A 57,671-nucleotide genomic window follows, 5' to 3' on the forward strand; every position below is an offset into this window, starting at 1 on the left:
GTGACGCTGTTCTTCGGCGGCTGGCAGGGTCCGTTCCTGCCGCCGTTCATCTGGTTCGCCCTGAAAACGGCGTTCTTTATGGTGATGTTTATCCTGATTCGTGCTGCGCTTCCGCGTCCACGCTATGACCAGGTGCTGTCGTTCGGCTGGAAAGTCTGTCTGCCGTTGACGCTGTTGAACCTGCTGGCGACCGCCGCAGTGATTCTGTACAACGCGCAGTAAGAGGTGTTGAGATGACTTTAAAAGATATTGTCGTTGGCTTCGGCACGACAGTGCGCAGTATCTGGATGATAGGCATGCATGCCTTCGCCAGGCGCGAAACTCAGATGTACCCGGAAGAGCCGGTCTATTTGCCGCCGCGTTACCGCGGCCGTATCGTGCTGACGCGCGATCCCGACGGCGAAGAGCGCTGCGTCGCCTGCAACCTCTGCGCGGTGGCCTGTCCGGTCAGCTGTATCTCGCTGCAGAAAGCTGAGACCAAAGATGGCCGCTGGTACCCGGAATTCTTCCGCATCAACTTCTCGCGCTGCATTTTTTGCGGGATGTGCGAAGAGGCGTGCCCGACCACTGCAATTCAGCTGACGCCCGATTTCGAGCTGGGCGAATTCAAGCGCCAGGATCTGGTGTATGAAAAAGAGGATCTGCTGATCTCCGGTCCGGGCAAATATCCCGAGTACAACTTCTACCGCATGGCAGGTATGGCGATCGAAGGGAAAGAGAAGGGCGACGCCGAAAACGAAGCCAAACCCATCGACGTCAAAGGCTTGTTACCTTAAGGAGCCCGGCATGGAAATTGCGTTTTATCTTTGCGGACTGGTGGCGGTGCTGACGACGCTGCGCGTTATCACCCACACCAATCCGGTACATGCGCTGCTGTACCTGATCGTGTCGCTGCTCTCCGTTGCGGGCGTCTTCTTTTCGCTCGGCGCCTACTTCGCCGGCGCGCTGGAGATCATCGTTTACGCCGGCGCCATTATGGTGCTGTTCGTCTTCGTGGTGATGATGCTTAACCTGGGCAACGCCACGGTGAAGCAGGAGCGCGACTGGCTGCAGCCCTCGCTGTGGATTGGGCCCGGCATCGTCTCGCTGCTGCTGCTGGTGGTGATGGTGTACGCCATTCTGACCGCCAACGATCAGGGCATCGACGGCACGGTCATCGACGCCAAAGCGGTAGGCATCAGCCTGTTCGGTCCTTACGTTCTGGCGGTAGAACTCGCCTCTATGCTGCTGCTGGCGGGTCTGGTGGTGGCGTTCCACGTCGGACGCGAAGAGCGCCAGGGCGAAGTGCTGAGCAACCGCGACGCCAATAAGGAGGAGCACGCATGATCCCGTTACAACACGGCTTAATTCTTGCCGCCGTGCTGTTTGTCCTTGGACTGACATCACTGGTGATACGCCGCAACCTGCTGTTTATGCTGATCGGCCTTGAGATCATGATCAACGCGGCCGCGCTGGCGCTGGTCGTAGCAGGCAGCTACTGGGGACAGGCGGATGGGCAGGTGATGTATATCCTGGCGATCAGCCTTGCGGCGGCGGAAGCCAGCATCGGCCTGGCGCTGCTGCTCCAGCTCTATCGTCGTCGTCAGACGCTGAACATTGATACTGTGAGCGAGATGCGCGGATGAATCTTCTCTACTTAACAATCCTGTTTCCGCTAATCGGCTTCCTGCTGTTGTCATTTTCGCGTGGTCGCTGGTCGGAGAATCTGTCGGCCGCGATCGGTATGGGCTCGGTAGGCCTGGCGGCGCTGGTGACGCTGTATGTCGGCATCGACTTTTTCGCCAATGGCCAGCAGCCTTTCAACCAGGCGCTCTGGACATGGATGCAGGTCGGCAACTTCGACATTAAAGTCAATCTGACGCTGGACGGGCTATCGCTCACCATGCTGTCGGTGGTCACCGGCGTCGGCTTCCTGATCCACATGTTCGCCTCCTGGTATATGCGCGGCGAAGAGGGCTACTCCCGCTTCTTCGCCTACACCAACCTGTTCATCGCGAGCATGGTGGTGCTGGTGCTGGCCGACAACCTGATGCTGATGTATCTCGGTTGGGAAGGGGTAGGGCTCTGCTCCTATCTGCTGATCGGCTTCTACTACAGCAATCCGGAAAACGGCAAAGCGGCGATGAAGGCCTTTATCATCACCCGCGTCGGCGACGTCTTCCTCGCCTTTGCGCTGTTTATTCTCTACAACGAACTGGGCACGCTCAACTTCCGCGAGATGATGGAGCTGGCGCCGCAGCACTTTGCGGCGGACAACCATATGCTGCAGTGGGCGACGCTGATGCTGCTGGGCGGCGCGGTTGGTAAGTCGGCGCAGCTGCCGCTGCAAACCTGGCTGGCGGACGCGATGGCCGGTCCGACGCCGGTGTCGGCGCTGATCCACGCCGCGACCATGGTAACGGCGGGCGTATACCTGATCGCCCGCAGCCACGGTCTGTTCCTGCTGACGCCGGACGTGCTGCATCTGGTCGGCATCGTCGGCGCCATTACGCTGGTGCTGGCCGGCTTCGCCGCGCTGGTGCAAACCGATATCAAACGCGTGCTGGCCTACTCGACCATGAGCCAGATCGGCTACATGTTCCTGGCGCTCGGCGTGCAGGCGTGGGACGCGGCGATTTTCCACCTGATGACGCACGCCTTCTTTAAAGCGCTGCTGTTCCTCTCTTCAGGTTCGGTGATCCTCGCCTGCCATCATGAGCAAAACATCTTTAAAATGGGCGGCCTGCGTAAGAGCATTCCGCTGGTTTACGCCTGCTTCCTGGTGGGCGGCGCCGCGCTGGCTGCGCTGCCGCTGATTACGGCAGGCTTCTACAGTAAAGATGAAATCTTGTTCGGCGCGCTGGCGAACGGCCACATCAATCTGATGGCGGCTGGCCTGGTGGGCGCCTTCCTGACCTCGATCTATACCTTCCGCATGATCTTCATCGTGTTCCACGGCGAAGAGAAGATCCACGCGCATGCGGGCAAAGGGATTACTCATCATCTGCCGCTGATCGTGCTGCTGGTGCTGTCGACCTTCGTCGGCGCGCTGATCACGCCGCCGCTGGCGGGCGTGCTGCCGCAGAGCGAAACCGGCGAAGCGGGCAAGGTCGGACTGGAGATCGCCTCCGGCGTGGTTGCCGTAGTCGGTATCCTGATCGCCGCCGCGCTCTGGCTGGGCAAGCGTCAGCTGGTCAGCCGCATCGCCAACAGCGCGCCGGGCCGCTTCTTCGGCACCTGGTGGTTCGCTGCCTGGGGCTTCGACTGGCTCTATGACAAAGTGTTCGTCAAACCCTATCTCGGCATCGCCTGGCTGCTGCAGCGCGATCCGCTGAATGCGGTGATGAACCTGCCTGCGCTGGTGTCGCGTATCGCCAACAAAGGTCTGGTCGTCAGCGAAAACGGCTATCTGCGCTGGTATGTCGCCTCAATGAGCGTAGGCGCCGTAGTCGTGCTGGCGCTGATGCTGGTGGTTTAAGGTTGATGAGCGGGGCGGCTCGGCGAGTCGCCCCTGGTCAAGAATGTTAAAAATTGCCCAATATGCGGGCGTTATCGATGCAGTCGGTTTTAGGACCGTCAGCGCGCAGCAGCCGGAACGTACTGAACTACGTGAAGATTGCGAGCGCTGCCGGGGACAAAAACGGCAGGCAGGATAGCCCAAAAACAGGCAGAAAAAAGGGAAAGACTTCAGTGCTACTACCTTGGCTAATAATCATTCCATTCGTCGGCGGCTTGCTCTGCTGGCTGGCTGAGCGCCTCGGCGCGAAAACGCCGCGCTGGATAGCCCTGATCACCATGGGCCTGACGCTGGCGATTTCGCTGCAGCTCTGGCTGCAGGGCGGCTATTCACTGACGCAGGCCGCGGGCATGCCGCAGTGGCAGTCGGAGTTCTCCGCCTCCTGGATCCCGCGCTTCGGCATCAATTTCCATCTGGCGCTGGATGGCCTGTCGCTGCTGATGGTGGTGCTGACCGGGCTGCTCGGTCTGATGGCGGTGCTCTGTTCCTGGAACGAAATCGAGAAGTATCAGGGCTTTTTCCATCTCAATCTGATGTGGATTCTGGGCGGCGTCATCGGCGTCTTCCTGGCGATCGATATGTTCCTGTTCTTCTTCTTCTGGGAGATGATGCTGGTGCCGATGTACTTCCTCATCGCGCTCTGGGGTCATAAGGCATCCGACGGTAAAACCCGTATCACCGCCGCCACCAAGTTTTTCATCTATACCCAGTCTTCGGGTCTGGTGATGCTGATTGCGATTCTGGCGCTGGTGTTCGTGCACTACAACGCCACCGGCGTCTGGACGTTCAACTACGAGCAGCTGCTGAAAACGCCGATGTCGCATACGGTGGAATACTTGCTGATGCTGGGCTTCTTTATCGCCTTCGCGGTAAAAATGCCGGTGGTGCCGCTGCACGGCTGGCTGCCGGACGCCCACAGCCAGGCGCCGACGGCGGGTTCAGTGGACCTCGCCGGCATTCTGCTGAAAACCGCCGCTTACGGTCTGCTGCGCTTTAGCCTGCCGCTGTTCCCTAACGCCTCGGCGGAATTCGCGCCGATCGCCATGTGGCTGGGCATTATCGGCATCTTCTACGGCGCCTGGATGGCCTTCTCGCAGACCGATATCAAACGCCTGATCGCCTACACCTCGATTTCCCATATGGGCTTCGTGCTGATCGCCATCTATACCGGCAGCCAGCTTGCCTTCCAGGGCGCCGTGGTGCAGATGATTGCGCACGGCCTCTCCGCCGCCGCGCTCTTTATTCTGTGCGGTCAGCTCTATGAGCGTCTGCATACGCGCGATATGCGTCAGATGGGCGGCCTCTGGTCGCGCATTAAGTGGATTCCGGGCCTGTCGCTCTTCTTTGCGGTCGCGAATCTGGGGATGCCGGGCACCGGCAACTTCGCCGGCGAATTTATGATCCTGACGGGCAGCTTCCAGGTGGTGCCGGTGATTATCGTTATCGCCACTTTCGGCCTGGTGTTCGCCTCGGTCTACTCGCTGATCATGATGCAGCGCGCCTACTACGGCGAAGCGAAGTCGAAAGATCCGCTGCCGGGCATGTCGCCGCGTGAATTTACGATGATTATGGTGCTGGTGGTTCTGCTGGTGCTGCTGGGCGTTTACCCGCAGCCGATTCTGGATACGTCCCATGCCGCCATGAGCAATATTCAGCAGTGGTTTACCGCTTCAATTTCAACTACAAGGCCGTAATTCGCCATGACAATAACTTTTCAACAATTGATCGCGTTGCTACCGCTGTTGATCGTCGGATTGACGGTGGTGGTTGTGATGCTGTCCATTGCCTGGCGACGCAACCACTTTGTTAACGCCACGCTGACGGTCATCGGTCTGAACCTGGCGCTGGTTTCGCTCTGGTTTGTGGGGCAGGCGGGCGCAATGGACGTGACGCCGCTGCTGCGGATCGATCCTTACGCCGTGTTCTATACCGCGCTGGTGATCCTGGCGAGCCTGGCAACCTGTACCTTTGCCTATCCCTGGCTGGCCGGTTTTCCGGATAACAAGGATGAGTTCTATCTGCTGGTGCTGATTGCGACGCTGGGCGGCATCGTGCTGGCGAGCGCCAATCATCTGGCGTCGCTGTTTATCGGCGTCGAGCTGCTGTCGCTGCCGCTGTTCGGTATGATCGGCTACGCCTTCCGGCAGAAGCGTTCGCTGGAAGCGGCGCTGAAATATACCATTCTGTCGGCGGCCGCCTCCTCTTTCCTGCTGTTCGGCATCGCGCTGATCTATGCCGATTCCGGCAGCCTGAGCTTCGTGAAGCTGGGAGAGAGCCTGAACGACGCCATGATTCAGCAGCCGCTGCTGCTGGTGGGTCTCGGCATGATGATTATCGGCCTCGGCTTTAAGCTGTCGCTGGTGCCGTTCCACCTCTGGACCCCGGACGTCTATCAGGGCGCGCCTGCGCCGGTGTCGACCTTCCTCGCCACCGCCAGCAAGATCGCCATCTTCGGCGTGATAATGCGTCTGTTTATGTACGCGCCGCTGACCGACAGCGAGGCGGTGCGCACCGTGCTGGGTCTGATCGCCTTCGTGTCGATTCTGTTCGGCAACCTGATGGCGATTTCGCAAAGCAACATTAAACGTCTGCTGGGCTACTCCTCGATTGCGCATCTCGGCTATCTGCTGGTGGCGCTGATCGCGGTGAAAACCCATCAGCTGTCGCTGGAGACCGCAGGCGTTTATCTGGCGGGCTACCTGTTCAGCAGCCTGGGCGCGTTTGGCGTCGTCAGCCTGATGTCCAGCCCGTACCGCGGCCCGGATGCCGATTCGCTCTACTCCTATCGCGGCCTGTTCTGGCACCGTCCGGTGCTGTCGGCGGTGATGACGGTAATGATGCTGTCGCTGGCCGGCATTCCAATGACGCTCGGCTTTATCGGCAAATTCTACGTTATCGCTTCCGGCGTCAACGCGAAGCTGTGGTGGCTGACGGCGGCCGTGGTTGTCGGCAGCGCCATCGGCCTCTACTACTATCTGCGCGTGACAGTGAGTCTCTACCTCAGCCCGCCGGAGCTGCATACGCGCGATACCCCGGCCAACTGGGCGTTTACCGCCGGCGGCGTGGTCGTGCTGATTTCAGCGATTCTGGTGCTGCTGCTCGGCGTTTATCCGCAGCCGCTGATTACGCTGGTGCAGATGGCGCAGCCGCTGATGTAAACCGCGTTTACCCTTGTGAAATCAGGCCCTCGGGCCTGATTTTTTTTGTCTTCAGGAGAGCCTATGGATATCAGCTGGCAAGACAGGCATCACAGCGAACTGAGCGCGCGGCAGCTTTATGCGCTGCTGGCGCTGCGCTGCGAAGTGTTCATCGTTGAGCAGACCTGTCCCTATCTGGACGTCGACGGTCAGGATCTGGTGGCGGATAACCGCCATATTCTGGGGATGCGCGGCGACGAGCTGGTGGCCTACGCGCGTATTTTGACGCCTGCGGACGAGGCCGCGCCGGTGGCGATCGGGCGCGTGGTCGTCTCTGCCAGCGCGCGGGGAATCAATCTCGGCAACCGGCTGATGGAGCAGGCGCTACGCAGCTGCGAGCAGCACTGGCCGGGGCGCGGGGTATATCTGTCGGCGCAGGCGCACCTGCAGAATTTCTATGGGCGCTTCGGTTTTCAGGCGGTCGGCGAGATCTATCTGGAAGACAACATTCCGCATATCGATATGCGCAAATAAAAAAACGGCGAGCTAAAAGCTCGCCGTTTCTCTTTTAGCCCACCGTCATCTGGCGGTCATCAACATATTTGCGCTGATCCGCCGGCGGCGGGAAATACTGATAGAGCCAGGTCTCGCTCAGGGTTTCATCTTTCGTGCGCAGGAACAGACGCATCTCCACCGGCGTTGTGGCGTCGCTCTCTGGATACCAGTCGAACAAGATGCGATAGCCGTTCATCGGCTCGACGTAAAGGATCTCTACCTGCTTAAAGGTGCCGGATGACAGGGTAATCACCGGCTCGATACCCTTCGGCGCGGCCGCTTTTAAATCGCCGCCGACGAAATCAATGGCGAAGCGACGACACCACTTCTCAGGGAAATGCTCGCCCGGCGCCCAGCCTTCCGGGAAGCCGCCGATGCCGGTACGGGTGGCGTCGACGCGCGCGAGACCGCTGCGCACCGGCGGCAGGCCGCTCCAATAAAGCTTGTAAGAGAAGCTGAATTCGCTGCCCGCCTTCACCGGCTCGGCCGGCTGCCAGAAGCAGACGATGTTATCCAGCGTTTCGCCGGTGGTGGGGATCTCCATCAGATTGATGGCGCCCTTGCCCCATTTGCCCACCGGCTCGACCCACAGGCTGGGGCGCTTGTCATACCAGCCGATAACATCCTGATAATCTTTGAAATCGTGATTAAGCTGCAACAGGCCGAAGCCGCGCGGGTTCTCATCCTGATAGGCGTTGAACTGCAGCTTCTGCGGGTTATTCAGCGGACGCGCGATCCACTCGCCGCTGCCGCTCCACATCGCCAAACGATCGGAGTCGTGGATCTGCGGATGATAGGTATTGCACATGCGGCGCTCGTTGGTGCCGCAGCTGAACATACTGGTCATGGGCGCAATGCCGAGCTGGCGGATCGCTTTGCGCGCATAGAGATGGTTCTCCACCTCCATTACCACGCGGTTCGCCTCGCAGTGAATGGTGAACTTATAGGCGCCGGTAACGCTGGCACCGTCCAGCAGGGCGTAGGCGACAAAGGTGGTGTCGTCCGCTTTCGGCGTTTCGAACCAGAATGCGGTGAAGTCGGGAAACTCCTCGCCGCCGTTGCTGAAGGTATTGACCGCCACGCCGCGCGCGGAAAGGCCGTACTGATAAGTGTCGTCCACGGCGCGGAAGTAGCTCGCGCCAAGGAAAGAGACGATATCGCGGCGCGCCAGCTCCGGTTTCTTAAAGGCGCGGAAGCCGGCGAAGCCGAGATCGTTTTTGCCCACCAGCTGCTGCGTATCCACCTTCGCGTTGTTGTAGTTGAACAGCTCGGGGCGGAAGTGGATCTCGCGCGCTTCGCGGCTGTCGGCATCGACCGAAAACATGCGGATGCGGCGCTTAAAGCCCATGCCGACGTGGAAAAACTGCACGTCGAGCTGGCGATCGGGGATATTGTTCCAGAGCGAATGACCGGCGTCGTACTGAATTTCGTTGTACGCCTGCGGCGTCAGCGTCGCCAGCGTCTCTGGCAGCGCGCCTGGCGCGCCACCCCAGGGTTGCTTCGCCAGCGCGGCGGCTTTCTTTTTCAGTACATCGAAATCGAAGCGCACGGCGGCACCGTCTGCAATGCCATCTTCTGCCCAGGCGGATTGCGCAAACAGCGTCGACAGGCCGGTCATGCCGCTGACGGCGGAGAAGGCCATTGACGCTTTCATAAACATTCTTCGATTCATGCCAGAAATTATTCCTTAGCGTTCGAGTGTGTTGTGACTGTCCTGCTCTGCGCGCAGGTGACGTAAAAGCGCAGATAACAGCAGGGTACGACAGTCTGCCAGATGAAAAATTCAGTCCGCCTTAAATTTATCAGATTAATCAAGAAGGCCGAGGAATTTCGTCTAAAACCGGGCTAAGGGAAACTCGGGGGAATCCTGGTGAAACCATCCTGCAAACGGCGATTTTGCCGCTATAGTTAAGAGACTGCTTTGTAAATGACACGGAGGAAATGATGGTAAAAGAGACAGAAGCTTTCGACACCAATCTGGATGATGATTTGGCGCTGTTGACCGAGACGCTGGAAGAAGTGTTAAAGTCGTCAGGCGATCCGACCGATCAGAAGTACATCGAGCTCAAAACCAAAGCGGAGCAGGCGCTGGAAGATGTGAAGTCACGCGTAAGCCAGGCTTCCGACAGCTACTACTATCGCGCGAAAAACGTCGCTTACCGCGCCGACGACTACGTGCATGAGAAACCCTGGCAGGGTATCGGCATCGGCGCCGCCGCCGGCCTGGTGCTCGGCCTGCTGCTGGCGCGTCGCTAAGACGTCGCAGCTAAAAACGGCGGGGCGACCCGCCGTTTGTTTTTCCCTTCCTCGCATTCCTTCTTGTTTGCCCCTTACTGCCGCTGACGCGAAATGCGCACTATTGTGTTGAGTTTACCCAGCGCGCTTCCTACAGTAGATCGATGGACAAAAGGAGATGAATACGTGATAAGAGTCGAGATGCTGTCTACAGGGGATGAGGTGCTGCACGGCCAAATCGTCGATACTAACGCCGCCTGGCTGGCGGATGTGCTGTTTCAGAACGGGTTGCCGATGAGCAGCCGCAGCACGGTAGGCGATTCGCTGTCGTCGCTGGTGGAAACGCTGCAGGCGCGCAGCGAGGTGGCGGATGTGCTGATCGTCAACGGCGGCCTCGGCCCGACCAGCGACGATCTCAGCGCGCTGGCGGCGGCGAAAGCCAGCGGCGTCGAGCTGGTGCTGCATCAGGCGTGGCTGGATAACATCGAGGCCTGGTTCGCCAGCCGCGGCCGCGTAATGGCGGCGAGCAACCGCAAGCAGGCGGAGATCCCCGCCAATGCCGAAATGCTGGATAATCCGGTCGGCACTGCCTGCGGCTTTGCGCTTCGGCTGAATCGCTGCTGGATCTTCTTCACGCCCGGCGTGCCCTCTGAATTCAAGGTGATGGTAGAGCAGCAGATTCTGCCGCGCCTCAAGCAGCAGTTCGACCTGCCTGAACCGCCGCTCTGCCTGCGCCTCACAACCTTCGGCCGCGGCGAGAGCGATATCGCCGCCGAGCTGGAGCCGCTGGCGCTGCCGGAAGGCGTGGTGATGGGCTATCGCTCTTCAATGCCGATTATCGAAATCAAACTGACCGGACCGGCCTCCCAGCGCGTGGCGATGGAGCAGGTCTGGCAGCAGGTGCGTCTGCTGCTGGCGGAGTGCACCATTTTCGAGGGCACGGAAGGCCTGCCGGCGCTGCTGGCGCGCGAACTCAAGGATCGCGGCTTCCGTCTGGCGCTCAGCGAGCAGTACACCGCCGGGTTGCTGCACTGGCAGCTGGCGGCGGCAGCGGTGCCGCTGAGCGCGGCGGAGATTCTGCCGGCGCAGCAGGAGGGGCTGGAGGAGCAGGTGCAGCGTACGCGCGCGCTGGCGGCGCATCAGGGGACAGTGCTGGCGCTGTCGACCGGCGCGCTGGAAGAGGGCGAAGTGTCGCTGGCGCTCCATACGCCGGAAGCGAGCTGGGGACAGCGGGTGAAGTTTACCCACGGTCGGCACAATCTGGAGACGCGGCAGAAGGTGGTGGCGATGATGGCGATGAATATGCTGCGCCGCTGGCTGCACGGCAGCGAGGTCAGCACCGGCCACGGCTGGATTGACGTGCTGGAGTCGGTGAAGCTGTAAAGGGCACTGTCATTGCTAACAGACCGCAAAAAAGCTCGGGCGCGGGCGTCATGGCCCGAGGAGCAAAGCGTCCCGCCCCAGGGATGGGGCGGGCCGAGCTGGCAGGGATGCCGCTTTTTGCGTCTTTGCGATCGGGCCATGACACCCGCGCTGGCACGGTTATCGCAGGCAACAAAAATTGCTACAGCTCGATTTCAATCTCGCCTTTCGCCAGACAGCAGCAGGGCAAAATCTCGCCCTGCTCCACAAACGCCAGCGGCGTTTCGGCATAGTGAACTTCGCCCTTCAGCAGGCGCGTGCGGCACGAACCGCAGTAGCCTTCGCGACACTGAAACTCTACGCACAGGTTATGCGCTTCGAGCGTCGTCAGCAGGTTAGGGTGATGCTCTGCGCACTCCAGCCGCTGGCCGGAGCTGCGCAGGATAATAACGGCACGGCTCATACTTATAGCTGGAAATCGTTAAAGTCGTCTTCGCCCACTTCCGAGTCGATTTGCCCCACCAGATAGGAGCTGACTTCTACTTCCTGCGGCGCGACCTGCACGTTGTCCGACACCAGCCAGGAGTTAATCCACGGAATCGGGTTAGAGCGCGTCTGGAACGGCAGATCCAGGCCCACCGCCTGCATACGGATATTGGTGATGTACTCGATGTACTGGCAGAGAATATCTTTGTTCAGGCCGATCATCGAACCGCCGCTAAACAGATATTCCGCCCACTCTTTCTCCTGGTCGGCCGCCTTCTTGAACAGTTCGAAACACTCCTGACGGCATTCGGCGGCGATCTCTTTCATCTCCGGATCGTCTTCGCCGGTGCGCATCAGGTTCAGCATATGCTGGGTGCCGGTCAGATGCAGCGCTTCGTCGCGCGCAATCAGACGGATAATCTTGGCGTTGCCTTCCATCAGCTCGCGCTCGGCGAAGGCGAAAGAGCAGGCGAAGCTGACGTAGAAGCGAATCGCCTCCAGCGCGTTAACGCTCATCAGGCAGATATAGAGCTGCTTTTTCAGCGCGCGCAGGTTCACGGTCACGCTCTTGCCGTTAACCTGATGCGTGCCTTCGCCCAGCAGATGCCAGTAGTTGGTCATCTCGATCAGATCGTCGTAGTACTTAGAGATATCCTGCGCGCGCGCGAGGATCTGCTCGTTGGTGACGATATCGTCGAACACCAGCGACGGATCGTTGACGATGTTGCGGATGATATGGGTGTAAGAGCGCGAGTGGATAGTCTCGGAGAAGGCCCAGGTTTCGACCCAGGTTTCCAGCTCGGGAATGGAAATCAGCGGCAGCAGCGCGACGTTCGGGCTGCGGCCCTGAATTGAGTCGAGCAGGGTCTGGTATTTCAGGTTGCTGATGAAAATATGCTTCTCATGCTCCGGCAGCGCCTGATAGTCGATGCGGTCGCGCGAGACGTCGACCTCTTCCGGACGCCAGAAAAAAGAGAGCTGCTTTTCAATCAGCTTTTCAAAAATGTCATATTTCTGCTGGTCGAAGCGCGCCACGTTGACGGACTGACCAAAGAACATCGGCTCTTTCAGCTGATCGTTTTTATTCTGTGAGAACGTAGTGTAAGCCATACAAACTGTCCAAATGTAGACGGGGCGCAGCGCGGCCCCGTGAAATAACGCAGGCGGGAGACGCGCTCCCGCCCAACCTTAAATCTTACAAGCGCCGCTTTCGCAACCGTCATCCTGGATAGAAGGCGCCAGATCGTCCTGGGCGTCTTCCGCGCCGTCGCGGGTGTTTTGGTAGTAGAGCGTTTTCACGCCGAACTTATACGCGGTCAGCAGATCTTTCAGCAGCTGCTTCATCGGCACCTTGCCGTTGGCGAAGCGCGACGGATCGTAGTTGGTGTTGGAGGAGATCGCCTGATCGATAAACTTCTGCATCACGCCGACCAGCTGCAGATAACCGTCGTTGGACGGCATTTCCCACAGCAGCTCGTACTGATCTTTCAGACGCTCATACTCCGGCACCACCTGACGCAGAATGCCGTCTTTAGAGGCTTTGATGCTGATATGGCCGCGCGGCGGCTCAATGCCGTTGGTGGCGTTGGAGATCTGCGACGAGGTCTCGGACGGCATCAGCGCGGAGAGCGTTGAGTTGCGCAGGCCGTGCGTCTTGATCGACTCGCGCAGGCCGTCCCAGTCCAGGTGCAGCGGCTCGTTGCAGATGCTGTCGAGATCCTTTTTATAGGTATCGATCGGCATAATGCCCTGCGAGTAGGTGGTTTCGTTGAACCACGGGCAGGCGCCTTGCTCTTTCGCCAGCTCGTTCGAGGCTTTCAGCAGGTAGTACTGAATCGCTTCGAAGGTTTTGTGCGTCAGGTTGTTGGCGCTGCCGTCAGAGTAGCGCACGCCGTTCTTCGCCAGGTAGTAAGCGAAGTTGATCACGCCGATACCCAGGGTGCGGCGGCCCATTGCGCCGCGTTTCGCGGCTGGAATCGGGTAGTCCTGATAGTCGAGCAGGGCGTCGAGGGCGCGTACCGCCAGGGTCGCCAGCTCTTCGAGATCGTCCAGGCTCTCGATCGCGCCGAGGTTGAACGCCGACAGCGTACAGAGGGCGATTTCGCCGTTCTCGTCGTTGACATCTTCCAGCGGTTTGGTCGGCAGGGCGATCTCCAGGCAAAGGTTAGACTGGCGCACCGGCGCAATGCTGGCGTCGAACGGGCTGTGGGTATTGCAGTGGTCGACGTTCTGGATGTAGATACGGCCAGTGGAGGCGCGCTCCTGCATCATCAGCGAGAAGAGATCGACCGCTTTCACGCGCTGTTTGCGGATGCTGTCGTCTTTCTCATATTTGGTGTAGAGGCGCTCAAACTCGTCCTGATCGGCAAAGAAAGCGTCGTACAGGCCAGGGACGTCGGACGGGCTGAACAGGGTGATCTCTTCGCCCTTCAGCAGGCGCTGATACATCAGCTTATTGATCTGCACGCCGTAGTCCATGTGACGCACGCGGTTGCCTTCTACGCCGCGGTTGTTCTTCAGCACCAGCAGGCTTTCTACTTCCAGATGCCACATCGGGTAGAACAGCGTCGCCGCGCCGCCGCGAACGCCGCCCTGCGAGCAGGATTTCACCGCGGTCTGGAAGTGCTTGTAAAACGGAATACAGCCGGTGTGGAAGGCTTCGCCGCCGCGGATCGGGCTGCCCAGCGCGCGAATGCGGCCGGCGTTGATGCCGATGCCGGCGCGCTGCGACACATACTTCACGATGGCGCTGGAAGTGGCGTTGATGGAGTCGAGGCTGTCGCCGCACTCGATCAGCACGCAGGAGCTGAACTGGCGCGTCGGGGTGCGCACGCCGGACATGATCGGCGTCGGCAGCGAAATCTTAAAGGTAGAGATCGCGTCGTAGAAGCGCTTGATGTAATCCATGCGGGTGTCGCGCGGATAGCCGGAGAACAGGCAGGCGGCAACCAGAATATAAAGGAACTGCGCGCTCTCGTAGATATCGCCGGTGACGCGGTTCTGCGCCAGGTATTTGCCTTCCAGCTGCTTGACCGCGGCGTAGGAGAAGTTCATATCGCGCCAGTGGTCGATAAAGCCGTCCATCTGCTCGAACTCTTCAACCGTGTAGTCTTCCAGCAGATGAGGATCGTATTTGCCCATCTCCACCATGCGCACCACCTGATCGTACAGCTTCGGCGGCTCGAACTGGCCGTACGCTTTTTTGCGCAGATGGAAGATCGCCAGGCGGGCAGCAAGGTATTGATAGTCCGGCGCGTCGCGCGAGATCAGGTCTGCTGCGGCCTTGATGATGGTCTCATGAATATCTGAGGTTCTGATGCCATCGTAGAACTGGATATGGGAGCGCAGTTCGACCTGGGAAACAGAGACGTTGTTCAGCCCTTCAGCGGCCCAGTCGAGTACCCGGTGAATCTTATCGAGATCAATGCGTTCCTGGCGGCCATCGCGTTTAGTAACGAGCAGACTTTGATTCATGTCGCGTTATACCATCCGTAAGTGAAAAAGAGTCCCCTGTTTATTCACAGGGTTATTCAATGTGAATAATTCTGTGGATAAACACTATATGTTGGGGGTTGGGAGAGATTGAGTAACAATATGGAGGTTATTCTAGTGACCTGCCGCCAGATAACAAGACAGAAAAATGATGGCTGTGGGGCTTGTATTTTGTGCGGAATTTCTTAACCCCGCGACTTATAAGGCTCAACCGCGTGTCAACTGCCAGGGTAAAAAAATCGAGATTTTGATCGACCGCTGATTTTTCGCACATCGCTGTGTTTTTTCCCGACAACCGACTAGCGGTGGAGCGGTTAGAAGAGAAAAAACGAGAACGGCAAGGTAGCAGGCGCGCAATCGCCTTGCGCGCCAGCGGGTTACTTTTTCACGTGGCGGGTATGCACCATGTAGTTCACATCGACGCCGCGGCCGAGGCGAAACTTGTCGCTCAGCGGGTTGTAGTGCAGGCCGATGATATGCTGCTCGCGCAGCGCGGTTTCGTCGACCCAGCCCAGCAGTTCGGACGGGCGGATAAACTTCTTCACGTCGTGGGTGCCGCGCGGCACCATGCGCAGCACATATTCCGCGCCGAATACCGCCATCAGCCAGGCTTTCGGGTTGCGGTTGATGGTAGAGAAGAAGACTTCGCCGCCCGGCTTCACCAGACGGGCGCAGGCGTGCACCACCGAACGCGGATCCGGCACGTGCTCCAGCATCTCCATACAGGTCACCACGTCATACTGGCCGGCGAACGCCTCGGCGTGATCTTCCACCGTCTGCTGGACGTAGTCGAGCGTTACCCCCTGTTCCAGCGCATGCAGGCGCGCCACCTGCAGCGGCTCGGCGCCCATATCGAGACCGGTCACCTCTGCGCCTTCGCGCGCCATGCTCTCCGCCAGGATGCCGCCGCCGCAGCCGACGTCCAGCACTTTTTTGCCGAACAGACCGTTACTGTGCTGCGCGATAAAGCCCAGACGCAGCGGGTTGATGCGGTGCAGAGGCTTGAACTCGCCTTCCAGATCCCACCAGCGCGAGGCGACCGCCTCAAACTTAGCGATTTCCTGCGCATCGACGTTGGGCTGCGTTTCCTGCGGTTGTGCATTCATTGAATCATTACTCCAGAAAAAATGTTGACTGAGTATAAACGCTTATTGCTTTCGGGGGCACCTTTCCGGCGCGACGAAAAGCGCGTGAAAACGGTGGTTAACGTTCACCAGCGGGCTGGTGTGTGATATACTTTCGCACCTTTAAAATCCGGGCATATGTAGAGGGAATGCGGCTCCATGAGCGACCTTGCAAGAGAAATTACACCGGTCAATATCGAAGAAGAGTTAAAGAGCTCCTACCTCGATTACGCCATGTCGGTCATTGTTGGCCGAGCCTTACCCGATGTTCGTGACGGCCTGAAGCCTGTCCACCGCCGCGTGCTTTACGCGATGAGCGAACTGGGTAACGACTGGAACAAACCCTATAAGAAATCCGCCCGTGTGGTCGGTGACGTCATCGGTAAATATCACCCGCACGGGGATTCCGCCGTTTACGACACCATCGTCCGCATGGCTCAGCCTTTCTCCCTGCGTTACATGCTGGTGGACGGACAGGGCAACTTCGGTTCCGTCGACGGCGACTCCGCCGCGGCGATGCGTTATACCGAAGTGCGCATGTCGCGTATCGCGCACGATCTGCTGGCAGACCTGGAAAAAGAGACCGTCGACTTCGTACCGAACTATGACGGCACCGAGCAGATCCCTGAAGTTCTGCCGACCAAAATCCCTAACCTACTGGTGAACGGCTCCTCCGGCATCGCGGTTGGGATGGCGACCAATATTCCGCCGCACAACCTGACGGAAGTGATCAACGGCTGCCTCGCCTATATCGACGACGAAGATATCAGCGTCGAAGGATTGATGGAGCACATTCCGGGGCCCGATTTTCCGACCGCCGCCATTATCAACGGCCGTCGCGGCATTGAAGAGGCGTACCGCACCGGGCGCGGCAAGATCTATATCCGCGCGCGCGGCGAAGTGGAAACCGACGCCAAAACCGGCCGCGAAACCATTGTGGTGCACCAGATCCCTTACCAGGTCAACAAAGCGCGTCTGATTGAGAAGATCGCCGAGCTGGTGAAAGAGAAGCGCGTCGAAGGCATCAGCGCGCTGCGCGACGAGTCGGACAAAGACGGCATGCGCATCGTGATCGAAGTGAAGCGTGATGCGGTCGGCGAGGTGGTGCTGAACAATCTCTACTCGCTGACGCAGCTGCAGGTCTCATTCGGCATCAATATGGTGGCGCTGCATCAGGGCCAGCCGAAGATCATGACGCTGAAGGAGATCCTCGAAGCCTTTGTGCGCCATCGTCGCGAAGTCGTGACGCGCCGCACCATTTTCGAACTGCGCAAAGCGCGCGACCGCGCGCATATCCTTGAAGGTCTGGCGATCGCGCTGGCCAACATCGATCCGATTATCGAGCTGATCCGCCGCGCGCCGAATCCGGCTGAAGCGAAAGCGGGCCTGATCGCGCAGGCGTGGGATCTGGGCAACGTCGCCGCCATGCTGGAGCGCGCGGGCGACGACGCCGCGCGTCCGGAGTGGCTGGACGACGAGTTCGGCATCCGCGACGGTCGCTACTACCTGACCGAACAGCAGGCGCAGGCGATCCTCGATTTGCGTCTGCAGAAGCTCACCGGACTTGAGCATGAAAAACTGCTCGACGAGTACAAAGAGCTGCTGGATCAAATCGCCGAGCTGCTCAACATCCTGATGAACGCCGAGCGTCTGATGGAAGTCATCCGGGAAGAGCTGATCGCCATGCGCGACCAGTTCGGCGACGAACGCCGCACCGAGATCACCGCCAACAGCGCGGACATCAACATCGAAGACCTGATCAATCAGGAAGATGTGGTGGTGACGCTGTCGCATCAGGGCTATGTGAAGTATCAGCCGCTTTCGGACTACGAAGCGCAGCGTCGCGGCGGCAAAGGCAAGTCGGCGGCGCGCATCAAGGAAGAGGATTTTATCGACCGTCTGCTGGTGGCCAACACCCACGACACTATCCTCTGCTTCTCCAGCCGCGGCCGTCTCTACTGGATGAAGGTCTACCAGCTGCCGGAAGCGAGCCGCGGGGCGCGCGGCCGTCCGATCGTCAACCTGCTGCCGCTGCAGCCTGACGAACGTATTACCGCCATCCTGCCGGTGCGCGAGTACACCGAAGGCTTCAACATCTTTATGGCGACCGCCAGCGGCACCGTGAAGAAAACGGCGTTGCAGGAGTTTAGCCGTCCGCGCAGCGCGGGCATCATCGCGGTAAACCTGCGCGAAGATGACGAGCTGATCGGCGTGGCGCTGACCAACGGCAACGACGAGGCGATGCTCTTCTCTGCCGGCGGCAAAGTGGTGCGCTTCGCTGAGAACGCCGTTCGCGCCATGGGCCGTACCGCCTCGGGCGTGCGCGGCATCAAGCTGGCGGAAGGGGATCGCGTGGTGTCGCTGATCGTGCCGCGTGAAGAGGGCGCCATTCTTACCGTGACGCAAAACGGCTACGGCAAGCGTACCGCAATTAGCGAGTACCCGACCCGTTCGCGCGCCACGCAGGGCGTGATCTCAATTAAAGTCACCGAGCGTAACGGTCCGGTGATTGGCGCGGTGCAGGTGGTGGACAGCGATCAGATCATGATGATTACCGACGCCGGCACGCTGGTGCGCACCCGCGTCTCCGAGGTCAGCATCGTCGGCCGTAACACCCAGGGCGTGATTCTGATCCGTACTGCGGAAGATGAGAACGTGGTGGGTCTGCAGCGCGTGGCCGAACCGGTGGAAGAGGAAGAGCTCGACGCTATCGACGGCAGCGTAGCGGAAGGCGAGGAAGATATCGCGCCGGAAGCGGAAGCGGAAGACGACGCGCCGGAAGCGGACGAAGAAGAGTAACGCTTCGCGCTTGCGCCGCCAGGGAAGGCGGCTCTGAATTTTACGGCAGGAAAGGGCAACCCGACCTGCCGTTGCTTTTTGCGGCGCGGCACGTTAAGCGCAGATGCCGACTGGCTTTTCTCCCCTGATGAAGCTAGTGTAATGAGCATCCTGAAGCCAGCCCGTCATTAACCTTGCCGTAGTGAGTTTCCCTTGAAATATCTGGTCTCTTTCCGAACCACGCTGCGCATCTCGCGCTACCTGTTCCGTGCGCTGGCGCTGCTGCTCTGGACGCTGGGCGCGGTGCTGACCACCTTCTTTATCATCGGCGTGCTGCATGACAAAGAGAACAGCGTGCGGCAAGAGTTCGCCAGCAACTATGGCCAGGCGGAATGGTATGTGCGCCACTCCGCCGACGTGATGCGCGAGCTAAAGTACATTTCTGAAAATCGCCTCACCAGCGCCAGCAGCGGCCTGGATATGATTAACGGCGTGCTGCCAGGCAAATCGACGCTGCCGCAGTTTACGCCGCTCTTTTCCAACGGCGACTGCTCCTCAATGAGCAATACCTGGCGCAACTCGCTCGATTCTCTCAGCTACTACATCAACTACTGGAAAAGCAACTTCGCCTCGACCTACGAGCTGAACCGCGTCTTTTTCATCGGCGGCGAAAGCCAGTGCCTGGCGGACTTCACTATCGGCAGCAGCAACGTGGATCGCGAACGCAGCCTTAAGACGCTGCGCGAGCGCGTGCTGCGCTATCGCAACGGCAACGACGAAGAGCGCCGCAATCCTGTCTACTGGGTTAACGCCAGCGCGCAGCCCGGCGTCGGCACCTTTTATATGATGGTGCCGGTTTACGTCGCCAATAAGCTGCAGGCGCTGCTGGGCGTCGAACAGAATATCCGGCTGGACGAGTTTATCCAGCCCGGCAGCCTGCCGGTGGTGGCCACCATCGTCGATGAGAATTATCGCCCGCTGCTGACGTCGCGTCGCGGCGGCGCCGGTTTCTCGCTTAACGATCTGTCGGACGACACCAGCTGGTTCGGTTATCTCGACGGCTATCGCCAGCTGGTGCTGAAAAAGCCGCTGCCGCCTTCCGATCTCAACGTGGTGTGGTCGGTGCCGACCCGCGTGCTGGTGGACCAGCTTAAGCTGATGATCATCAACGCGCTGCTGCTCAATCTGCTCAGCGCGATTGTGCTCTTTACCCTGGCCTGGCTGTTTGAGCGCCGGATGTTCCTGCCGGCCGAGGAGAATGCGCACCGGCTGGAGGAGCATGAGCAGTTCAACCGCAAAATCGTCGCCTCGGCGCCGGTGGGCATCTGCATTCTGCGTACCCGCGACGGCACCAATATTCTCAGCAACGAGCTGGCGCACAACTATCTGACGCTGCTGACGCAGGAAGATCGCCAGCGGCTCAATGAAATTATCGGCAGCCAGCAGGTCAACTTCGTCGATGTGCTGACCGGCAGCAACACCAATCTGCAAATCAGCTTCGTGCACTCGCGCTACCGCAACGAAAACGTGGCGATCTGCGTGCTGGTGGACGTCTCCGCGCGCGTGCGCATGGAGACGTCGCTGCAGGAGATGGCGCAGGCGGCGGAACAGGCGAGCCAGTCGAAGTCGATGTTTCTCGCCACCGTCAGCCACGAGCTGCGCACGCCGCTCTACGGCATTATCGGCAACCTCGACCTGATGCAGACTAAACAGCTGCCAAAAGAGGTCGATTCGCTGGTCACCGCAATGAACAACTCGTCGAGCCTGCTGCTAAAAATCATCAGCGATATTCTCGACTTCTCCAAGATTGAGTCGGAACAGCTGAAGATCGAGCCGCGTCCCTTTTCGCCGCGCGAAGTGCTCAGCCATATCGCCGGCAACTACCTCTCGCTGGTGATGAAAAAACGGCTGACGCTTTACTGCTTTATCGAGCATGACGTGCCGCTGGCGCTGGATGGCGATCCGCTGCGGCTTCAGCAGGTGATCTCCAACCTGCTTAACAACGCCATCAAGTTCACCCACACCGGCTGCATTATTCTCCACGCCTATGTGAAAGAGGGCTACCTGGCGTTTCGCATTCGCGATACCGGCGTGGGGATCCCGGGCAAAGAGATTACGCGGCTGTTCGATCCTTTCTTCCAGGTGGGCAACGGCGTGCAGCGCAACTTCCAGGGCACCGGCCTGGGCCTCGCCATTTGCGAAAAGCTGACCAATATGATGGACGGCGATATCGAAGTGGACTCCGAGCTAGGCATGGGCAGCCAGTTTATCGTGCGCATTCCGATCTATAACGGCCAGCATCCTGCGCCGCCGCTGCTCGACGGGCTGCACAACAAAAACCTGTGGATCGATATGCGCAACGACTATCTCGCCGGCTTTATCGAGCGCGATCTGCAGCAGCAGGGCATCGCTATCCTGCCGTATAACGGCAAAGGCGGCAGCGACGACGTGCTGATCACCGACTATGAGCCGGAAGGCGAGCAGACGCTGCGGGCGGTCATTATCTTCAGCGGCGCCCATATCGATATGCCGCGAGAAATCGCGCCGGGACACTGGCTGCACAGCACGGCGACGCCGCACGAACTGCCGAGCCTGCTGGCGCGCATCTACCGCATTGCCATTCAGAGCGACACGGCGACCAACCTTGAGCTCTCAGCGCCGGCGGAAGAGGTGATCAGCAACGACGATATTATGATTCTGATTGTCGACGACCATCCTATTAACCGCATGCTGCTGTCGGAGCAGCTCGGTACGCTGGGTTATCAGGTGAAAACCGCTCAGGACGGCGTCGACGCGCTTAACGTCATCAGCCGCAGCGAGATTGATATCGTGCTGAGCGACGTCAACATGCCGAATATGGACGGCTACCGCCTGACGCAGCGGTTGCGTCAGCTTGGCCACGTTTTCCCGGTGATCGGCGTTACCGCCAACGCGCTGGCAGAAGAGAAGCAGCGCTGCATGGAGGCCGGCATGGATAACTGCCTGTCGAAACCGGTGACGCTGGACGTACTGAAGACTACGCTGGCGGTTTACGCGGAGCGGGTAAGAAAAGCGCGGGAAGGGTAGGCGGACGTCAGCATGCTGACGCAGAAAACCAGACGGCGCCGGAGCGCCGTCTGAACAACGCGTTAGTCTTTGTCGACCTGGGTTGCGCTGACGGAGGAGAGATAGTTCAGCAGGGCGATATCGTTATCGACGCCCAGCTTCATCATCGCCGATTTTTTCTGGCTGCTGATGGTTTTGATGCTGCGGTTCAGTTTCTTGGCGATCTCTGTTACCAGGAAGCCTTCAGCGAACAGGCGCAGCACTTCGCTCTCTTTCGGCGACAGACGCTTGTCGCCATAGCCGCCAGCGCTGATCTTCTCCAGCAGTTTCGCGACGCTTTCCGGCGTGTACTTCTTGCCTTTTTGCAGAGCAGCCAGTGCTTTCGGCAGATCGGTTGGCGCGCCCTGTTTCAGCACGATGCCTTCGATATCCAGATCCAGCACGGCGCTCAGAATGGCCGGGTTGTTGTTCATGGTCAGAACAATAATCGACAGATCCGGATAGTGACGTTTGATATATTTGATCAGCGTGATGCCGTCGCCATATTTCTCGCCAGGCATGGAGAGATCGGTGATCAGAACGTTGGCGTCAAGCTTTGACAAGCTGTTAATCAGTGCTGTTGAGTCTTCGAACTCACCTACAACGTTGACCCATTCAATTTGTTCCAGAGATTTCCGGATACCGAAAAGAACAATTGGATGGTCATCGGCAATAATTACATTTAAGTTATTCATCTTATTGGTTACCTTGCTGCAGCAGTTCATTGACGTAAGCGTCAATGTCACTGGTGGTATTTGTAATGTTTGAATCGTCACATGCTTTGATGTGCAGTTCTAACTCTTCACAAAGCTGTTTGCCTGGCGTCAGGTTAAGCATGGCAAACACGCCTTTCAGGCGATGCGCTGTCTGAGCAAGCATGGCGTAGTCCTTTTCCGCCGACTCAGTATACAGTCTCTTTACATCAGGCGGTACTGTCTCGGTAAACAGCTGGAAGTAGCCGCCGCTAAGCAGCGGGGTTAATTCCTCGTCTTCTGTACTCTCATCCATGGAATCATGGGCCAGCTGTTGTTCAATCAGTGCCAGCAGCGCATCCTGCAGCGCATTGCTGAGATTGAAGTTGACCCGGTATTGCCGATCGTTTAGCGCGTGGTGACCCAGCTCATCCTCCGCCAGCAGCAGCGCCCAGCCGCTCAGCCTGTTGGGATCGTCGGTCACCAGCACGTCATGTTCCTGTCCTGACAGCCGCTCTGCGGGCGACAGGCAGCGCGCGCCCCAGTTCTCCAGATGTCGGCAGACGATTTTGTAAACATCTTCTACCTCGATCTCGATAAGCGCGGTCACGCCGTCCAGCAGCTTCTCCTCCTCCTCTTCCGGCCGCGGCTCTACCGCCAGCGGGAGTTGAATGCTGTAGCGCGTGCCGATATCGGGTTTAGCGAGAATTTCCAGACTGCCGCCCATCTGTTTGCACAGCTGCTTACAGAGGAAAAACGCCATGCCGGACGCCTGACCGTAGCGATCCTGACTGGTTTCGCCGAGGAACGGGAAGTCGGCGTTCGCCAGTTCGTCGACGGTCAGCCCTGCGCCGGTATCCACCAGCTCAATCAGCAGACGCTCCGGATGCGCCTCGTCGGCGCTCACCGTCAGGGAGATCTTGCCCCAGCGCGTGGTGGTCAGCGCGTAGTGCATCAGCGTGGCGAGCACTTTACGCAGCGCGCGGCGGTCGCCGAAGCGCTGCTCGTCGTTGGGCTGCAGGTTATTCACCACCAGCGACAGGCCCTTGCGGCGCATCAGCGGCAGGCTTTCCAGAGCGATCTCGTCCAGCAGCTCCTGCAGGTTGAAAACGCTGGCGTCTGGCGACCAGTCGTGCGCCTCCAGACGGTTAAGCAGGACGATGTCGTCCACCAGCCGCGCCAGGCCCTGGCTCTCGTCCAGCAGGTCGAGCACGGTTTCGTCTTCGTCGCGCTGGCTCAGCTGCACCAGCTGCGCCACCACGTTTTCCAGCGGGCGGTTAAGGGCGTGGCCGAGATTTTGCAGCAGCTGCTGGCGCATCTGATGGTTGCGATCCAGCACCTGCTGCGCCTTCTGCAGCTTTTTGTTCACCAGCAGCTCGCGATCCTGATCGCGCATCAAAAACAGCTGAGTATGGGGCGACAGCACGCTGCGCGCGTGGCGGATCTCATAGACTTCGTTGTTGATGGTCGCCTGCAGCACGCCCTGATGCTGGTCGGACATATTAATGATTTTTTGCAGATTCAGATGCGGCAAAAGATGTTCTGCGATCTTATTGCTGAGGATGGTGCGGTTGCTGGCGAAGTCATACACCAGCAGGCCGACCGGCAGGCTGGCGACGATCTCTTCGTTAAGCACGCGCAGCGAGTCCAGCTCCGCGCTCTGGTTTTCGCTCGGGCGCAGCGACTGCTGGCGCAGCAGCGTCATGCCGGCGAAAGAGAGCAGAAACAGCAGCAGGTTCACCAGCAGCGGCCACAGCAGATTATGCAGCGTATCCATCATCAGGCTGGTAAGCGGCACGCGATAGACCAGCTGCAGCGGCGTGCTCGGCAGAGTAGCGGCAATCTCCAGGTCGGGATTGACGATGGCGATCTGCGTGCTCTCGCTCTCTTCCTGACCGCTAGCGGCGGGCAGGGCAGTGTCCTGGCGCAGCTGGAAGTTTTCGATCGGCATGTTCTGCGGCGTCAGATCGTTGATCGGCAGGTCGAAGGCGACTACCGTTGCCAGGTGGCCCGGCTGGTTGAAAGTGGTGCGCAGGGTAAAGTAGTGGTCGTTCTGAAACGAGAAGTGGCGCAGCGGCGAGAAGCTTTCGCGCTCGTCCAGCGCGTTGGCCTGCTGCAGCATCTCGGCGCGGCGGCCATCCACCAGCGAGCTGATGGCACTCTCTTTATAGCGCGTCGCCATATCCTTCAGCGGCAGCGTAGAGATCATGATCAGGCTATTGTCCTGACCGTTAAGGAAATACATCGACCAGGACGGGTTCTCCGCGCCCCACAGCGTATCGAGGTAGCTCGACATGCGCATGGTCATATCGAGCGTGCTGCTGTCGTGCGAGCCGAAGATCAGCGCTTCGGTTTTGCGGCGGGTTTTTTCCAGATAGTAGACGTCCGGACGCAGCCGCGTCTCCTGCAGGCTGCTGTTCGGCGTGCTTCCCGCCGCGCTGGTGGCGAGATTCTCGTAAATTTGCCAGGTCGCAAAGCGATAGGCGTCGATGCGCTTTTGCGTCGCGCGCGCCAGATCGGCCATGGCATAGCGTTTCTCGGTCAGCCAGGCGTTGACCGAGTTGTGAACCATAAAGCCCAGCGCCAGCAGCAGCACCAGATTGAAAATCACAAAAAAGCGAGTGACATTGCCGGATGTCACTGGAAACTTAAAGGGCAACATAGCGTGTCAGGCACCTGAAATCATCGCGCAACCAGTCGGGCACTGGCGGCCACAGCCAGCAGCAGCAGCGCGATGAGCAGAAAGGCACCGCTGAGGCTCAGCCATTGAGAAATAAATCCGATTAAGGCCGGACCTGAGAGAATACCCGCATATCCCAGCGTTGTCATGGCGGAAATCCCGAGATTCGAGGGCATATCCTGTTGATTCCCGACAGCATTGAATAACATCGGCACCGTATTAGACAAACCGAAGCCCACCAGCAGGAAAGCGAGCAGCGCCATCTGCGGCCACGGCAGAAATACCGCCAGCGCCAGGCCGGCCGACGCGGTCAGCGCGCCCGTCAGCATCACAGAAAAGCGGCCGAAGCGGTGAATAATGCGGTCGCCGGTCAGGCGGCCGATGGTCATTGCTACCGAGAAGACCGCATAGCCCAGTCCGGCGTGCGCGGTGGACATCTCGGGGCGCTGCAGCAGCAGCAGCGCGCCCCAGTCGAGCACGGCGCCTTCGGCGAGAAACAGAATAAAGCAGAGCAGGCCGAGAAAGGCGACGAAGCCGCGCGGCACCACCAGCCACGGCTGATCGGGCTGATGCAGGCGTTCGCTCATCAGCGTCGGCAGGCTGGCCGCCAGCAGCAGCGCCATCAGAAGCAGCACCAGCGCCACCGACGCCAGCGGCGACAGACCGGCGCCCAGCAGCAGGCTGATCGCGCCCGCGCCCAGAATGCCGCCGAGGCTAAAGAAGCCGTGGAAGCCGGACATCATCGGCTTGCCGGCCGCTTTTTCCACCTCGACCGCCTGCACGTTCATCGCCACGTCCAGCATGCCCAGCCCGGCGCCGAAAACCATCAGCGTCGCGGCCATCATCCACATGACTTCCAGCGTCGCCAGCAGCGGCAGCATCGCCAGGATCACCAGCGTCGAGCCGAACATGACCCGGCGACAGCCGAAACGGCCTACCAGCGCGCCGGTAACCGGCATCGCCGCCAGCGATCCGATGCCGAGACAGAGCAGCAGCGCGCCCAGCGATGCGCCGCTCAGCGCCAGCCGCTCGCTGGCGAAGGGCACCAGCGGCGCCCAGGCGGACATGCCGAGACCGGCAATAAGAAAAACAAGGCGTGTTCCCAGACTGACTCGGCTGTGAAGTTTCCTGGGTGGGGCGGCGTCCATTGCGGTCATAGTGATATTCGTGAGTATTAAAGCGACGAAGTGTAGCATCAAAGCCGCGGCCGCATGCGCTGCCGGGAAGGGCAGAGTAGCGATAAAGCGGCGTGAAAGTCGGCATTTTAACGACTTTTATCCCGTCTCTGAATTTTTCCAGAACTTTCCTGGCAACGTTCCAAAAAAGCTGATGAGCTAAGCGTCACTTTTCCGCCTGGCTCGTTACGCTTCTGACCCGCCCAATTGGGCTGGCGTCGCCAGGCGCTGACCCGCCGCTATCGGTAAGGCGATGATATTCGCAACGCTTTACGCCGATATTTCTGGCGCACCCGCCAGAGCGTTTAAATAAGACCGGCATGCTCTGAGGCGAGGCGCTTTATTACGGTGATAAATTAACATGGGGAATATTCAGCATCTTCATTAGCCAGACGTGCGATTATTCGCAATAAGTGCCGGCCGTCGGCAGGGTTATTTTAAAGGCGTTAATTAAGTTTACTTTCGGATTCGGGGGGAAGGTCAAATTATGGGCAAAAAAAATGCCGGACATACAGGTCCGGCGGGAAATTAGGGTAAACATCTCATTCGGGGTGAATGAAGGTAATAATGAAATAAATGATGATAGCGGGATCTATTGTATTCTCAGATGACGTATATGTTTTATCATTCAGTGCTCATATGGCAACGCATGTAATACCATGAAAGTAAAAGTATAAAAATCGGTTTGATATTTTGTGCGATAATTTTTATCGATACGTGCTGGTTATTAGTTCCGCAATTATTACATCTGGAAATAACTGTTACGCATTATGAAACAGATTTGGAAATTTCGTAGCATTTTCGTGATGGCTTATTGCGCTTTATAAAATAACAATGGCGTGCCGGCTGAATTTTTAAGCGTTCAGCTCGCAGTGGCAAAAATAAGGCATATAACAGAGGGCAATAAAATGAAACGTCGCGTTCTCTCCCTGATGATCCCTGCGCTGCTGATCGCAGCGGGCTCTGCAAGCGCAGCGGAAATCTACAATAAAGACGGAAACAAATTAGACCTGTTCGGCAAAGTCGACGGTCTGCACTATTTCTCAGACAACGACGGTAATGACGGCGATCAGTCTTACCTGCGCTTCGGCTTCAAAGGCGAAACCCAGATTTCCGACCAGCTGACCGGTTACGGCCAGTGGGAATATCAGGCGGCGCTGAACACGTCGGAAGACGAAGGTACCGCTAATAGCTATACGCGCGTCGGCTTCGCCGGTATCAAGTTCGGCGATGCGGGCTCGTTCGACTACGGTCGTAACTACGGCGTAGCGTACGACATCGGCGCATGGACCGACGTCCTGCCAGAATTCGGCGGCGACACCTACGGCGCGGACAACTTTATGTTCCAGCGCGGCAACGGCATGGCGACCTACCGCAACTCTAACTTCTTCGGCCTGGTAGACGGCTGGAACTTCGCCGTTCAGTATCAGGGCAAAAACGACAACCCGAGCCGTGAAACCTCCGGCCGCAACGTGCTGGGCGAGAACGGCGACGGCTGGGGCCTGAGCACCACCTACGATCTGGGTTCTGGTCTGGGTATCGGCGCGGCAATGTTCTCTTCTGACCGTACCAGCAATCAGAACGGCGGCGATCCGGCTATTCTGGGTCGCGGCGACAAGGCGGAAGTCTACACCGGCGGTCTGAAGTATGACGCCAACAATATCTACCTGGCGGCGATGTACAGCCGTTCCTACAACGCTACGCGCTTCGGCTCCACTGACGACGACATCCATGGTTTCGCTGATAAAGCGGATAACTGGGAGCTGGTGGCGCAATATCAGTTCGACTTCGGCCTGCGTCCGTCCCTGGCGTTCGTGACCTCACGCGGCACCGACATTCAGAACTGGGGCAAACAGAACCTGAAAAAATATGTTGATGTGGGCGCGACCTACTACTTCAACAAAAACATGTCCACCTACGTTGATTACCAGATCAACCTGTTGGACGACAATGAATTCACCGACGCGGCCGGCATCAACACCGACGACACCGTGGCGCTGGGTCTGGTTTATCAGTTCTAAACCGCCCAGGAGCGTAGCCTGCGGGCTACGCTCCCTTGCGCAGAATCGCCGCCAGCGCGGCGGCTAAATCCTCTGTCACCGCTTCCGTCTCTTCTCCCCGCTGCGCCCGCACGATGGCGCCTTCCGCCAGCAACATAATCTGTCCGCTTTTGCCGCGTTCTGTTTGTGCCAGCCTGAGAGCGATGGCGTCTGCCATCTCTTGCTTATGTCGCCGGATCAGCGCGCTAATTTCAGGCAGGCTCTCGCCCAGCTCTGCGCTGGCGTTGATAAAGGCACAGCCGCGGAAATCCGCTTCGCTAAACCAGCTCTTTAGCGCGGCGGGCAGGGCATCCTGTAGAAGGGGCGTCTGCGCCAGCGCCTGCTGGAATCCCTCTATCCAGCGCTGATGCCGCTGCTCCAGCGCCGCTGCGATCAGCTGACTTTTCGCCGGGAAATGGCGATAGAAGGTCACCTTGGTCACACCCGCTTCTGCGATCACGCGATCGACGCCGGTGGCGCGAATACCCTGCTGGTAGAAGAGCCGCTGTGCCGTGGTCAGGATGCGGTCACGGGCGGCGGCGGCAGGATCGAAAACAAGCGGAGCGAGCATAATCAGGCCTCTGATTTTTTAGTAGACAGAATTGTCTACATGCAGCAGAGTAACGCAAGTAGACAATTCTGTCTACCTACTGACTTTAGCCGCAGGAGACGACAATGCTGCTTCCTCCCTTTAATGAACAGAGCGCAATCGAAAAAGTACGTATGGCGGAAGATGCCTGGAACAGCCGCGATCCGCAGCGGGTGTCGCAGGTTTATAGTCTGGAGACGCGCTGGCGCAACCGCAGCGAACACGTGCAGGGGCGTGACGCGGTGGTGGCATTTCTCAGCCGCAAATGGAGCCGGGAGCTGGATTACCGGCTGATCAAAGAGCTATGGGCGTGGCATGAAGACCGGCTGGCGGTGCGCTTTGCCTATGAATGGCATGACGACAGCGGCAACTGGTTCCGCAGCTTCGGCAATGAGAACTGGCGCTTCGGCGCTGACGGGCTGATGATTGAACGTTTCGCCTGCATCAACGACCTGCCGATAGCGGCCAGCGAACGACGCTTTCACTGGCCGCTCGGCAGACGCCCGGACGAGCATCCGGGGTTGAGCGAACTGGGGATGTAGCTACGACTGCAGCGTCCGCCTGCGGCTGGCCGCAGGCGGCGTTTTTGGCTGCGGCGGGGCGCTGCCCTCAAACCCTACCCCCGCCAGGGTGAACGCGGAAAAACTCAGCCACTGCTGCCACTGACCGAACGTTGATGATGATTTACGCATGCTGCACCTCCCGGAATTAAACCCGGTCTGAACAGTGCAGTATTTATGCCAGCTCGATCGCTCTCACAGCCACGGATTTTCCGCCTGCTTTGCTACACTGCCGCAGCATTTTGGTGCACAACTGCTCAACGCTGGCGCGCCGCGCCCCAGTCAAGCCGCTTTTGACGCCGCTGTTGTAGCAGCTTAACGATACTGAAAATAAATAGTCCGCCTGCGAACGCGAGAATCAGATAGATCATTGGGGCCTCCTGTTATCAGCCGGTTCCCTGCCAGAGATTGGGTCAGGCAGTGCGGGTTTACAAGCCGCTTTTGACTACTTTACTAACGACTTATGCTTTGTTTCAGGCTGGAATATAGCGTTACAGATGAGGGAAGAATGCGATACTGGAATATTCTGCTAATGACATCGGCAGTTTTCGCCCTGAGCGCCTGCGATAGCACAACGCCGCCGCAGGCGATGGTGCTGGAAGGCAAAACCATGGGCACGGTGTGGCGCGTGTCGCTGGCGGGCGTCGACGCGGCGCGCAAAGCGGCACTGCAGCAGGCGATCCAGCAGCAGCTTGATGCGGATGACCAGACTTTGTCGACCTGGAAACCCGATTCCGTGCTGTCGCGCTTCAACCGCTATCGGGGCGACGCGCCGCAGCCGGTCAGCGCCGATATGGCGGATATCGTCACCGAGGCGTTGCGTATCGGCGCGAAAACCAACGGCGCGATGGATATCACCGTAGGGCCGCTGGTGAATCTCTGGGGATTCGGCCCGGCGAAACAGCCTGCCCACAGCCCGACAGAGGCGGAGATCGTCGCCGCTAAGGCGCAAACCGGCCTACAGCATCTGCGCGTTCTCGAAACGGTGGAGGGGCAGTGGCTGCAAAAAGATCTGCCGGGACTCTATGTCGATCTCTCTACCATGGGCGAAGGCTACGCGACCGACCACCTGGCGCGCCTGATGGAGCGGGAAGGGATCAACAACTATCTGGTTTCGGTCGGCGGGGCGGTATTGAGTCGCGGGGAAAACGCGCAGGGCCAGCGCTGGCGCGTGGCGATCCAGAAACCTACCGACAGCGAAAACGCCGTGCAGGCGCGGGTTGACTTGCAGGGGCATGGCATCAGCACATCCGGCAGCTATCGCAACTATTATGAACTGGACGGCAAACGTATTTCACACGTCATCGATCCGGCGACCGGCCGCCCCATTGAGCACAGGCTGGTCTCCGCCACGGTGATCGCCACTACGGCGCTGGAAGCTGACGGCTGGGATACCGGCCTGATGGTGCTGGGTAGCGAAAAGGCGAAGGCGCTGGCGCTGCAGCAGCAGCTGGCGGTCTATCTTATCAGTAAAGAGGGCGATAAATTCGTCAGCTGGATGTCGCCGCAGTTCAAAGCTTTTTTGATCGACGGTGAGTAGCCGCGCAAGGGGGAATGATGCTTGATCTGTTTAGTGAAGAAGCGCCCTGGCAGGAGCCGCTGGCGGAGGGCGCGACCATTCTGCGACGCCGCGCGCGCGAAGAGGCGCCGGCGCTGATAGAGGCGCTTCTGGCGGTGGCGCAGCAGAATCCATTCCACCATCGCATCACGCCGGGCGGCCACCGCATGTCGGTGGCGATGACCAACTGCGGCGACTTCGGCTGGTCGAGCGACTCGCGCGGCTATCAGTATACCGAGCAGGATGCGGAAAATGGCCGCAAGTGGCCGCCGATGCCGCTGCTGTTTCGCCAGCTGGCGCTTGATTGCGCGCGCGAGGCGGGATTCCCGCAGTTCACTCCTGACGCCTGCCTGATCAACCGCTACGCGCCCGGCGCAAAGCTGACGCTGCATCAGGATAAAGATGAGCGCGATCTGCGTCAGCCGATCGTTTCGGTGTCGCTGGGGCTGCCGGCGGTGTTCCAGTTCGGCGGCTTCGCGCGCGGCGACGCCACTCAGCGCGTGCTGCTGGAGCATGGCGACGTGGTGGTATGGGGCGGACCGTCGCGCCTGCGCTACCACGGCATTTTGCCGCTTAAGCCCGGCGATCATCCGCTGGCTGGCGCGTTCCGCTACAACCTGACCTTCCGCCGCGCCTTCTGAGCGCGGCGCGATTGCGAATAACTATTGCTATCATTACGCATCGCTTTAAACTGCTGGCTGCTTTCCTGACTGCTGGACTTTTATATGGCGTTGCTCAAGGTTGTTTTTCGCCAGTTTCGCTGGCCTTTTATCGGCGTAATCCTGCTGACGCTGCTCAGCGCCGTGCTCGGCATCGCCATGATCGCCTATATCAACAGCGAAATGATCTCGGCGATCAATACCTCTTTCTCCGTGCTGCCTGGTTTTTTGCTGCAGCTGGTGCTGCTGATGGCGGTGACGCTCGCCGCCCAGCTGGCGCTGACGCTGCTGGGGCACCAGTTTGTCTGGCGGCTGCGCGGCGAATTTATCAAGCGCATCCTGGATACCCGCGTCGAGCGGCTGGAGCAGATCGGCAACGCTCAGCTGCTGGCCGGACTGACCAGCGATATTCGCGCCATCACCATCGCCTTCGTCCGCCTGCCGGAGCTGATTCAGGGCATTATCATCACGCTGGGATCGGCAATTTATCTCGCCTGGCTCTCGCCTAAAATGCTGATGGTCTCCAGCGTATGGATGGCGGTCACGCTGGTGGGCGGCTGGCTGCTGGTGTCGCGCGTTTATCGCCATATGGCGAAACTGCGCGAGGTAGAAGATGACCTCTACCGCGATTTCCAGACGGTAACGGAAGGGCGCAAAGAGCTGCACCTGAACCGCGAGCGCGCCCAGCTCATCTACGAAACCGTTTATCAGGAAGACGCGACAGCCTACCGTCACCATATCGTGCGCGCCGACACCTACCATCTCAGCGCGGTAAACTGGTCGAATATCATGACGCTCGGCGCTATCGGCATGGTGTTTTTTATGGCCAATAGCCTGGGCTGGGCGAACACCGCGGTGGCGGCGACCTTCTCGCTAACGCTGCTGTTCCTGCGCACGCCGCTGCTGTCGGCGGTCGGCGCGCTGCCGACGCTGCTCAGCGCTCAGGTAGCGTTTCGCAAGCTTAACGCCTTCGACCTGGCGCCCCATCAGGAGGGCTTCCATACGCTGCCGCCGCTGGCGGAGTGGCATACCCTGGAGCTGCGCGACGTCTGCTTCCACTATGGACAAAACGGTTTCGAAGTCGGCCCCATCAACCTGACGCTGCGGCGCGGCGAGCTGGTGTTCTTGATCGGTGGCAACGGCAGCGGCAAGTCGACGCTGGCGATGCTGCTGACGGGCCTCTACCAGCCGCACAGCGGCACGCTGCTGCTGGACGGCAAACCGATCGGCGCGGAAGAGATGGAGCGCTGGCGCAAGCATTTCTCCGCCGTATTTACCGACGTGCACCTGTTCGACCGGCTGATCGGGCGCGAAGGCGCGCCGGCGAATCCTAAGCTGGTGCAGGCCTGGCTTGAACGCCTGAAAATGCAGGACAAGCTGAAAATCGAAGGCAATAAAATCCTCAACCTGCAGCTGTCGAAAGGGCAGAGCAAGCGGCTCGCGCTGCTGCTGGCGGCGGCGGAAGAGCGCGACGTGCTGCTGCTGGACGAGTGGGCGGCGGATCAGGATCCTCACTTCCGCCGCGTCTTCTATCGCGAACTGCTGCCCTGGCTGCAGGCGTCGGGCAAAACCGTGTTCGCCATCAGCCACGACGACCACTATTTTATGCATGCCGACCGCCTGCTGGAGATGCGCGAAGGCAAACTCAGCGAGCTGACCGGACGCGAGCGTGACATGGCGACGCTGGATGCGGTACAGCGCACCGACCTCACTTATCAGCAGGAAGAAAAAGCTTAGCGAAAAGGGGACAGAGCCGGTTTTTTGTTGCCAGCCGCAGGACAGGTCAGCAGCGTCAGCACCCGAGCCGTCTCCAGCTGAAATTCCGCCTCCAGCCGCGTACCGACGGCAAACGCCGCGCTAAAGCTGTGGTTCAGCACGAGCACCGCTTTGCCTGCGGCGATATCCGCCTCCAGCAGGCTGGCCTGAGGAAAATCCATCGGCTGATGCAGCTGCGGCCACAGCGCTTTGTACAGACTCTCTTTCAGCGAAAACAGCAGCGTTGCGGCCTGCGAAAACGGCAGCGGCAGCGCGCGCAGCCGCACCTTTTCCTGGTCGCTCATCAGCAGCGCGGCGGTTTCCTCTGCGGTGCGCAGGCTCATCACGCTTTCAATATCAACGCCGATGCAGAGCGGCTGCTGGGTCACGGCCAGCGCCGCCGCGCCGTCGGTGTGCGACAGCGACGCCTGAATGCCGGGCGGCCAGATGGGCGATCGGTCGCTGTGGTTTTGCAGGAGAAAGTCGGGAATGCCGAGACTGGCCATTACCGCGCGCGCCAGCCAGCGGCTGGCCAGGTATTCAGCGCGGCGCTTTTTTACCGCCTGCCGCACAGCGGGCGGCAGGGGGAGATTCCAGCGCGCGCTGAAGCTGTCGTCATAGAGAGTCAGGTCGAAGCGCGCCTGCGCCAGCAGAACATCGCCACGGCGCAGATGCGCGGAGCGAATAAAGCCGCCTTCGGGAGGCGGCAGAGAAATGAGCTGAGGATGCATAGGGTTCCACGGCGGCGCGCAAAAGGGCATTAAAGCAGCCCGCCATGGTCGGGGCAACCGCTTAGTCGTTAGGCGGGATGGCAAAGCCCTTTACGGAAACCACGAAGTGATGGTGACCTTTAGTGATGCGCGCACCGCGATCGCACCAGCGCGAGGCCAGGCGAAAAAAATCGTCGCTGCCGATATTGTAAGCCAGTTCCACTTTGCTGACGCCTGAATGAAGCAGTTCTTCCGCATCCTGCAGGCTCTTCGCTTTGATAACCATAGTGATATCCATCCGAAATTCAGAGGCATTAAGATTAAGGAATGTTTATGACAGTTTTGTTTCATTAAGGTTAAAAAGCGCGGCGGCCTGCGATTTTTGTGAGGAAGATCAGCGTCGGCTGCGCAGAGTAAGCGGCTGAAGAGGGAGGCGGTATTTTATCCAGTGGGTAAAAAGCTTACAGGTCTCGCGCGGGCAGCCCCAGTAAAAAGGCCGCGCGTGGCGGCCTTTGTGGGTTACTGCTTTTGATCCGGTTCAGGACGTTTGTCGCCTGACTCGGGCGCGTTGTTTGGATCGTCTTTTTCAATGTAATGCATAAACTCTCCTCTTCGTTACCCACACAGAAGTCAGTATAGACCATGTTTCCGCACCCAGGGCGCGGAAGCCGCACGAGGCAGAGCCTTTGCGTCTGGGCGAAAAGAGAGAAAAGGCAAACGGCAGGCATAAAAAAAGCAGCCTTAACAGGCTGCTTTAGTAGGGAATTTTGGTCGGCACGAGAGGATTTGAACCTCCGACCCCTGACACCCCATGACAGTGCGCTACCAGGCTGCGCTACGTGCCGAACAGTGGGGCTTAGTCTACTGTTTATTTGGCGGAATGCAAGCAGCAGCCGTCTAACTGCCTCATAAATAATCAGTTAGCGATAAAACGCTTCTCTTCCGTCAGCACCTGCAGCAATAGCGCCAGCTGCGGCTTATGATCTTTCAGGGCATTGCCCCTGGCATCGTAAGCGCGATAGCTGCCGTTATTGTTGAGCACCAGCGTCACCTGCGGCGTCGTCACCACCAGACGATTATCTTCGCTGCTGGCGACCCAGTCGTGTCGACGCTGTGCGGCGAAGAGATCTTCCCCCTGCGAATAGTTCACCGGGTTGGTGCGCACGTGCAGCAGGCGCTGCATCAGCGTCGCCATTACATCCTGATGGTCGGTGAGGCGATCGATAGTCTGCGCAGGGGTGTCCGGCCAGTGGATTACCAGCGGAACCTGCAGGTTCGCGCGGTTGCCCACGCTCTCGACGTTGCCGTCCAGCGCCACGCCCTGCTGCGCGGTGATCACCACCACGGTATTTTTCAGCAGATCGCGCTGCTCCAGCGTGGCGAGCACCGTATGAATTTGCTCATCAATGGCGGCAGCCTGACGCAGATAGCTACGCTGACGCGTTTTCGCCGGAGAGCCGCTCAGATTGACGCCGTCCAGCGCCAGCCAGGAGAACCACGGATTGCCGTCGCCTTTCTGTCCGTTCAGCCAGTTCTGCCACTGGGAGACGGTGCTGGCGTTAGGCTGGCTGTCTGTCGCGGGCAGGCTATAGTCCGTCAGCAGCGCCTGGCGATAGAGCGGCTGGTTGAAGCCTTCGGAGGAGAAAAGTCCGAACTGGTAGCCTTGCGAACTTAACGCGCCGAGCAGTGCCGACGGCATGCGCGCCGACAGCACGCCGTCCATATAGCTGGCGGAAATACCGTAGAACAGGCCAAACAGCCCTTTTTCCGGCAGGTCGCCCGCGCTGAAGTGCTGGGTAAAGCGCAGGTTATCGCCGGCGAACTGATTAAGCTGCGGCAGCGCTTTCGCCATGTCGCCGGCGTTCAGCGACTTCACGGTGATCACCAGCAGGTTGTTGCGCGTGCCGCCGTCGCGGAAGGCGATATCGCTGAGCGGGTACTGCACCGACACCGCTTCCGGATCGCCCTGCTGGATCAGGCGCTGCTGGTAAGCCTGCGCGTCCAGCAGACCATGACGCTCCAGGAAGCGTCGCGCGGTCATCGGATAGGAGAGCGGCAGATTGGCGCGCTGCATGGTGATCGGACGATAAAAGTTGGCGTCGGCCCAGATATAGAGCAGATGGCTGGCGAAAAAAGCGGTGATAAACAGCGCCGCCAGCGGCTTGCCGAACGAGCGCCGGTTCAGGCTGCGCAGCTTCTGCCAGCTCCAGGTGGCGAACAGCATCTCCACAAGGAAAATCAGCGGCACGCTGATAAACATCAGCTGCCAGTCGCGCGCCATCTCGCTCTGGTCAGGGTTGATCACCAGCTCCCACACCACCGGATTAAGGTGGAGATGGAAGCGGTTGAACACCGCGCTGTCGACCATAATCAGCGTCAGCCCGACGGTGGCGATAATCGCCGACAAGACGCGCAGCAGCCGCTGCGACATCACCACGAAGGTGAGCGGGAATATCGCCAGCAGATAGACGGCGAATACGATAAAGCTGAAGTGGCCGATCCAGCTGCTGAAGGCGTAAATGCGCCCCGCGAGCGACGCGGGCCAGTCGGCGACCACCAGATAGCGGCTGCCTAAAATCAACGCGAATATAATATTAAACAGAGCAAACCAGTGCCCCCAGCTGATCATCTGGGAGACTTTTTCGCGGTAGCGCTGCCGGTTGGTTACCATATTATGCGATCAAATCAGCGATTAATGGGCGTTGTCGTCGCGTACGGAGGCCTGCAGGGCTTCCGCGAAAGAACGTGCCAGCGAACGGCGCTGCGCCGGCGCAACGTCGCTGTTGATCACGTTGGTCACCATATTTCCCAGCACCATCAGGGAAAGGTCGGTCGGCGCATTGTCTTTCTGCAGCACCTGGGCCAGTTGCGCGAGGAGTTTTTCCACGCGTTCGTCGCTGTAACGGGATGATTGTGGCATATCGTCGGCTAATCTCGTTTCAAAAGGCGGTATAGTACCGTAACGACAGGGTTTTTACCGCAATTTTATCGAAAGCGCATCGATCGGCCAAAGCATGGAGTTGAAAGCCGATGCGGGCGGTGTTTGAATACGCGCCTGAACTAAAAGGAGAGTCTACCATGAGTCTGGATATCGACCAGATTGCCCTGCATCAGCTGATCAAGCGCGACGAGAACCAGCTTGAGCTGGTACTGCGCGATACGCTGCTGCCAGCCAACGCCACCGTGGAAGCGATGGTAGAAGAGCTGCACCGCGTCTACAGCGCGAAAAACAAAGCCTACGGCCTGTTTAACGAAGAGAGCGAACTGGCGGAGGCGCTGCGCAACTGCCGCAAAGGCAATGACGACTTCCTGGCGTTCAGCCGCGCGGCGACCGGCCGGCTGCGCGACGAGCTGGCCAAATATCCTTTCGCCGAAGGCGGGGTAGTGCTGTTTGTGCACTATCGCTATCTGGCGGTGGAGTATCTGCTGATCGCGGTGCTCAACAGCCAGCGCAGCATGCGCGTCAACGAGCAGCTCGACATCAGCAGCACGCACTATCTCGACATCAACCATGCCGATATCGTGGCGCGCATTGACCTGACCGAATGGGAGCTGACGCCGGAATCCACGCGCTATCTGACCTTCCTGCGAGGACGCGTAGGGCGCAAGGTCGCCGATTTCTTTATGGATTTCCTCGGCGCCAGCGTCGGTCTGGATACCAAAGCGCAGAACCGCGGTCTGCTGCAGGCGGTGGACGACTACTGCGCGGAGTCGGAACTCGATAAAAGCGAGCGGCAGAACTATCGCCAGCAGGTTTACAGCTACTGCAACGAACAGCTGCAGGCGGGCGAGGAGATTGCGCTGGAGGATCTGTCGAAGGAGCTGCCGCCGCTCGGCGAGAAATCCTTTCAGGCCTTTACGCAGGAGCAGGGCTACGAGCTGGAAGAGCATTTCCCGGCCGATCGCAGCACGCTGCGCCAGCTGACTAAATTCGCCGGCAGCGGCGGCGGACTGACGCTCAATTTTGACGCCGGGCTGCTGGGCGAGCGCGTTTTCTGGGATCCGGCTACCGATACCTTAACTATCAAAGGTACGCCGCCGAACCTGCGCGATCAGCTGCAGCGCCGCACCAGCGGCAAATAAGCCTTCAGGCAGCCAAAAAAAACGCCGCATACGCGGCGTTTTTTATGTCGATTCGCAGGCGATTACGCGCGTACGAAGTCGATGTGGTGCAGTTTTGGCTTGAACGGGTGACGCTGAACAGCCTGCACTTTAACGTTGGTTTCTTTACCGTCGACAACCAGAGTCAGCACGTCGGTGTAGAAGCCTGGTTTGGTCTGCATGTTCATCACGGCGTCGTGATCCAGTTCGATAGAAACAGCGGCTTCGCTGCCACCATAGATGATGGCCGGGAATTTGTTCGCTGTGCGCAGGCGGCGGCTCGCACCCTTACCCTGCTCTTTACGTACTTCTGCGTTGATGGTCAACATGGTTATGTCTCTTCAATAATTCCTGCTACAGGCGACCCAGCAGCAGGCAGGTTGTTCAAAGGCGATTGCGAATGCAAAAGCGGGCGGCAGTATAGCGGTAATGGGCGAGGCGGGCAAATGATTCTGCCGCTTAGCGCAGCTCATTGGCGCGGCGGAAGCGGCCCTGATAGTCGAAAACTTTCTCGCGCACCTGCCAGAATTGTCCTTTCGCGCGCGCCACCACGAAATCGGGATGGCGCAGCAGCGGCTGCAGCGCCACAACGTCGGCGGCGGTCTGCCAGCCGAGCGGCACGCCCGGCGCGCGCTGATGCGGCCGCATAAAGAGCTGTTCGAACGCCTTGCGCTGTGCGGGCGTGCGCAGGCGGAAGCGCTCGTCGACGCTGGTGCCGTCTTCGTCGAAATAGGTCGCCTTCAGCCACTCGCCCTTGTCGTCGCGGCCGTGCGTCAGCGTCATGCCGCCGCAGCGCAGCACCAGCGCGTCCTTGAGCTTTAGGGCCGCCTTCAGCATATCGTCGGGATCGACCAGTATTTTGTCGCACTGGTGGCAGCGCCGCGCCGCGATATCGTTTTCCGCGCCGCAGTCGGGACAGCTTTTAAAGCGGAAGCGAAAATCGCACTGCTCGCGGTGGCCTTCGTCATCTTCCAGCACGCCCTGACAGCGGCGGCCAAAGTGCTCGATAATCATGCCGTCCGCGGTGGTTTTGCCCCAAAAGGTATTGGCGAAGCCGCAGGCGGGACAGAACACCTGCACCGGCTCATTGTCGCTGGCGCCTTTCGGCGCGCCCACTTCCGGGGTAAACAGGTCGTGCGGGTTGCCGGCGTAGTCCAGAATCAGGCAGCTGGTTTTGCCGGGCGACAGGCGCAGCCCGCGTCCGACTATCTGCTGATAGAGGCTGACCGACTCGGTAGGGCGCAAAATGGCGATCAGATCGACGTGGGGCGCATCGAAGCCGGTGGTCAGCACCGCGACGTTGACCAGAAACTTCAGCTGCTGCGCCTTAAAGGCGGCGATGGTGGCGTCGCGCTCTTTCGCCGGCGTCTCTGCCGAAATCAGCGCGCTGTTGGCGGGCAGCAGCGACAGGATCTCGCGCGCGTGCTCCACCGTCGAGGCAAACACCATCACGCCGCGCCGATCCTCGGCGAACTCTACGATCTGGCTGACGATATGCGGCGTTACGCGCTGCTGCTGCTTCAGCTCGCGATTGAGATCCGCCTCGCTGAACAGGCCGTTAGCCTGCGCCGTCAGGCGGCTGAAATCATACTGCACCACCGGCATATCGAGCCGCTCCGGCTCCACCAGAAAACCGTGCTTGATCATGTAGCGCAGCGGCAGCTCATAGATGCAGTCGCGAAACAGCGCCTTCTCGTCGCCGCGCACCATGCCGTGATAGTGGAAGTGATAGATCCAGCCTTTGCCGAGTCGAAACGGCGTCGCGGTCAGCCCCAGCAGACGCAGCTGCGGATTATGCTGACGCAGGTGGCTGAAAATCTGCTGATACTGGCTACTGTCGTCATCGCTGATGCGGTGGCACTCGTCGACGATCACCAGCGAAAAGGCGCTGTCGAACTGCGCCAGATTGCGCGCCACCGACTGCACGCTGCCGAACACCACCTTACGCTGGCTCTCTTTGCGCTGCAGGCCGGCGGCGAAGATATCCGCTTCCAGCCCGTAAGCCTGATATTTGCCGTGGTTCTGCTCCACCAGCTCTTTGACGTGCGCCAGCACCAGCACGCGCCCGCGCGCCAGCCGCGCCAGCTCGGCGATCACCAGGCTTTTGCCTGCGCCGGTGGGCAGCACGATCACCGCCGGTTCGGCGTGACGACGAAAATGGTTGAGGGTCGCGTTAACCGCGTCTTGCTGATAGGGACGTAGAGTAAAAGCCATGGCCGATCACTTTTGCGAAACCGGGCGAGATTATGCCATGAAAATGGATGAAACGCAGGAAGGGCTCTGTGCGGCGGCGTTGGTTCAGGCTATACTTCCCGCACTTTTTCAACGGGTAAAACCCCGTTTCAGTTTCCCTCCGCAGTAACAGGCAAAGCGAATTCATGCGACTCGATAAATTCATCTCTCAGCAACTGGAAGTCAGCCGGGCTATCGCCGGCCGTGAAATCCGGGCGCAAAAAGTCACCGTCAACGGCGAAGTGGTGCGCGACACCGCCTTCAAAATCCAGCCCGAGCATGAGGTGGAATATGACGGCAATCCGCTGCAGCTGCAGGTAGGCCCGCGCTACTTTATGCTGAACAAGCCGCAGGGCTATGTCTGCTCAACCGACGATCCCGATCACCCCACCATCCTCTACTTTATCGAAGAGCCGACCGCGTGGAAGCTGCACGCCGCGGGACGCCTCGATATCGACACGACCGGGCTGGTGCTGCTGACCGACGACGGCCAGTGGTCGCACCGCATTACCTCGCCGCGCCACCACTGCGAGAAAACCTACCGCGTGACGCTGGAGCATCCCGTCGCCGCGGATGTCGCGCAGCAGTTCGCCGAGGGCATTCAGCTGCACGGCGAAAAATCGCTGACCCAGCCGGCGCAAATGGAAGAGATTACGCCGACCGAGGTGCTGCTGACCCTCAGCGAAGGGCGCTATCATCAGGTGAAGCGCATGTTTGCCGCGGTAGGCAACCGCGTGGTCGGGCTGCATCGCGAACGTATCGGCGAGATCGTGCTGGATGACGATCTCGAGCCGGGCGAATATCGTCCGCTGACGGAAGACGAAATTAACAGCGTCGGGCTGCCCGACGAGTTAAAACAGAAATAGCGGAGCGGCCGTGCGCAAGGATAAAAACTCAGCTGCGGGACTGGTGGTGATTCTGGGATTGCTGGCGATGCTGATGCCGCTTTCCATCGATATGTACCTGCCCGCGATGCCGCAGATCGCCCGCGAATTCGGCGTGTCGGCAGGCAGCGTGCAGATGACGCTTAACCTCTATATTCTGGGGTTCGCCATCGGCCAGCTGGTCTACGGCCCGCTGGCGGACAGCTACGGCCGTAAGCCGGTGATCGTGCTCGGCACGCTGATTTTCGCCTGCGCGGCCGCCGCCTGCGCGCTGGCGCAGACCATCGACCAGCTGATTCTGATGCGCTTTCTGCACGGCCTCTCCGCCGCGGCGGCCAGCGTGGTGATCAACGCCCTGATGCGCGACAGCTACTCGAAAGAGGATTTCTCGCGCATGATGTCGTTCGTCATGCTGATCACCACTATCGCGCCGCTGCTGGCGCCGATTATCGGCGGCTGGCTGCTGCTGGCGTGGAACTGGCACGCCATTTTCTGGACGCTGTCGATCGCCGCGCTGATCACCACCGTGATGGTGATGACGCAGATCCGCGAGACGCTCAGGCCGGAGCAGCGCCAGCGTTTTCACCTGCGCACCATGCTGGGCAATTTCATTACGCTGTTTCGCCACAAGCGGGCCTTCAGCTATATGCTGGCGAGCGGTTTCTCGTTTGCCGGGCTGTTTACCTTTCTCAACGCCGGTCCCTTCGTTTATATCGAGGTCAATCACGTTTCGCCGCAGGACTTCGGCTACTACTTCGCGCTGAACGTGGTGTTTCTCTTCGTGATGACGCTTATCAACAGCCGTGCGGTGCGCCGCTTTGGTCCGCTGGCGATGTTCCGCGCCGGGCTGGTGATCCAGTTTGCGATGGGCATCTGGCTGCTGGCGGTGAGCGCGCTGCATATGGGATTCATTCCGCTGGTGCTGGGCGTCGCGATGTTTATCGGCTGCGTGTCGGTGGTCTCCTCTAACGCGATGGCGGTGATCCTCGACGAGTTTCCCCATATGGCGGGCACCGCATCGTCGCTGGCGGGCACGCTGCGGTTTGGCGTCGGCGGGCTGGTAGGCGCGCTGCTGTCAACGGCGAGCTTTAACAGCGCCTGGCCGATGGTGGGCACCATCGCGGCGTGCGCCACATGCTCGATGCTTTTCTTTTTGTACGCCTCGCGTCCTCGCGCTATCAAACACTAACCCGGTTGTTCTTTCAGACAGCTGGCAAAGCCCGAAAAGCAGGGCGGCATGGCCCGGTAACGGGCGCGCCTCAGGGATGAGGCGCGTATTTGCGCGGGCCGAGCGAGCATGGATGCAATGGACTTCGCGATCGGGCCCGGGCCATGTCACCCTGCGTCAGTGCCGCTGCAAAATTCCTTTTTCCCGCTTCGTTCCACTATACCCAGTTCAATATGTTTCTTAGTTGTGAATATTAATGATTAAGAAAGTAACCAGAATGCGTCTAAACTGATTGTTAACTGTCGATGAACGCGGTACTAATAGGCCAAAATGCGAGCCGACTCGCAAAAAACAATCTTTCCACACGTCGTATGTTGGGAAACGAAAGAGCAAGCCTTGACGTCCGTTTCTGCCGTTTAGCAGCAACAGCAAGTGCTGTTCATCGTGTCTGAAGTTAATCGCTCTGGGGATATCAATTAACTATGCTGCAACTTTCCATCGTGCATCGCCTGCCGCAGCGCTATCGCTGGGCCAGCGAGCTACATAGCGCCATCGTGGCGGAAGAGGGCGTCGCCAATGAGCAGGATCTTATTGCGCTGCGCCTGATTAGCCACGACGGGCGCCCCGGCTGGGACATTATGCATCAGCTGCAGGACGCGCTGGCGTCGATTCAGGTCGAGTGCAGAGTAGCGGAGTGCGAAGGCTCGCCCTGCCTCTTTATCTTGCGCAGCGACGAAAGCGCCACCAGCTGCTGCCTGAAAAACCAGGGCGTGGCCATCGCGGAGACCTTCAACGGTCACTGAGCTGCGCCGAGGCCAGCAGCTCGCGCGTATAATCTGCTGCGGGCGCGGCGAACAGCTTCTCGCAGTCGCCATGCTCGACCACTTCGCCCTGGCGCAGCACCATCACCTGATGGCACAGCGAGCGAACCACCTGCAAATCGTGACTGATAAAGAGATAGGTCAGCTGGCGCTGATGCTGCAGGCTGCGCAACAGCGTGAGGATCTGTTTCTGTACCGAGCGATCCAGCGACGAGGTCGGCTCGTCCAGCACCAGCAATTGCGGCTCCAGCACCAGCGCGCGGGCGATGGCGATCCGCTGCCTCTGACCGCCAGAAAACTCTGCCGCATAGCGGTGACGGCTCTCCGCCTCTAATCCCACTTCCTCCATCGCCGCGATAACGCGCGCCTGCTGTGCGGCAGCGCCGAGATTGGGCTGATGCACCGCCAAACCCTCGGCGATAATCTGCTGCACCGTCATGCGCGGATTGAGCGAGGAGTTCGGATCCTGAAACACCACCTGGATGCGGCGGCGCAGCGGCAACAGCGCCTTGCGCGACAGCGCATGCAGCGGCTGGCCGTCAAACCAGATTTCGCCCTGCGCGGCAAGCAGCCGCAGCAGCGCCAGTCCGGTGGTGCTTTTGCCGGAGCCGGATTCGCCTACGAGCCCCAGGCTCTCGCCGCGCCGCAGGGTAAAGCTGAGGTTGCTGACGGCGACTTTTTCCGCCACCTGCCGCCTGAAAAGGCCGCGCCGCACCGGAAAGCCGACGCGCAGGTTGCGCACCTGCAGCAGCGGTGGCGCGTCGTCGCGCAGCGGCACCGCGCGGCCTTCCGGCTCCGCCGCCAGCAGCTGTCGCGTATAGGGATGCTGCGGCTGGCTGAAGAGCTGACCGCTGCTGCTCTGCTCGACGATTCTGCCCTGACGCATCACGCTGACCCTGTCCGCCAGCTGGCGCACGATGCCCAAATCATGGGTAATAAACAGCATGGCCATGTTGCGTTCGCGCTGCAGATCGCGCAGCAGCCGCAGGATTTGCGCCTGAACGGTCACGTCGAGCGCGGTGGTCGGCTCATCGGCAATCAGCAGCGCGGGCTCGGTCAGCAGCGCCATGGCGATCATTACGCGCTGGCGCTCGCCGCCGGAGAGCTGATGAGGGAAATCATTCAGCCGCGCGGCGGCGTTGCGGATGCCGACCCGATCAAGAGCGCTGAGGATCTCCCCGCGCGCCGCCTCGCGCCGCATGCCGCGATGCAAAGAGAGCACTTCGTACAGCTGCTTCTCGATGGTGTGCAGCGGGTTGAGAGAGACCATAGGCTCCTGAAAGATCATCGCTATCTGGTCGCCGCGCAGCGCGCGCAGCCGCCGCTCGCCAACGCGCAGCAGATCCTCGCCGTTAAACAGAATCTCGCCGGCGGGGTAGCTCGCCGGCGGCGCGGGCAGCAGCTGCATCGCCGCAAGCGCCGTTACGCTTTTGCCCGAGCCCGACTCGCCCACCAGCGCCAGGGTTTCGCCCGCGTCGACGCGGAGGGAAACGTCCTCTACCACGTTGCGCGTCACGCCGCCGCGGGAAAAGGCGACGGAAAGATGATGAATGGCAAGCAGCGACATAGTCAGACTCCTCGGGCCGGGTCGAAGGCGTCACGTACCGCTTCGCCGATAAAGATCAGCAGCGACAGCAGGATCGCCAGCGTAAAGAAGCCTGCCAGGCCGAGCCACGGCGCCTGCAGGTTATTTTTGCCCTGCAGCAGCAGCTCGCCGAGCGACGGCGAGCCCACCGGCAGACCAAAGCCGAGAAAATCGAGCGAGGTCAGGGTAGCGATCGATCCGCACAGGATAAAGGGCAGAAAGGTGAGAGTGGCGACCATCGCATTGGGCAGCATATGCCGCAGCATAATGCGCCCGTCGCTGACGCCCAGCGCACGCGCGGCGCGGATATAGTCGAAGTTGCGCGTGCGCAGAAACTCGGCGCGCACCACGCTCACCAGCCCCATCCAGCCAAAAATTACCGTGACCAGCAGCAGCCACCAAAAGTTGGGCTGGATAACGCTGGAGAGCAGTATCAGCAGAAACAGCGCGGGCATGCCGGACCAGACCTCAATCACGCGCTGGCCGATCAGATCGACGCGGCCGCCGAAATAGCCCTGAACGGCGCCGACGATAATGCCGATGACGCTGGAAAACAGCGTCAGCAGGATGCCGAACAGCAGCGAAATGCGCGTGCCGTAGAGCAGGCGCGCCAGCACGTCGCCGCCGCTGGCGTCGGTGCCCAGCCAGTTCTGCGCCGAGGGCGGCGAAGGGAAGGGGGTCGAAGTGGCGAAGTTGATGGTGCTGTCGCTAAAGCGGATCGGCGCCCACAGCGCCCAGCCCTGCTGCTCTAGCCGTTTCTGCAGCCAGGGATCCTGATAGTCGGCGGCGGTGGGCAGCGCGCCGCCGAAATCGCTTTCGCTGTAGCTCACCAGCAGCGGCACGAACCAGTGCTGCTGATAGCGCACCAGCAGCGGCTTCTCGTTCGCCAGCAGATCGGCGGCGAGCGACAGCGCGAAGATAACCAGAAAGATCCACAGCGACCAATAGCCGCGTCGGTTGTGGCGGAAGCGCAGCCAGCGCTGCTGATTAACGGGAGACAAGCGCATCAGCGGCCCTCGAAATCGATACGGGGATCGACCAGCGTATAGGTCAGATCGCTGAGGATATTCATCAGCAGCCCGATCAGGGTGAAAATATAGAGCGTGCCGAACATCACCGGGTAGTCGCGCTGGATAGTGGCGTCGTAGCCCAGCAGGCCCAGACCGTTCAGCGAGAACATCACCTCGATCAGCACCGAACTGGTCAAAAACATGCCGATAAAGGTGGCGGGAAAGCTGGCGATCACCAGCAGCATGGCGTTACGGAAAACGTGATGATAAAGAATGCGTCGCTCGCTGACCCCTTTGGCGCGCGCCGTCACCACATACTGCTTGCGGATCTCGTCCAGAAAGCTGTTTTTAGTCAGCATGGTCAGGGTGGCGAAACCGCCAATGACCGTCGCCAGCACCGGCAGGCTGATGTGCCACAGGTAGTCGCCGATCTTTCCGTACCAGGAGAGCGAATCAAACTGCGGCGAGGTCAGGCCGCGCAGCGGAAACCAGTCGAAATAGCTGCCGCCGGCGAACAGCACGATCAGCATGATGCCGAACAGAAAGGCGGGCACCGAGTAGCCAATGATGATAAAGGTGCTGCTCCAGACGTCGAAGGCGCTGCCGTTGCGCACCGCTTTTTTAATGCCCAGCGGAATCGACACCAGATAGATAATCAGCGTGCTCCACAGCCCCAGGCTGATGGAAACCGGCAGGCTCTCTTTGATCAGCTGCAGCACCGATGCGCTGCGGAACAGGCTGTCGCCGAAGTCGAAGCGCACATAGTTCCACAGCATCTCGACGTAGCGCTGCCACATCGGCTTGTCGAAGCCGTAGCGCTTTTTGATTTCCGCAATCACTTCCGGATCGAGCCCGCGCGCGCCGCGGTACTCGCTGTCGCCGGGGCCGACGCGGTTGAGGGCGCCGCGCGCGCCGCTTTCTCCGCCGCCCGGCAGGCCGGTGGTCTGGCCGAACTGAATGTTAGCCAGCGCCTGATCGACCGGCCCGCCGGGAGCGATCTGCACGATAAAGAAGTTCAGCGTGATAATCGCCCACAGCGTGGGGATAATTAACAGCAGTCTGCGCAAGAAATAGGCGGCCAACTCAGGCTCCTCAGCGTCGTTCGGCCGGCAAACGCGCGGCTTTGTTCACGTCATACCACCAGCTTTCCAGCCCGCTCGCGAAGGCGGGCTTGACGGCGGGATGGGAGAATTTATTCCAGCAGGCTGTACGATCTTCCGCGTTGTACCACATCGGGATCATGTACGCATTCCATAACAGGATGCGATCCAGCGCCTGGCCGAGCGGCAGCAGCGCCGCTTTGTCGCCCTGATGCGCCACAATCGCTTTAACAAAGTGATCGACCAAAGGATCTTTCAGCCGAGCGCTATTCCAGGAAGAGTCGATGTAGTCGGACTGCCAGCTGACCTGCAAATCGGAACTGGGGATGGGCATCGCCAGGTAGACCCTGGCGGTCATGTCGTAATCGCCTTCGCGCAGCCGGCGCAGATACTGGGAAGCGTCCACCACGCGCAGCGTCAGGCTGATGCCGAGACGCGACAGGCTATGCTGCAGCGGCAGCGCCCAGTCGTTGCTGGCGCCGCTGCGCAGCAGCAGCTCGATGCGCAGCGGCTGGCCGGTCCGATCGTTCACCAGCTGCTGTTTTTTTACCTGCCAGCCCGCCTGCCGCAGCAAATCCAGCGCTTTCAGCAGATTCGCGCGATCGTAGCCGCTGCCGTCGGTGCGCGGCGGGGCGTAGGGCGTGGTGAATAGCTCCGGCGGCAGTTGATCTTTGAACGGAGCCAGCAGCGCCTGCTGCGCGGCGTCCGGCAGGCCGTGCGCGGCGTATTTGGTATTCTGAAAATAGCTGCTGACCCGCTGATAAGCGCCGTAGAACAGCGCCTTATTCATCCACTCGAAGTCGAACGCCAGCGTCAGCGCCTGGCGCACCCGACGGTCGCGGAACGGCGCCTTTTCGTTGTTGATGGCCAGCCAGGTGGTATTGGTCGACGCCTGGTTGGGCGTGATCTCTTTGACGATGTGCTGATTATCGAAATTGCGGCCGCGATACTGGGTCGCCCACTTTTTGGCGGATCCTTCCTGGCGCAGGTCGAACGCGCCTGCCTTAAAGGCTTCGAAGGCGACGTTATCGTCAAGGTAGTAGTCGTAGCGCAGCGTATCGAAATTGAACCGCCCGCGATTCACCGGCAGATCCGCCGCCCAGTAATTTTTCACCCGGCTGTACTCGATATACTGACCCAGCTTATAGCGGCTGATGCGGTAAGGGCCGCTAGAGAGCGGCGGGGCGCTCAGCGGCTCGTTGAACTTTTTATTCTGCCAGTCGCGCTGCGACAGCACCGGCAGCGTCAGCAGCCCCAGCATTAAATCCCGATCTGGCTTCGGCAGGTCGATGCGCACGCGCTGGCCGTCCAGCGCCTTTACCGTCGCGCCGCGATAAATGACGCGAAACTGCGGCACGCCTTCATGCATAAACTTAGCGAAGGTAAAGGCGACGTCCGACGCGGTGATGGGCGTGTCGTCGTGAAACCGCGCGCGTGGATTGAGGCGAATTTCCATCCAGCGGAAGTCGTCGGCATAGCGCGCCGACTCGGCGACCAGCGGATAGTAGCTGCCCGGCTCATCGTCGGAAGAGGTAAACAGGCGATCGTAAAGCGTCTCGGTGCCTGCGCCAGGATTGCCGCGCGAGGCGTAACGGTTAAAGTTATCGTAAGTGCCGACGACTGCCTGAGTAAGCTGGCCGCCTTTTGGCGCGGCGGGATCCGCATAGTCGAAGTGGCTGAAACCGGGCGCGTATTTTGGTTCGCCCAGCGTGGCGAAGGCGCGACTTTCGCGCACAACTTCCGCGCGCAGCGGCGCGCAAAGGGCCATTAACAGCAGCAGCGATATCAGGCGAAACAGCATAGGATTCAGGTTCTCCCGTGGTTATTCGCAGGCTAGCGTAGCAGCATCCGGGGCGGGGCGGCCAGCTATCCCGCCAGCGAAGCCAGGCTGCGGCTGCGGTAATAGTCGATTAGCCGGTCCGGCTTCAGCGGCCGGCTAAAAAGGTAGCCCTGCATATGGCTGACGCCGTGTTTCACCAGCCATGCCGCCTGCTCGCCGGTTTCCACCCCTTCGGCGACGGTTTTCAGGTTTAGCTTCTTCGCCAGATGGAGCACCGCGTCCAGCACCGGCGAGTTCAGGGTTTGCGTCCCGATGCTCTGCACGAAGCCGCGATCGATCTTGATATAGTCGAAGGGATATTTTTCCAGATAGATCAGCGCGCTGTGGCCGGTACCGAAATCGTCTATCGCAATCTGAATATCATTTTGATGCAGCCAGGCGAAAACCTCTCCGGCATTTTTATCGCGTACCATGGTGCGTTCAGTCACTTCAAAGACGTAGTTGAAATGGTTATCCGGCATGGCGGCGATCCAGCGCTTAACGTCCTGTTGAAAACTCTCCGACGCCAGATGCAGCGGCGAAAGATTCAGGCTCATATGGGTGCCGGCGGGAACGTAAGGATTGAGCCGGTGCGCGTCCCGCGCCACCAGCTCGAACAGATGACGCGTCAGCGGAATAATCAGGTTCAGCGACTCGGCGTAGCTGATAAACATATCCGGCGGGATAAGGCCTTCGCTGGGGTGGTTCCAGCGCAGCAGCGCTTCCAGCCCGTAGGCGCGTCCGCTAAGTGTGCTGATCAGCGGCTGGTACTCGACGTGAAACTCGCCGCGTTTGATGCCGAGCAGGATCTCTTTGCCGGGGCGCTGGTTCATCGACAGCAGCAGCCAGCAGCCGCCGCCTACCAGCAGCGACAGCAAAATGCCGCTCAGCACGATCATCTGAATATCGCGCATCGATACCGTATCGCCATAGAGAACAAACTGCAGCGGATAGCCGTCGAGCGCAAGCTGCATCAGCGGCTGCGGCGGCAGGTCGCTTTTCGCGATGGTGACAGGCTGCCAGCTGGCGAGCGCGTTGTTCTGCGCCACCAGCGCCATGCCGGAAATTTCGGGATGGTAAGAGGCCAGCAGCTGATAGGGCGTCAGGTTAAGATTGATGGTAGCGAGCACGCCGGACTGTACGCTTTGCGGATTGCGCAGCCAGAGAGCGAAAACCGGCTTGCCGGGCTGTAACGGCGTGCCGCTCAGCAGGCGCAGATCGCGATCGCGGCTGAGATCTGTCTGGTCGGAAATGGCGCTAAGCGGCAGGCGAAACGCCCCGGTCGCCGAGGAGCAAAAAGCGTAGCCCTCGCGCACCAGCAGAATCGCCCGCAGATCGCCAGCGAAGGCGGCGCGAGAGGTCAGTTCCTGGCTGATGGCGTGACAGTCGAAACGGCTAAAAGAGAGAAGGGGGTTCAGGGTATGGGTGACTAATCTGTCCAGCGACTGCTGTAGCGCATCGCGGCTGTCGTGCAGCAGCTGTTGATGCTGGAGCTGCCGCTTATGCCAGATGAATGTCAGCAAGATCAGGGTAAACAGAATAAAGAACAGGCTACCGAAAATCGCGCTGCTCCAGGCGATGCGGCGAGGGTAGGTGGCCTGGCGCATCAGCGTCCTGGACAATGGCATGAAGTGCTTTCCCCTTGTCTTATCTTTTATTATTGACTGTGCACGACTGCTCTCTGGCGAAGTCCATGAGAATATAACGAGAAGACAGGAAATGTCTCGTTATTCTTCTGATAAACAATCATTTTTACGTGATTACTATGCAATTATCCGGCGCAGGGGCGAAAAAAAACGCTGCCGAAGCAGCGTTCTGTTTTCTCTGGCTGAGAAACTATCGAAGGTCAGGAATCAGCTGGGATTACGGCTTAATACCCTACGTCCTTCGCGGTAGCGTTTTTTCCAGTAGCTGTCGTTCAGGCTGGAAATCATCACGCCGCTGCTGGTGGAGGCGTGGACGAAGTTATCGTTGCCGAGATAGATTCCTACGTGACGACCGGTTGAGCCGGCGCGGAACAGCACCAGATCGCCGGGACGCAGTTTGCCGCGTGAAATTTGGCTGCCGGTATCCTGCTGTTCAGAGGTTGAACGCGGCAGTTCTAAACCGAACTGATCGCGAAAAGTGCGCTGAACGAAAGCTGAACAGTCGATGCCGCGTTTGGTGTCGCCGCCGAGGCGGTAACGCACGCCTTTCCAGTCGGCGTATTGCTCCATGATGCGGGACTTAACATCCACGCTCCGCACCATCTCTTCGAATTCATCCTGAGACGCCTGAAGTAAAAAACCATTCTGGTTGTTAACTTCATGATTCTCGTTTTTTGCGTGTTGACCGGTACTGCTGCATGCCGAGAGGAGTGTTGCCAGCGCCACTGCAGGCACAATCCGCCAGATATATCTCAGTATTGGTTGAGACTTGACCATTGTTCGTATATTCCTTCGATGTCCTTACGACAGAATGTCGCCAGCCAAATGACAAAACGGATTGAGATTAATAAGCACTGCTCTCTAAGACAATTCCTTAATTACTAAAATGTGTTAACGAACACGTTTTTGTATAAAAAGGAGCCGAATTTTCTGCTGCTATACCCTCAACGCCTTGGAGGTTAACCGATTCCAGACGCCGTGGCGAGTGGTTTTACGTAATTTCTAATAGCTTTTTTTGATGTGAAATCAGTCTTTAACAGACTGGTTACTTTATCCGCAATTTTGGAAAATTATCCTTAAAATAAGGACATCAAATGAGGTCAATTCTTCGGGTAAGAGGCTTTTTAAGCGCTTTAGCGCTGGACAGCCTGGGAGAAAGCGCCTTTATAAGCAGAAAACATCATAATATTTTCTATATATCGCTAGATGATTAGCTTGCTAATAATACTGGCGGGATTTTAATAAGCGCGGAGAGAGAAGAATAGGGCCATTCTTCACTCCGCGCTTATCAATAGATTTGAGATTTAATTACCTGCGGCTATTCAGGCTTATATTTGCCGGGCAGTTTGCGGTAGAAGAAGCTGACAATCGCGTCGCTCAGCGGCGTCAGCAGCACCCAGCTCAGTCCCACCAGCAGCACCGAAAGCGAGCCGACGGCGATGTCGGTAAACCAGTGCGCGCCCGCCATCACGCGCGGCAGGGCGAAAATCACCACGATAGCGGCGCCGGCAAGAAAGGCGCGGAAGCCGAAATAGCGCCACATAAAACAAGCGAAAATCATCAGCATCATGCCGTGATCGCCAGGGAAGCTGTTGGACGAGGCGTCCTTGGCGGGAATGCCGGTCAGCTCGCTGACGCGATGGGCGTTTTCAAAAAACAGCGTCGGACTTTTATGCTGCACCGGCAGCAGGTGGCCGAGCTGGTTGAGAATAACCGCGCTGAGCAGCATGGTGATGCCAATCGCCAGCATGCGGCGGCGGCCCGGCGGCGTTTCGCGACGCCAGTAGACGAGATAGAGCGCCCCCATCGCCAGCAGCGACACCAAATCGAAGCCGCGGAAGTTAGCGATCGCCACCAGCAGGGCAAAGCCAGGGTGATCGACCATCTGGTTATTGAAGCTGAAGAAGATCCCTTTATCGATGCCCGCCCAGAAACCGTGATCGGGCGGCAGATACCAGGAGAGAAAGAGAACAACGCCAAGCGCGTTGAGCAGCACTATTGTGACAAAACGAGTTGCGCGCATCGTATTCACTCAAATAAAAATTAACAGGGGAAACTAACCTGGCCAGTTTAAACGAAGCCTCAACAGCTGAGACTGCAAACGATTCCAGTCCACAGGCTGCGAATGGATCAGTTCAATACGGCTGTCGGGCGCATCGGCGGTCAGGGTTTCGACCTGCACATCGCCGTGCTGACCGTTGAGGCGCAGCGTGCCGTCCGGCGTGCGCAGCACCCCTTTAATGCGCTCGACCGGGGCGAGACGCGCCCACGCCAGCAGCGCGGCGCCGTCGAAACGCGTCGCCCCGTCAAAGATCCAGCCGCAGGCTGCGTAGCCCTGGCCTTCATTTAGCGCCCGGCGCCAGCGCGCCTCGCCATCGAGGCGCAGCGCGGCGAGGCCGCTATCGCGTTGAGGATGGGCATGATGATGCGCGGGCTGCGGCAGCGCTTGACGGTTTGTGCGCGGGAGATCGAGCAGCGCCGCATCGACAGCGCCGAAGCGCGTTTCGATAAAAGCGCGGCCGTTAAGCATCGCCTCCTGCCACTGATGCAGGCGCTGGCGATCGTTTTCGTCCCAGCGGTCGCTTTTATTGCCGATAATCACGTCCGCCGCCGCCAGCTGATCGCGAAAATTTTCATTGGCCGTCACCCGCGCATGGGCGAGCTGGCGAGCGTCGAGCAGCGTCAGCGTGGCGTTAAGCTGCAGAAGCGGCTGATAAACCGGCGCGCTCAGCATCTCCAGCAGCTGACGCGGGTGCCCGAGACCGGTGGGTTCGATCAGCAGGCGATCCGGGCGGTTCTGCTTTAGCAGCATATTCAGTCCCACCTGCATTGGCAGGCCGTTGACGCAGCACATGCAGCCGCCGGGGATCTCCTTTAATGCCGCGCCGCTGTCGCGCAGCAGCGCGCCGTCGATGCCGATTTCGCCGAATTCATTAACCAGAATCGCCCAGTTTTCCTGCGCCGGCTTGCGGGCCAGCAGATGGCGCAGCAGGGTGGTTTTGCCGCTGCCGAGAAAGCCAGTAATAAGATTAACGCGCGTCATGCTCCTGCCTCCTTAAAAGAGAATGGCCGCGAAAGCGGCCATAATGTTACTTTATAACACAAGCAGGATCTGTTAGTCAGCACGGCTCATATAGCGGCGCTCGGCGATATGAATGCGGATGCGATCGCCGTTGCTCAGGTATTCCGGCACCTGAATGCTCAGACCGGTGCTCATGCCGGCCGGTTTGGTGCGCGCGCTGGCGGAAGCGCCTTTGATGCCCGGCGCGGTATCGACGATTTCCATATCCACGGTCTGCGGCAGCTCGAGCGCCAGCACCTGGCCGTCCATCGTCAGCACCTGGATGCCCGGAATGCCGCCTTCAGGAATAAACAGCAGCTCTTCTTCAATCTGATCTTTTTTGAACGAATAGGGCGTGTAGTCCTCGTCATCCATGAAAACGTATTCGTCGCCGTCGATATAAGAGAAGGTGACGCTGCGGCGGCTGAGCTGAATAACGTCCAGAATATCGTCGCCTTTAAAACGCTCTTCCACCTTCAGCCCGGTACGGATATCGGTGAAGCGCATCTTATACAGCGTTACGGCGCCGCGCGCGCTGGGACTCTGAATATCGATATCTTTAACCATCAGCAGCTTGCCGTTCCAGCTTACCGCCATTCCTTTTTTGATCTCATTCGCTCTTGGCATTGCAACTCTCGCTTAAAGAAGGACTCCGATGCGCGCCACGTTACTCGCGCCGGGGTAAACAGGCAATATGGCGCCGGAAAAAATGCGCGCGATGACGCAGACATGGCTTTCGCGCGCGCGGCCTGCTATTGTCGCGGTTCAACTCTCGCTGGAGCGCATCATGCAATGCCGTAGTCAGTGCGGCGCCTGCTGTACCGCGCCTTCGATCTCTTCGCCGATCCCCGGCATGCCTCAGGGCAAACCCGCCAATACCCCTTGCGTTCAGCTTGACGCCGATCTGCGCTGCAAACTGTTCGGCTCGCCGCTGCGGCCCGCCGTTTGCGCCGGTTTGCAGCCGTCGCGCGATATGTGCGGCGCCACGCGCCACGACGCGATGGTCTATCTGCTGCAGCTGGAAGCGGACACCGCGCCCTGACCGAGCTGAAGTTGCTGACGCGTGCGCCGTAGCCTGTGCACACCCTTACAGCGCGCCTTCAGCTCCCTGAGGTTATTCTTACTCCTTCCATTATGAAGTGTGCGTAACGTCAAAAATCTGCTACGCATTTTACGCATTTTCTTGCATGGCATCATGGGCTGTACCAGACTCCTTGAAACGTTTCAGCGCGGCAGAGACGCGCTTTGCGCCCCGTCGCCGCGCTTTAAACGGCCACCAGGCTGAAACGATTCAATTTCAGTAAGCGAGGAGAAATATGTTCCAGCTCGAATTGCAGGCCATCCACACCGGAGCCAGCGCACAAAATAAAGAAGAGGCGATCCGTCAGGTCGCGGCGGCGCTGACCGCAGCGGGCAACGTAGCGGAAGGCTATGTCAACGGCATGCTGGCGCGCGAGCAGCAGACCTCAACTTTTCTGGGCAACGGCATCGCCATTCCGCACGGCACCACCGATACGCGCGACCTGGTGCAGAAAACCGGCGTGCAGGTGTTTCAGTTTCCGCAGGGCGTCGCCTGGGGCGAAGATCAGACCGCCTATGTGGCGATCGGCATCGCGGCGAAATCTGACGAACACCTGGCGCTGCTGCGTCAGCTGACGCACGTGCTGAGCGACGACAGCGTCGCCGAACAGCTCAAAACCGCCTCGGCGGAAGATCTGCGCGCGCTGCTGATGGGCGAAAAACAGGCGGCCGAATTCAGCTTCGACACCTCGCTGATTACCTTAGACGTCGCCGCCAGCGACCTGATTACGCTGCAGGCGCTGAATGCCGGCCGCCTGCAGGCCGCAGGCGCGGTGGACGCCAGCTTTGTGGCCGACGTAATGGCCGCGACGCCGCTGAGCCTGGGTCAGGGCATCTGGCTGAGCGACAGCAGCCGCGGCAACCTGCGCAGCGCGGTCGCGGTCAGCCGCGCCGCCGCGCCGGGCGAATATCAGGGCGAGAAAGTGGCGCTGCTGGTCACGGTATCCGCCGTCGACGAGCGACCGCTGGAGGTGCTGAGCTATCTCAGCACGCTGCTGCAGAACGGCAAGGCGGATCGCCTGCTGAAAGCGGACGCGGCAGGCGTCTACGCGCTGCTGACCAGCGAAGTAGACGAGCAGGCCGAAGTGCTGAGCGCAGAGTTCACCATTCGCAACGAGCACGGGCTGCACGCGCGTCCCGGCACGGCGCTGGTCAGCGTGATCAAGCAGTTCAACAGTGATATCACCGTCACCAACCTCGACGGCAGCGGCAAACCGGCTAACGGCCGCAGCCTGATGAAAGTGGTGGCGCTGGGCGTGAAGAAAGGCCATCGCCTGCGCTTTACCGCCAGCGGCGAAGATGCGCAGCAGGCGTTGACCGCCATCGAAGAGGCGATTAATTCCGGCCTCGGCGAGGGGGCAGCATGAGCAGACGCGTCGCAACTATTACGCTGAATCCCGCTTACGATCTGGTGGGCTTCGTCCCGGAGATCGAGCGCGGCGAGGTCAACCTGGTGAAAACCACCGGCCTGCATGCGGCCGGCAAAGGCATCAACGTGGCGAAAGTGCTGAAAGATCTCGGCATTGACGTCACGGTAGGCGGCTTCCTCGGCAAAGAGAATCAGGACGGCTTTCAGCAGCTGTTCAGCGAGCTGGGCATTGCTAACCGTTTTCAGGTGGTGCCGGGCCGCACGCGCATCAACGTCAAGCTCACCGAGCAGAACAACGACGTGACCGATCTTAACTTCTCCGGCTTTGACGTAAGCCAGCAGGACTGGGATCGCTTTACCAGCGATTCGCTGACCTGGCTCGGCCAGTTCGACATGGTGTGCGTCAGCGGCAGCCTGCCGGCAGGCGTCCAGCCGGAAGCCTTTACCCGCTGGATGAGCGACCTGCGCACCCACTGCCCGTGCATAATTTTCGACAGCAGCCGCGAAGCGCTGGTAGCGGGCCTGAAAGCCGCGCCATGGCTGGTGAAGCCTAACCGCCGCGAGCTGGAAATCTGGGCAGGGCGCAAACTGCCGACGCTGCAGGATGTGATTGGCGCGGCGCATGAGCTGCGCGAGCAGGGCATCGCCCATGTGGTGATTTCGCTGGGCGCGGAGGGCGCCCTCTGGGTCAACGCCTCAGGCGAATGGATCGCCAGGCCGCCGGCGTGCGAAGTGGTCAGCACCGTGGGCGCGGGCGACTCAATGGTCGGCGGCCTGATTTACGGCCTGCTGATGCGCGAATCCAGCGAACACACGCTGCGTCTTGCGACGGCGGTGGCGGCCATGGCCGTCAGCCAGAGCAACGTCGGCGTTACCGATCGTACCCAGTTGGCCGCGATGATGGCGCGCGTCGACTTACAACCCGTTAACTGACAGCAGGAGAGCGATAATGAAAACGCTGCTGATAAAAGATCCTTCTATTGGCCAGGCCTCGGCCTGGATGGCGCAACAGCGCCTGACTGCCGCCGCCGCGCAGGCGGGTTTCTCCTTTACGGACAACCCGGCGGAAGCGGAGCTGGCGATCGTCCTCGGCCGCGAGCTGCCGAACGACGCCGCGCTGAACGGCAAATCTGTCTGGCTGGGCGATGCGCAGCAGGCGGTGCGCGCGCCCGAGCAGTTCCTTGCCCAGGCGAAAGCGGAAGCTAAACCCTGGCAGCCGGCGGCCGTCGCAACGGCTGCGGCGCCGACGGCTGTGCAGCCGAACGCGCAAAAACGTATTGTCGCGGTCACCGCCTGTCCGACCGGCGTGGCGCACACCTTTATGGCCGCCGAAGCGATCCAGGCGGAAGCGACCAAACGCGGCTGGTGGGTGAAAGTGGAAACCCGCGGCTCCGTCGGCGCAGGCAACGCGATTACGCCGGAAGAAGTGGCGGCGGCCGATCTGGTGATCGTGGCGGCGGATATCGAGGTCGACCTGGCGAAGTTCGCCGGTAAGCCGATGTACCGCACCTCAACCGGTCTGGCGCTGAAGAAGACGGCGCAGGAGCTGGATAAGGCGGTGGCTGAAGCCAGACCTTACAAAGCTGCCGGCGCGCAGAGCGGCGAGCCGCAGGAAGAGAAAAAAGAGAA

Annotated in this window: 50 protein-coding genes and 1 tRNA gene (1 of these 51 running past the window's edge); 25 read left to right on the forward strand and 26 right to left on the reverse strand. The window is 59.6% G+C overall.

The window, feature by feature from the left end; genetic code table 11:
- From HA46_RS08975 to HA46_RS09010, 8 genes are all read left to right on the forward strand, one after another.
- A partial coding sequence (locus tag HA46_RS08975; protein WP_208857408.1) for an NADH-quinone oxidoreductase subunit H occupies positions 1-222 on the forward strand: 222 nt, incomplete at its 5' end.
- An 11-nt stretch (positions 223-233) separates the two neighbouring features.
- Complete coding sequence (gene nuoI, locus HA46_RS08980; RefSeq protein ID WP_084883755.1) at positions 234-776, forward strand: NADH-quinone oxidoreductase subunit NuoI; 543 nt, start codon at positions 234-236, stop codon at positions 774-776.
- Between the two features lie 10 nt (positions 777-786).
- Entirely contained in the window at positions 787-1,326 is a 540-nt protein-coding gene (gene nuoJ, locus HA46_RS08985) for an NADH-quinone oxidoreductase subunit J (protein ID WP_033750465.1), read from the forward strand.
- Positions 1,323-1,625, forward strand: coding sequence for an NADH-quinone oxidoreductase subunit NuoK (nuoK, locus tag HA46_RS08990; RefSeq protein WP_003854236.1), 303 nt, complete (start codon positions 1,323-1,325; stop codon positions 1,623-1,625). The genes nuoJ and nuoK overlap by 4 nt, the downstream gene beginning before the upstream one ends.
- Positions 1,622-3,457, forward strand: coding sequence for an NADH-quinone oxidoreductase subunit L (nuoL, locus tag HA46_RS08995; protein ID WP_084883758.1), 1,836 nt, complete (start codon positions 1,622-1,624; stop codon positions 3,455-3,457). Before nuoK ends, nuoL begins: the two co-directional genes overlap by 4 nt.
- A gap of 212 nt (positions 3,458-3,669) precedes the next feature.
- Positions 3,670-5,190 carry an NADH-quinone oxidoreductase subunit M gene (nuoM, locus tag HA46_RS09000; RefSeq protein ID WP_033750456.1) on the forward strand — a complete coding sequence of 507 codons (1,521 nt, stop codon included), beginning with the start codon at positions 3,670-3,672 and terminating at the stop codon, positions 5,188-5,190.
- A gap of 6 nt (positions 5,191-5,196) precedes the next feature.
- Positions 5,197-6,654, forward strand: a complete 1,458-nt coding sequence (nuoN, locus tag HA46_RS09005) for an NADH-quinone oxidoreductase subunit NuoN (RefSeq protein ID WP_033791636.1) — start codon at positions 5,197-5,199, stop codon at positions 6,652-6,654.
- 63 nt (positions 6,655-6,717) lie between these two features.
- A complete protein-coding gene (locus tag HA46_RS09010) occupies positions 6,718-7,167 on the forward strand; it encodes a GNAT family N-acetyltransferase (protein ID WP_084883760.1) in 450 nt (149 codons plus the stop codon).
- 34 nt (positions 7,168-7,201) lie between these two features.
- Here the strand turns inward: HA46_RS09010 and HA46_RS09015 are convergent, their stop codons facing one another.
- On the reverse strand, positions 7,202-8,860 hold the full coding sequence (locus HA46_RS09015) for a glucan biosynthesis protein D (protein ID WP_084883763.1): 1,659 nt from the start codon (positions 8,858-8,860) through the stop codon (positions 7,202-7,204).
- Positions 8,861-9,132: 272 nt separating this feature from the next.
- Between HA46_RS09015 and elaB the strand changes: the two genes are divergently transcribed.
- On the forward strand, positions 9,133-9,444 hold the full coding sequence (gene elaB, locus HA46_RS09020; RefSeq protein ID WP_033750444.1) for a stress response protein ElaB: 312 nt from the start codon (positions 9,133-9,135) through the stop codon (positions 9,442-9,444).
- Positions 9,445-9,609: 165 nt separating this feature from the next.
- Positions 9,610-10,806: a nicotinamide mononucleotide deamidase-related protein YfaY gene (locus HA46_RS09025; protein ID WP_033791633.1), complete on the forward strand. Its 1,197-nt coding sequence runs from the start codon at positions 9,610-9,612 to the stop codon at positions 10,804-10,806.
- A gap of 181 nt (positions 10,807-10,987) precedes the next feature.
- On the opposite strand, the gene yfaE is transcribed toward HA46_RS09025, so the two are convergent.
- The 4 genes from yfaE to ubiG form a co-directional block, all read right to left on the reverse strand.
- Entirely contained in the window at positions 10,988-11,248 is a 261-nt protein-coding gene (gene yfaE / locus HA46_RS09030; protein WP_033791632.1) for a class I ribonucleotide reductase maintenance protein YfaE, read from the reverse strand.
- A gap of 2 nt (positions 11,249-11,250) precedes the next feature.
- Positions 11,251-12,381 (reverse strand): class Ia ribonucleoside-diphosphate reductase subunit beta, encoded by a 1,131-nt coding sequence (gene nrdB, locus HA46_RS09035; RefSeq protein ID WP_033791631.1) that lies wholly within the window; start codon positions 12,379-12,381, stop codon positions 11,251-11,253.
- A gap of 78 nt (positions 12,382-12,459) precedes the next feature.
- A complete protein-coding gene (gene nrdA / locus HA46_RS09040) occupies positions 12,460-14,745 on the reverse strand; it encodes a class 1a ribonucleoside-diphosphate reductase subunit alpha (RefSeq protein ID WP_033791630.1) in 2,286 nt (761 codons plus the stop codon).
- Positions 14,746-15,140: 395 nt separating this feature from the next.
- Complete coding sequence (gene ubiG / locus HA46_RS09045) at positions 15,141-15,869, reverse strand: bifunctional 2-polyprenyl-6-hydroxyphenol methylase/3-demethylubiquinol 3-O-methyltransferase UbiG (protein WP_033750429.1); 729 nt, start codon at positions 15,867-15,869, stop codon at positions 15,141-15,143.
- A gap of 177 nt (positions 15,870-16,046) precedes the next feature.
- Here ubiG and gyrA point away from each other — a divergent pair, with 177 nt between their 5' ends.
- Together gyrA and rcsC are read left to right on the forward strand one after the other, a co-directional pair.
- A complete protein-coding gene (gene gyrA, locus HA46_RS09050) occupies positions 16,047-18,686 on the forward strand; it encodes a DNA topoisomerase (ATP-hydrolyzing) subunit A (protein WP_033791629.1) in 2,640 nt (879 codons plus the stop codon).
- Between the two features lie 192 nt (positions 18,687-18,878).
- Positions 18,879-21,731: a two-component system sensor histidine kinase RcsC gene (rcsC, locus tag HA46_RS09055; RefSeq protein ID WP_084883766.1), complete on the forward strand. Its 2,853-nt coding sequence runs from the start codon at positions 18,879-18,881 to the stop codon at positions 21,729-21,731.
- Positions 21,732-21,793: 62 nt separating this feature from the next.
- On the opposite strand, the gene rcsB is transcribed toward rcsC, so the two are convergent.
- From rcsB to HA46_RS09070, 3 genes are read right to left on the reverse strand one after another with little or no spacing between them, the layout of a single operon-like run.
- A complete protein-coding gene (gene rcsB, locus HA46_RS09060; protein WP_033791627.1) occupies positions 21,794-22,444 on the reverse strand; it encodes a response regulator transcription factor RcsB in 651 nt (216 codons plus the stop codon).
- Between the two features lies 1 nt (position 22,445).
- Positions 22,446-25,100, reverse strand: a complete 2,655-nt coding sequence (rcsD, locus tag HA46_RS09065; RefSeq protein WP_084883868.1) for a phosphotransferase RcsD — start codon at positions 25,098-25,100, stop codon at positions 22,446-22,448.
- Positions 25,101-25,123: 23 nt separating this feature from the next.
- The gene (locus HA46_RS09070; protein WP_084883769.1) at positions 25,124-26,278 is read right to left on the reverse strand and encodes an MFS transporter; all 1,155 of its coding nucleotides are present in this window, start codon (positions 26,276-26,278) and stop codon (positions 25,124-25,126) included.
- Between the two features lie 926 nt (positions 26,279-27,204).
- On the opposite strand from HA46_RS09070, the gene ompC reads away from it, so the two are divergent.
- The gene (ompC, locus tag HA46_RS09075; RefSeq protein ID WP_033791625.1) at positions 27,205-28,317 is read left to right on the forward strand and encodes a porin OmpC; all 1,113 of its coding nucleotides are present in this window, start codon (positions 27,205-27,207) and stop codon (positions 28,315-28,317) included.
- Positions 28,318-28,342: 25 nt separating this feature from the next.
- Here ompC and HA46_RS09080 read toward each other — a convergent pair whose 3' ends face one another.
- The gene (locus tag HA46_RS09080; RefSeq protein ID WP_084883772.1) at positions 28,343-28,906 is read right to left on the reverse strand and encodes a TetR/AcrR family transcriptional regulator; all 564 of its coding nucleotides are present in this window, start codon (positions 28,904-28,906) and stop codon (positions 28,343-28,345) included.
- Between the two features lie 104 nt (positions 28,907-29,010).
- On the opposite strand from HA46_RS09080, the gene HA46_RS09085 reads away from it, so the two are divergent.
- A complete protein-coding gene (locus tag HA46_RS09085; RefSeq protein ID WP_033791623.1) occupies positions 29,011-29,466 on the forward strand; it encodes a nuclear transport factor 2 family protein in 456 nt (151 codons plus the stop codon).
- On the opposite strand, the gene HA46_RS21145 is transcribed toward HA46_RS09085, so the two are convergent.
- Entirely contained in the window at positions 29,467-29,616 is a 150-nt protein-coding gene (locus tag HA46_RS21145; protein WP_167626703.1) for a hypothetical protein, read from the reverse strand.
- 376 nt (positions 29,617-29,992) lie between these two features.
- On the opposite strand from HA46_RS21145, the gene apbE reads away from it, so the two are divergent.
- The 3 genes from apbE to HA46_RS09100 all read left to right on the forward strand — a co-directional run bounded on the left by apbE (position 29,993) and on the right by HA46_RS09100 (position 33,438).
- Positions 29,993-31,024, forward strand: coding sequence for an FAD:protein FMN transferase ApbE (apbE, locus tag HA46_RS09090; protein WP_033791622.1), 1,032 nt, complete (start codon positions 29,993-29,995; stop codon positions 31,022-31,024).
- 17 nt (positions 31,025-31,041) lie between these two features.
- Positions 31,042-31,683 (forward strand): DNA oxidative demethylase AlkB, encoded by a 642-nt coding sequence (alkB, locus tag HA46_RS09095; protein ID WP_033791621.1) that lies wholly within the window; start codon positions 31,042-31,044, stop codon positions 31,681-31,683.
- 84 nt (positions 31,684-31,767) lie between these two features.
- Positions 31,768-33,438: a multidrug ABC transporter permease/ATP-binding protein gene (locus tag HA46_RS09100; protein ID WP_033791620.1), complete on the forward strand. Its 1,671-nt coding sequence runs from the start codon at positions 31,768-31,770 to the stop codon at positions 33,436-33,438.
- Here HA46_RS09100 and HA46_RS09105 read toward each other — a convergent pair.
- The 5 genes from HA46_RS09105 to HA46_RS09125 form a co-directional block, all read right to left on the reverse strand.
- Positions 33,435-34,187 (reverse strand): 4'-phosphopantetheinyl transferase family protein, encoded by a 753-nt coding sequence (locus tag HA46_RS09105; protein ID WP_051563634.1) that lies wholly within the window; start codon positions 34,185-34,187, stop codon positions 33,435-33,437. The genes HA46_RS09100 and HA46_RS09105 overlap by 4 nt on opposite strands.
- Before the next feature lie 61 nt (positions 34,188-34,248).
- Entirely contained in the window at positions 34,249-34,452 is a 204-nt protein-coding gene (locus tag HA46_RS09110) for a hypothetical protein (RefSeq protein WP_033750392.1), read from the reverse strand.
- Positions 34,453-34,934: 482 nt separating this feature from the next.
- A tRNA-Pro gene (locus tag HA46_RS09115) sits at positions 34,935-35,011 on the reverse strand.
- Between the two features lie 71 nt (positions 35,012-35,082).
- The gene (yejM, locus tag HA46_RS09120; protein WP_084883775.1) at positions 35,083-36,837 is read right to left on the reverse strand and encodes an LPS biosynthesis-modulating metalloenzyme YejM; all 1,755 of its coding nucleotides are present in this window, start codon (positions 36,835-36,837) and stop codon (positions 35,083-35,085) included.
- 21 nt (positions 36,838-36,858) lie between these two features.
- Positions 36,859-37,086, reverse strand: coding sequence for a YejL family protein (locus HA46_RS09125; RefSeq protein WP_033750387.1), 228 nt, complete (start codon positions 37,084-37,086; stop codon positions 36,859-36,861).
- A gap of 158 nt (positions 37,087-37,244) precedes the next feature.
- On the opposite strand from HA46_RS09125, the gene yejK reads away from it, so the two are divergent.
- On the forward strand, positions 37,245-38,249 hold the full coding sequence (yejK, locus tag HA46_RS09130) for a nucleoid-associated protein YejK (RefSeq protein ID WP_033791618.1): 1,005 nt from the start codon (positions 37,245-37,247) through the stop codon (positions 38,247-38,249).
- A 62-nt stretch (positions 38,250-38,311) separates the two neighbouring features.
- On the opposite strand, the gene rplY is transcribed toward yejK, so the two are convergent.
- Both rplY and radD read right to left on the reverse strand, forming a co-directional pair.
- Positions 38,312-38,596, reverse strand: a complete 285-nt coding sequence (gene rplY, locus HA46_RS09135) for a 50S ribosomal protein L25 (RefSeq protein WP_084883778.1) — start codon at positions 38,594-38,596, stop codon at positions 38,312-38,314.
- Positions 38,597-38,726: 130 nt separating this feature from the next.
- Positions 38,727-40,481: a DNA repair helicase RadD gene (gene radD, locus HA46_RS09140; protein ID WP_084883780.1), complete on the reverse strand. Its 1,755-nt coding sequence runs from the start codon at positions 40,479-40,481 to the stop codon at positions 38,727-38,729.
- Positions 40,482-40,645: 164 nt separating this feature from the next.
- Between radD and rsuA the strand changes: the two genes are divergently transcribed.
- The 3 genes from rsuA to HA46_RS09155 all read left to right on the forward strand — a co-directional run bounded on the left by rsuA (position 40,646) and on the right by HA46_RS09155 (position 43,354).
- Positions 40,646-41,365, forward strand: a complete 720-nt coding sequence (gene rsuA, locus HA46_RS09145) for a 16S rRNA pseudouridine(516) synthase RsuA (protein ID WP_084883783.1) — start codon at positions 40,646-40,648, stop codon at positions 41,363-41,365.
- Between the two features lie 10 nt (positions 41,366-41,375).
- Entirely contained in the window at positions 41,376-42,572 is a 1,197-nt protein-coding gene (locus HA46_RS09150) for a Bcr/CflA family multidrug efflux MFS transporter (RefSeq protein ID WP_033791614.1), read from the forward strand.
- A gap of 461 nt (positions 42,573-43,033) precedes the next feature.
- Entirely contained in the window at positions 43,034-43,354 is a 321-nt protein-coding gene (locus HA46_RS09155; RefSeq protein WP_084883786.1) for a YejG family protein, read from the forward strand.
- Here the strand turns inward: HA46_RS09155 and yejF are convergent.
- From yejF to yeiP, 9 genes are all read right to left on the reverse strand, one after another.
- Positions 43,341-44,945 carry a microcin C ABC transporter ATP-binding protein YejF gene (yejF, locus tag HA46_RS09160; protein WP_208857409.1) on the reverse strand — a complete coding sequence of 535 codons (1,605 nt, stop codon included), beginning with the start codon at positions 44,943-44,945 and terminating at the stop codon, positions 43,341-43,343. The genes HA46_RS09155 and yejF overlap by 14 nt on opposite strands.
- On the reverse strand, positions 44,942-45,967 hold the full coding sequence (locus tag HA46_RS09165; protein ID WP_179944768.1) for an ABC transporter permease: 1,026 nt from the start codon (positions 45,965-45,967) through the stop codon (positions 44,942-44,944). Before HA46_RS09165 ends, yejF begins: the two co-directional genes overlap by 4 nt.
- Positions 45,964-47,049: a microcin C ABC transporter permease YejB gene (locus HA46_RS09170; protein ID WP_033791610.1), complete on the reverse strand. Its 1,086-nt coding sequence runs from the start codon at positions 47,047-47,049 to the stop codon at positions 45,964-45,966. Before HA46_RS09170 ends, HA46_RS09165 begins: the two co-directional genes overlap by 4 nt.
- Positions 47,050-47,059: 10 nt before the next feature.
- On the reverse strand, positions 47,060-48,868 hold the full coding sequence (locus HA46_RS09175; RefSeq protein WP_084883790.1) for an extracellular solute-binding protein: 1,809 nt from the start codon (positions 48,866-48,868) through the stop codon (positions 47,060-47,062).
- A gap of 65 nt (positions 48,869-48,933) precedes the next feature.
- Positions 48,934-50,514, reverse strand: a complete 1,581-nt coding sequence (locus tag HA46_RS09180; protein ID WP_033791608.1) for a cyclic di-GMP phosphodiesterase — start codon at positions 50,512-50,514, stop codon at positions 48,934-48,936.
- A gap of 225 nt (positions 50,515-50,739) precedes the next feature.
- Complete coding sequence (gene mepS / locus HA46_RS09185) at positions 50,740-51,309, reverse strand: bifunctional murein DD-endopeptidase/murein LD-carboxypeptidase (protein WP_084883792.1); 570 nt, start codon at positions 51,307-51,309, stop codon at positions 50,740-50,742.
- Positions 51,310-51,850: 541 nt separating this feature from the next.
- On the reverse strand, positions 51,851-52,555 hold the full coding sequence (locus tag HA46_RS09190) for a phosphatase PAP2 family protein (protein WP_084883794.1): 705 nt from the start codon (positions 52,553-52,555) through the stop codon (positions 51,851-51,853).
- A 33-nt stretch (positions 52,556-52,588) separates the two neighbouring features.
- A complete protein-coding gene (locus tag HA46_RS09195; RefSeq protein WP_084883796.1) occupies positions 52,589-53,575 on the reverse strand; it encodes a CobW family GTP-binding protein in 987 nt (328 codons plus the stop codon).
- Positions 53,576-53,647: 72 nt separating this feature from the next.
- Positions 53,648-54,220 carry an elongation factor P-like protein YeiP gene (yeiP, locus tag HA46_RS09200; RefSeq protein WP_033750350.1) on the reverse strand — a complete coding sequence of 191 codons (573 nt, stop codon included), beginning with the start codon at positions 54,218-54,220 and terminating at the stop codon, positions 53,648-53,650.
- Between the two features lie 160 nt (positions 54,221-54,380).
- Here yeiP and HA46_RS09205 point away from each other — a divergent pair, with 160 nt between their 5' ends.
- The 4 genes from HA46_RS09205 to fruA form a co-directional block, all read left to right on the forward strand.
- Positions 54,381-54,635: a YkgJ family cysteine cluster protein gene (locus HA46_RS09205; RefSeq protein WP_033791692.1), complete on the forward strand. Its 255-nt coding sequence runs from the start codon at positions 54,381-54,383 to the stop codon at positions 54,633-54,635.
- A 274-nt stretch (positions 54,636-54,909) separates the two neighbouring features.
- Positions 54,910-56,040 carry a fused PTS fructose transporter subunit IIA/HPr protein gene (gene fruB, locus HA46_RS09210; RefSeq protein WP_033791604.1) on the forward strand — a complete coding sequence of 377 codons (1,131 nt, stop codon included), beginning with the start codon at positions 54,910-54,912 and terminating at the stop codon, positions 56,038-56,040.
- Complete coding sequence (gene fruK, locus HA46_RS09215; RefSeq protein ID WP_033791603.1) at positions 56,037-56,975, forward strand: 1-phosphofructokinase; 939 nt, start codon at positions 56,037-56,039, stop codon at positions 56,973-56,975. Before fruB ends, fruK begins: the two co-directional genes overlap by 4 nt.
- A gap of 16 nt (positions 56,976-56,991) precedes the next feature.
- Positions 56,992-57,671, forward strand: the 5' portion of a protein-coding gene (gene fruA / locus HA46_RS09220; RefSeq protein ID WP_033791602.1) for a PTS fructose transporter subunit IIBC. It continues 1,018 nt past the right edge of the window; only the first 680 of its 1,698 coding nucleotides appear in the window; its start codon is at positions 56,992-56,994; its stop codon lies beyond the right edge, outside the window.

It is taken from the genome of Pantoea septica (assembly GCF_002095575.1).
Lineage (GTDB): Bacteria > Pseudomonadota > Gammaproteobacteria > Enterobacterales > Enterobacteriaceae > Pantoea > Pantoea septica.

Excerpts from the sequence above, each read along its gene's own strand:
- HA46_RS21145 (WP_167626703.1), bottom strand. The coding sequence starts at position 29,616 with ATGCGTAAATCATCATCAACGTTCGGTCAGTGGCAGCAGTGGCTGAGT.
- nrdB (WP_033791631.1), bottom strand. The coding sequence starts at position 12,381 with ATGGCTTACACTACGTTCTCACAGAATAAAAACGATCAGCTGAAAGAG.
- HA46_RS09125 (WP_033750387.1), bottom strand. The coding sequence starts at position 37,086 with ATGCCACAATCATCCCGTTACAGCGACGAACGCGTGGAAAAACTCCTC.
- HA46_RS09175 (WP_084883790.1), bottom strand. The coding sequence starts at position 48,868 with ATGCTGTTTCGCCTGATATCGCTGCTGCTGTTAATGGCCCTTTGCGCG.
- yejK (WP_033791618.1), top strand. The coding sequence starts at position 37,245 with ATGAGTCTGGATATCGACCAGATTGCCCTGCATCAGCTGATCAAGCGC.
- HA46_RS09195 (WP_084883796.1), bottom strand. The coding sequence starts at position 53,575 with ATGACGCGCGTTAATCTTATTACTGGCTTTCTCGGCAGCGGCAAAACC.
- nuoI (WP_084883755.1), top strand. The coding sequence starts at position 234 with ATGACTTTAAAAGATATTGTCGTTGGCTTCGGCACGACAGTGCGCAGT.
- yfaE (WP_033791632.1), bottom strand. The coding sequence starts at position 11,248 with ATGAGCCGTGCCGTTATTATCCTGCGCAGCTCCGGCCAGCGGCTGGAG.
- HA46_RS09105 (WP_051563634.1), bottom strand. The coding sequence starts at position 34,187 with ATGCATCCTCAGCTCATTTCTCTGCCGCCTCCCGAAGGCGGCTTTATT.
- HA46_RS09190 (WP_084883794.1), bottom strand. The coding sequence starts at position 52,555 with ATGCGCGCAACTCGTTTTGTCACAATAGTGCTGCTCAACGCGCTTGGC.
- radD (WP_084883780.1), bottom strand. The coding sequence starts at position 40,481 with ATGGCTTTTACTCTACGTCCCTATCAGCAAGACGCGGTTAACGCGACC.
- HA46_RS09085 (WP_033791623.1), top strand. The coding sequence starts at position 29,011 with ATGCTGCTTCCTCCCTTTAATGAACAGAGCGCAATCGAAAAAGTACGT.
- nrdA (WP_033791630.1), bottom strand. The coding sequence starts at position 14,745 with ATGAATCAAAGTCTGCTCGTTACTAAACGCGATGGCCGCCAGGAACGC.
- HA46_RS09015 (WP_084883763.1), bottom strand. The coding sequence starts at position 8,860 with ATGAATCGAAGAATGTTTATGAAAGCGTCAATGGCCTTCTCCGCCGTC.
- HA46_RS09180 (WP_033791608.1), bottom strand. The coding sequence starts at position 50,514 with ATGCCATTGTCCAGGACGCTGATGCGCCAGGCCACCTACCCTCGCCGC.
- HA46_RS09205 (WP_033791692.1), top strand. The coding sequence starts at position 54,381 with ATGCAATGCCGTAGTCAGTGCGGCGCCTGCTGTACCGCGCCTTCGATC.
- alkB (WP_033791621.1), top strand. The coding sequence starts at position 31,042 with ATGCTTGATCTGTTTAGTGAAGAAGCGCCCTGGCAGGAGCCGCTGGCG.
- rcsB (WP_033791627.1), bottom strand. The coding sequence starts at position 22,444 with ATGAATAACTTAAATGTAATTATTGCCGATGACCATCCAATTGTTCTT.
- HA46_RS09155 (WP_084883786.1), top strand. The coding sequence starts at position 43,034 with ATGCTGCAACTTTCCATCGTGCATCGCCTGCCGCAGCGCTATCGCTGG.
- elaB (WP_033750444.1), top strand. The coding sequence starts at position 9,133 with ATGGTAAAAGAGACAGAAGCTTTCGACACCAATCTGGATGATGATTTG.
- nuoK (WP_003854236.1), top strand. The coding sequence starts at position 1,323 with ATGATCCCGTTACAACACGGCTTAATTCTTGCCGCCGTGCTGTTTGTC.
- gyrA (WP_033791629.1), top strand. The coding sequence starts at position 16,047 with ATGAGCGACCTTGCAAGAGAAATTACACCGGTCAATATCGAAGAAGAG.
- nuoN (WP_033791636.1), top strand. The coding sequence starts at position 5,197 with ATGACAATAACTTTTCAACAATTGATCGCGTTGCTACCGCTGTTGATC.
- HA46_RS09070 (WP_084883769.1), bottom strand. The coding sequence starts at position 26,278 with ATGACCGCAATGGACGCCGCCCCACCCAGGAAACTTCACAGCCGAGTC.
- rsuA (WP_084883783.1), top strand. The coding sequence starts at position 40,646 with ATGCGACTCGATAAATTCATCTCTCAGCAACTGGAAGTCAGCCGGGCT.
- HA46_RS09100 (WP_033791620.1), top strand. The coding sequence starts at position 31,768 with ATGGCGTTGCTCAAGGTTGTTTTTCGCCAGTTTCGCTGGCCTTTTATC.
- ompC (WP_033791625.1), top strand. The coding sequence starts at position 27,205 with ATGAAACGTCGCGTTCTCTCCCTGATGATCCCTGCGCTGCTGATCGCA.
- yeiP (WP_033750350.1), bottom strand. The coding sequence starts at position 54,220 with ATGCCAAGAGCGAATGAGATCAAAAAAGGAATGGCGGTAAGCTGGAAC.
- mepS (WP_084883792.1), bottom strand. The coding sequence starts at position 51,309 with ATGGTCAAGTCTCAACCAATACTGAGATATATCTGGCGGATTGTGCCT.
- nuoJ (WP_033750465.1), top strand. The coding sequence starts at position 787 with ATGGAAATTGCGTTTTATCTTTGCGGACTGGTGGCGGTGCTGACGACG.
- apbE (WP_033791622.1), top strand. The coding sequence starts at position 29,993 with ATGCGATACTGGAATATTCTGCTAATGACATCGGCAGTTTTCGCCCTG.
- ubiG (WP_033750429.1), bottom strand. The coding sequence starts at position 15,869 with ATGAATGCACAACCGCAGGAAACGCAGCCCAACGTCGATGCGCAGGAA.
- rplY (WP_084883778.1), bottom strand. The coding sequence starts at position 38,596 with ATGTTGACCATCAACGCAGAAGTACGTAAAGAGCAGGGTAAGGGTGCG.
- HA46_RS09080 (WP_084883772.1), bottom strand. The coding sequence starts at position 28,906 with ATGCTCGCTCCGCTTGTTTTCGATCCTGCCGCCGCCGCCCGTGACCGC.
- yejM (WP_084883775.1), bottom strand. The coding sequence starts at position 36,837 with ATGGTAACCAACCGGCAGCGCTACCGCGAAAAAGTCTCCCAGATGATC.
- fruK (WP_033791603.1), top strand. The coding sequence starts at position 56,037 with ATGAGCAGACGCGTCGCAACTATTACGCTGAATCCCGCTTACGATCTG.
- HA46_RS09010 (WP_084883760.1), top strand. The coding sequence starts at position 6,718 with ATGGATATCAGCTGGCAAGACAGGCATCACAGCGAACTGAGCGCGCGG.
- nuoL (WP_084883758.1), top strand. The coding sequence starts at position 1,622 with ATGAATCTTCTCTACTTAACAATCCTGTTTCCGCTAATCGGCTTCCTG.
- fruB (WP_033791604.1), top strand. The coding sequence starts at position 54,910 with ATGTTCCAGCTCGAATTGCAGGCCATCCACACCGGAGCCAGCGCACAA.
- HA46_RS09110 (WP_033750392.1), bottom strand. The coding sequence starts at position 34,452 with ATGGTTATCAAAGCGAAGAGCCTGCAGGATGCGGAAGAACTGCTTCAT.